A 40463-nucleotide genomic window follows, 5' to 3' on the forward strand; every position below is an offset into this window, starting at 1 on the left:
GAACGTATGTTTGCCGAGGTCGATACCGACCAGTGCTAAATCGCTCATGGTGATGGTCTCCGAAAATAAAACACCCTGCGAAAGCGTAGCCCTCGCAGGGTGTGGGGGTGACCATCTCATTAACCGCTCTCGAGAGAGCGGTTTTTTGTGTCTGATGCAATCAGCCAAACAACCAGCGCCACAGCAGTATCAGTACCAGCACCGCCAATATCGGCCGGGCGATACGATAAAGCTTGGGATTGCGGCGCTTCCACTGTTTGACCACGCCACTGAAACGGTCACTGAAGGTTTTGCTCCAGGCATAGGCCTTGTTGATCCCGCCAACGCGTTCGTCGTCCAGGTTCTGCGGCGCAGTCGCCTTACCCAGTTGCGCGCTGACCCAACGGTTGATACGGGTCATCAGCGGGCTGGTCAATGGCCGCTCGATATCGCAAAACAGAATGACGCGGGTGATATCGGTTTCGTTCTTGACCCAGTGCACGTAAGTCTCGTCGAACATCACGTCTTCACCATCACGCCAGGCGTATTCCTCGCCATCGACAAAGATGCGGCAAGCGTCGGAGTTGGGGGTCGACAGGCCCAGGTGGTAACGCAGCGATCCGGCAAACGGGTCGCGGTGCGGGTTGAGGTGGCTACCGCCCGGCAACAGGGCAAACATCGCGCCTTTGACGTTGGGGATGCTGTTGACCAATTCAACGGTTTTGGGGCACAGCAATTCAGCCGATGGCAGCGCCTTGTCGTACCACTTGAGGTAAAAGCGCTTCCAGCCCTTTTTGAAGAACGAACCGAAGCCTGCGTCGTTGTTCTTCTCGGCGGCGCGTATATAGCCCTCATCGAACAAGTGCATGGCTTCTTCGCGGATCGCTTGCCAGTTGTCCTTGAGCACATCCAGCTCGGGGAACTTGCTGCGGTCCAGGTACGGCTTGGACGGCACCCCGGAGAACAGGTACATCAGGGCGTTGTAGGGCGCAAAGAACGCGGAGTGGTTGACGAATTGGCGCAACACCGGCAACCGTGCCTTGCCGCGCAGGTGCACGTAAAGAATGCTGCCGACAAATAACAGTATGAGCCCTGCCTTGATGGCGAAGGATAAGGTCATGCAACAACTCCTCAAAAATACCGTGCAGCATCAATAGCCCGATGTAGCAGCAGGCCATGATAAACACTACAGGCGTAGGACAAAACCCACGAATCCAAATAATCAGTATTAAGTCTTACGCAACAGCAGGCTGATTATTCAGAAACTTGGGCATTAGCCACTTGATTTGAGTCAGTTGCACAAACTCTGCGGGGAACGGGCGCGCCACCCCCCGCACAATGTTACGGGTGCAATTCCTGCTCGCTGAACAGGTCGCTGAACAGGAAGCTCGACAGATAACGCTCGCCCGAATCGGGGAGGATCACGACGATGGTCTTGCCTTGCATTTCCGGGGTTTCCGCCAGTCGCACCGCCACGGCCATCGCTGCACCGCAGGATATACCGCACAGGATGCCCTCTTCCTGCATCAGGCGCAGGGCCATGGCCTTGGATTCGTCATCGCTGACCAGTTCGACCTTGTCGACGATCGACAGATCAAGGTTTTTGGGGACGAAACCGGCACCGATGCCCTGGATCTTGTGCGGTGAAGGCTTGATTTCTTCCCCGGCCAACGCCTGGGTGATCACCGGCGAGGTGATGGGCTCGACGGCCACCGACAGAATCGGCTTGCCCTGGGTGTGCTTGATGTAGCGCGAAACCCCGGTGATCGTGCCGCCGGTGCCGACGCCAGACACCAGTACATCAACGCCGCCATCGGTGTCGTTCCAGATTTCCGGGCCGGTGGTTTTTTCGTGGATCGCGGGGTTGGCCGGGTTCTCAAACTGCTGCGGCATAAAATACCTGGCCGGGTCGCTGGCCTGAATTTCTGCGGCTTTGTCGATCGCGCCCTTCATGCCCTTGGCCGGCTCGGTCAAGACCAGCTCGGCACCCAGCGCCTTGAGTACCTTGCGCCGCTCGATGCTCATCGATGACGGCATGGTCAGCATCAATTTGTAACCACGCGCCGCTGCGACAAACGCCAGGCCGATCCCCGTGTTCCCCGACGTAGGCTCGATGATGGTCATGCCCGGCTTGAGTACGCCACGGCTTTCGGCATCCCAGATCATGTTGGCGCCAATCCGGCATTTAACTGAATAACCGGGGTTGCGGCCTTCGATCTTGGCCAGGATGGTCACGCCGCGCGGCGCAATGCTGTTGATCTGGACTAAAGGCGTGTTGCCGATGGATTGGGCGTTGTCTGCATAAATGCGGCTCATGGCGGGGTCCTTGTGCACCTTTTGGGAAGATCCCAAGGGTAGGCCTCACGCTGACATGCGTCCAGTCATGGCGTGACGCCTCATTCAGGGACTTAACAAGAGGAAAGATGTTCGCCCCAATAAACACGGGCTTTCAGCGGCATTTGGTGCATCTGCCCGCACTGTGCGCACCGGTCGCGTGTCGCACCAGAACCGCTCCCGGTGCGTGCACACAAGATTGCTTGCTGGGGGTGCACAGTGGTCTGACCGAGAGCCCGCACTCAAAGGGAATGCTCTCGCACCGTCCGGCTCTCTCGTTGGTTCAGCCGGTGCACAGTAGTGCCTTAATCGGGTGTGCTCACTCCTTGAAGTGAACACGTCAAAGTTCGGCTCTTGGCTCCATCAGGCTGCGACATTCCAATGCCGCTTCACAGTGGCAAGGCTGATGCCAAGCGCGGTAGCCGTCCGCGATTGACTCACGCCAGCGGCCTTCTGAGCCTGCACAGCCGACGTGGTGCCAGTAGCCGCAGGTCGACCTAGAGTCTTGCCCTCTGCCTTTGCACGCTCAAGCCCAGCCTGAGTACGCTCAATCAGCAGGTCACGCTCGAACTCAGCGACAGCAGCGAGCACCTGCATCGTCATTTTGCCCGCTGCACTTGTCAGGTCTACACCGCCCAAGGCGAGGCAATGCACACGAACACCCATCGCATCCAGTCGCTCTACTGTGCTGCGCACGTCCATTGCGTTACGACCCAGACGGTCGAGCTTGGTCACAATAAGCACATCTGTACTCTCCATGCGCTCTAGCAGCTTCATGAACCCCGGACGCTCAGCAGCAGAAGTGCTGCCTGAGATCGTCTCTTGTACGACGCGCTGGGGTTGCACGTCAAAGCCAGCATTGTGTACCTCCAAGACTTGGTTAGCAGTGGTCTGGTCAGTGGTCGATACTCGGGCATACAGGAAGGTACGGCTCATGCTGTGTCTCCAGCGCTAGTGTCATCTAATGTGGTGTCAAGATACGCTAGTGTCACTTAATCGTAAAGCACGTTTTATGACACCAGCTTTAAACACTGACAGACGGTAGCACCTAACGGACGTTTAATGACACCTAACAGCTACCAGCCATTCAGGCCACCATGCAGCAGCACGTCCCACAGAGACCTAGGGTGATACTGTGATGACGCAAAGGAGGGTCAGCACAGCAGGCTGATGGCAGCATCGCACGGTGTTGTACGTGGCAGCACCGCATCCTCTCGACGCGCTGCGCAGTGCGTGAGGCTTCCAGAAACGCGAGCACGATGCTTCAAGGCGCGATGCGCAGGCGCAGGATGTGCGCGACCAACACCGCAGGCCCGCGCAGGATCAGTACGCCCGCTCGCGCCTGAGCCCGCGCGTTAAGGAGCCACCGGCAGGACCGGCATGGGGGCGAGGCTGTGCTTTCAGTGGAGGGACCCTCTCGCGTGAATATAATAATTTTAGGTTTCAGCCAGAGGCCAAAAAGGGAAGCAGCCTTTAGGCCACTTCCAGATGTTGCTGTGAATGCCGGTGTAAATGCTGCTCTAGCAGTTCGATCTGTTCAGCACGCTCGGCGTGTTCCATAAGGATTTCACGGACAACCCAAGCGGGGACAGTCAGAAGCTGCATGTCCCAGTGCATGAACCCACCGAGGTCGGTGCCTTCCCAGTCAACGATTACCGGCAGGTGATAATTCCTAGGCCAGATGCAATGCTGAGCCATGCTCTTATCATGCGGCCACGTAATCTCAATCGGGCAGCCAGCCACCACGCTTGGAAGACAATTCACCACGTACCGCAAGCCGCTGGGTGAAGTGTCAGACAGGACGTACTCGTCTTGCCAAGGTTTGATCACAGGGGCCTTGCTTCGGGCCTCGACCTTTGTCCGGGCGCGGCTCATGCCACCTCCACACTGGCCTCGGTTCTAACCCGCTCGCGATGCAAGGCAACCAGCACATCCATGGCGAGGTACTTCTCCCCGTTCAAGGTGACGACGTATGTTCCGGTGTTTGTTGGGCCACCGGCAACATCTCCAGCTTCACGGCTACGAGTGCCGGTGCAGCCGTTCCAGCGATTCCAGCGCAGCCCACTTGGGCTAGATAGGTCAGGGCTGAATGCTTCGGTGAAGGTGCTCAGGATCTTACGAGTGATTTTAGCTTTCATTTGACTCTCCAATACAGGCAGCCCACCGTATTGGCGGGCTTTAAGTTTGTTTGGGTTTAGGTGCTGCAAGGGCTTGGGCGATGCTTCGAACTAACAGCACCAGCTCGCGGTCGATCTCCAACAACGGAGCAAGGGCGGCACGGGACAGTTCAGGATCGCCGGACAGCAGCGCATCCACAGCAAGCATCAGTGTCTCGGTGTCGAGCTGAACGCTCCCAGCGCGCAGCACACAACCATCAGAGAGGTGGTGCCGCCCGACGACTACTGGCCCCAAGCGGTTCAGAATGGCTTTCTGATCCAGCAGGCGCTGGGTCCGCAGGTGGCGCTGCTGCCAGTTGTCGGAGGCTGCATCGTCCTTCGGCACGTACACCACCTGCCCGTCGGGCAAGGTCTTGAACACACTTGGTACGCGGGCACCATTGCAGGCCCGGCAAGTCAGGTTCCGGGTGTGTCGCTCGCTCCCACCGCAATCAGTGCAGCACCAGCCAGGGTCGATGAAAGTCCTAGCGCCCGACATAACAGCGGTGTACCGGGCTGGCTTCATGCTCCGCATGCTTTGCAATCTCGACTCATATCCCGGATACCCGAGGCGCATCTTTATCAAGTCGTCAGCAGAGGGATGTTGCCCACGCCGAAGCGCAGGCTGTTCAATGATCACAACAGGGCCTGCAACTTGTCAGCGAAACCACCACCAGTAACTGCGGGGGCTAGTCGCGCTGCTTGCGAACACTCACGGGCGATACGTCGGCGGTCTTCAATCGCACGATCTTGACCAGCAGTGCAGGCCTCGACAGGCATCCAAATCTGGCCCACGTATTTGCTCAGTACCCAGCCACGGCCCGGTTGAACTTCCACGTTGTAGCTGGCGCCGGTAGTCGCGGTGCCGTGCCCTTCAAAGGTCACAGTTCCACGAGACTTGCAGGCCCCGGCCCATGCATCAGCAATTGCACGCCAGTCTTTGCCACGCCCAGCCACCAGTGCAGGGACGTTCACACCGGGGCCAGCAAGGTTCTGAGCCATACCGGCGCGATCAGTGTCCACCAGCTCAAGTAGGAACTTGAACTCAGCCGCGCTCAGGGACTTCGATGCGTCGATAGCGGCCAACTCACCGACAGCGGCAACCTGCAAACGGCTCTGCCAATCCTTGTGCACCTCAGCGGCAGCAGTGCGCTCACGCATGGACAACTCAACGTATCGGTTTAGTTGCAACTTGTGTAATGCATGCGCAGCGAACACCCGCACCGCGTACTCAATATCTTGAACAGTCTTGATGTCGTCACCCGCAGCCTTGCGCAAGTCTTCACTCATCTGCCCACCTTTGGTGCGGAAGTGGTACGACACTGGCTCACCAGCACTAATACCGGCTGCGTACAGCACACGAGATGGAAGCGCAGAGCTTACGGTGCAATCCAGAACGGCTTGCGCTTGAGCCAGCAGATCAGCCAGCGCAGGGACAGGTGGGGCAACTGGCGAGGCGCTTGGGACGATGGTTAGTGCCACAGCCTCCACAGCGGCATCTCCCGCTGTGATCGGGGCCATTAGATCGGCATCGGATAAGCGAGCGAATTGTTCAGCGGTCGGGGTTTTAGAAGCGGTCATAGTGGGTCTCCTTAATTAATGGCGTGTTATTCGGTTGGTGCGTCGCGGTATGCCTGAGCGAATGACTGGGCCGTTTCGCTTGAGTCGGCATCGATGCCGCTGTTCTGGAAGTAATAAGCAGCCAGAGCCAAGTCGCCTCGGGTCAGGTCTTTGCCGTCGAGGATTTGAGCGATCTCGGTCTCATATTTCGCCTTCAAGGCAAGGCGCGACGAACTGCGTAAATGGCTGGTAAGGAACTCCAAACGGGTCCTCTCGTGGTACGACAAGCTGGAGTTTTTGGTAGCCATGGGTCGGCCTCCTTGTTCAGGTGATTAGATTCGATTGGTTTATGCAGCAGAGGTCGGCAGATCGGCGTAAGGACAGCCGGAGCCAGGATGAAACTGTGACGGTTACTTCTTGAGTTCTTCAGCCATCTCCAGCAACAACCCGACCACAGCCCAGAGCGGCCAAGTGGGATTCATATCGGCAAAGGTGCGGAATGACTTGCAGCCCGTGACTTCGGTGATCTGTTCAAGTGTGATGCCGAGGCCCAAGGCGTACCGGCGTACGCCACCAGCAGTGGCTGGCAAATACCACAATGGAAGACGGAACCCAGCAGCAGCGGCCAGCTCACGCCAGCGAGGGGCATCTGAGAAGTCGAGTTTAAGGTTCTTGCGTGCGTGATCCTGAGCGGCAAGTCGGGTAGCTGCTGCTTTCTCAGGATTGGATTGAACTGATTGAACTTGCATTGTGTAGCCTCCATAACGTTGGGGACGGACACACACTGGGACGGATCTACGGACGCAAGGAATCGCGCCAGTGCTGAACTAACCCAGTCGGGTTGCTCAATCGATAGCGTTGATTCTGCGTCTGGATTAGCCGTACGAAGGCGGGTATCGATCGAAGTGCACGGGTGCGGGTGCAGCGGGTTTGAATCAGGAATACGTCAGTTGGTGAGGCTGGCGGTTGGAACGGTTGAAACAACATCCAGAAGATGCAGTTAAGCCGACCCGGTAGGGTAGCCAGGGTTACAGGGCTATCGTGGTTTTAAGGCGTGAAATCACCGTACGAACACGGGTTTCATTCGATAAGCCGCGTGGGGTTGAGGTGCAGCGGAATAGGTTGCCAGCGTCCACGAAGGAGAGCGCGTCACTGGCGGCTGTACTCGATGACCAATCGAACACAGCGGGGAAACAGGCCGACTAATCGGGGGGGTTATTCGTCTTCTTCATCATCGTCTAGGTTGCCTTCGTGGTACCGGCGCAGCCAGTACGCCTCAGGCGTCTCGTATGGCGCCTCTTGAATCCACCGCTGTACATCGGCGAGGGGCTCGCCTAGATCGGAGGCGATAGCAGCAGGCTGCATACCTTCGTGCGCCATGCGGCGAGCTTGGTGCTGGGGCATCAGCTCGGAGTCGTCACATATCACAGACCCATCAGGCAAGGTGATTATGCTCATTGTCTATCCTATGCTTTTATCTTAGGGATTTGGTCGGATTCAGGCGTGACAAGCGTGACAGATGAGTCACGCTTTCGAGTGGCGATGCAGGTGCTGCCGCACGGTTGCGTACTTCTGCCCAAGGCGACGTGCAATCTCACCGGCATTCAATCCGTCCGCTTTCAGACATACCGCCTCTGCCTTCCAGTCTAGTCCGGCTTCTGCGACATCCATACGAACTTCGTGCTGCGCCAACTGCGCTTTCAGAGCCGCAATCTCAGACTCCATACGAGCCTGCGCCTGCTCGACTGCGCTGAGTCGCTGCCGGTCTTTCGTATGCTCCGCCAAGCTGTACAACGCGGCTACGGTTCCGGCCAGACTTCCGCTCACAGCGCCGCGTTCCTTTCTACGCGACAACACACCCTGTTCCCGCATGGCAACGCGAGCCGGGTGTTGCTCTTGCTGGTCCCATGCTTTCGTGGTGTGCAGGCTACGCTTGCTCGCGAGTTTGTTCGCGGTCTTTGCTGGGACGCCAGCATCTCGAAGCATTGCGCTTGCGCTGGGCTTGTTCCCATCGGCCATGCACGCATCGTGGGCGGTCTTCATAACGTGGTGAACCTCAGCCATCGTGGCATATCGTGGTGTGAAGCCAGCAGCCTTGAGCACGGCTGAGCGTCTCGCGGCAGCCTCCCGGTCAATCTGGGCGAACTCTGCGCCGACTGATCGGCCCTTGAGGTTCCACCCGTCGAGATTACCGTGCTTATTGAAGTACGCAATCCCGGTCTGGAGGTACGGCCCAATTGCGTTCCCGGTGACGTGAGGTAGTTCAGCCTTAATACGGCGATTGATCCTGATTTGTGCTTCGGTTTGTGTCATTAGCGGGAACATCGGCTCCAAGTCTCTTACATCTAAATCTGTCAATTCGTCGCCTCCTATGTTGTCGTTTTCCTCACGTGGTATTCGGGGAGAGCCGCATCATCGTGCTGTCACCCTTGCTCTGTACTAGAAGAGTTAGCTATTGCTAGGTAGCTCAGAGAGGTAGTTATGCTTCCTTCCTCCTCGGAGTGTCCCGCTATTGCTAACTTCCCCTTCCCATAGAGGTACTAGGCAAACGACAACTCCCCTACAAGCCACGTCCTATAAGGCTCTAAGCGATTCGACACATAGTGGGGATTCCGACGGCTTCGCAGTGCGTTTCTTAGCTGATTTAGATCCGCTCTGGCTTTGGATCTGGGATCAATTCCCGAACCTTTGCCAGCAGCTCACGCGGCCTATCCAACGGCTGGCTACCACCATAAATACTTGTGGCTTTCGATCCGGCTGGGGTGTGCCCGAGGATGCCGCCAACCTCGTCTGTAGTCGCGCCCACGGCACGCAGCAGGTCGGCCAGTGTGTGGCGTTGACTGTACAACGACAGGCCTTCTTCACCGCCAAGCAAGCGGCGGAACACACCTGAGGCGTTCTGCACCCGACGCCGAACCCGTCTGTCACGCTCTACCGGGGTAGCGTCAGCAGCGAGGCCCAAACCTTTCAGGACTTCTCGAAACAAGGGTGCATCATCGGCGTGCACAGGTAGATCACGACGACTCGCCGCGTTCTTCCCGCCATTCAGAGCAGCTTTAAACACCAGCTCACGGTTGCCCAGAATATCCACCCGGTAACCTAGTGCCTCTGGCCCCTCTTGAAGCAGCTCACCGGGGCGTAAACCATATCGAGCCAGCAGGACCACCGTCGCGTGGTGCACCGGGACCTGCCGTTTCACCTCAGCGTGGATACTGAGCATTCGCTCTAAAGAAATACTGGACCGCTGATTTACATTCATCCCGCCACCTGATCGGACAGCCCTTGCAACGGCACCGGTCCGGGGCAAAGAAATACCCTCCCAGCCCGGAACTCTGCGCAGCACAGTAATCAACCCCGCAGCGTCACCGTGCACAGACGTAGCTTTACCGCCCGCCTCCAGCCGCTCAGCGCAGTACTTCATCACTCGCTCAAGTTGATCCGCTTGAGTGCTAGGCCACGCCAAGACACGGCGTGTGAGGCTTTTCAACTTGGCCACCCGGCTAGGCCCTACGCCTTCGTAATAATCATCGAGCACCGCTTGGAACACCACCTCGGTGACGGTGCCCGCAGCACCAGAAGTAGCGGTTGGAACGGCCCTTTCAGCAGGTTCTAGCGGTGTTGAATCAAACCGAGGGGGATTGCCAGCTAAGGTGTCATCGAGCGCTTTACGCATCGCCAGAGCCGTTACAGGGTGAATATCTAGACCCGGCAGTACCGTGCCATTGGCGAGCGCTTCAAGGTTTGCCCTACGCCATTTAAGTTCTGACTGCCAACCGGACGACTGCATACGCTCGGTGATGTTTACCGTAAAGGCACGAACCACGGCGTTCAGGTTATTCAGCACCTCAGCGGCGGTTTCTGCTTGAGTTGTTTCGGTAATCGGCAGTGCTGGATCAGTTGGTGCCGCCAATGCTTCAGCACAGATTCGGTCAAACTCAACGGATACAAAGTGCGACAGCCTCAGAGCTTCGCCCCGGTCGGCAGTCCCCAGAGCTTTCCGGTACTCGACGCGCCCAATTATCTGGGCAACTTCTGCGGGGAATCGGCGGCGGTAGCTGTAACGACCGTCGCGACGGGTGAGATAAGACATGATTTCTCCGTGGCACGTGTCGCAAGCGCAGGCCGGTGACTTGTGGCGCATCCAAGCGCTGAATTCTGGGGTATGTGGCACAGTCCCGAATCGCTGGAGTCTTTATAGTACAAGGGTCTCAGGCGACTCGACAGTTCGGCAGTGTACCAACCGGTCAGGGACTGAATGGCGCGTCTGCGTTCACGTCAGGCGGGCAGCGCGTTATAGTCGGACATACTTTTCAGTTCTCCCGCCCTGCCCCTTGCAGGACCCGGGTCATGGTTTGAGGAATTGCAGATGAAGTTTGAAGGCACACACGCCTATGTGGCCACCGACGACCTGAAACTGGCGGTCAACGCGGCCATTACCCTGGAGCGGCCGCTGCTGGTCAAGGGCGAGCCCGGCACCGGTAAAACCATGCTTGCCGAGCAACTGGCTGAATCCTTTGGCTGCAAGCTGATCACCTGGCATATCAAGTCAACCACCAAGGCCCACCAGGGCCTCTATGAGTACGACGCAGTCAGTCGCCTGCGTGACTCGCAACTGGGTGTCGACAAGGTTCACGATGTGCGCAACTACCTTAAAAAGGGCAAGTTGTGGGAAGCCTTCGAGGCCGAAGAACGCGTCATCCTGCTGATCGACGAGATCGACAAGGCAGACATCGAGTTCCCCAATGACCTGCTGCAAGAACTCGACAAGATGGAGTTCTACGTTTACGAGACGGACGAGACGATCAAGGCCAAGGTGCGCCCGATCATCATCATTACCTCCAATAACGAAAAAGAACTGCCGGACGCCTTCCTGCGCCGCTGCTTCTTCCACTACATCAGTTTCCCGGACCGCACCACGCTGCAGAAAATCGTCGACGTGCACTTCCCCAACATCAAGAAAGAGCTGGTCAGCGAAGCGCTTGATGTGTTTTTCGATGTGCGCAAGGTCCCGGGCTTAAAGAAAAAACCTTCAACCTCCGAGCTGGTCGACTGGCTCAAGCTGCTGATGGCCGACAATATCGGCGAGGCGGTGTTGCGCGAACGTGATCCGACCAAAGCCATTCCGCCACTGGCCGGTGCCCTGGTGAAAAACGAGCAGGATGTGCAATTGCTTGAGCGCCTGGCGTTTATGAGCCGCCGCCCCAATCGCTGATTTCCGAGAAGGCGAAAAGCATGCTGCTTAATCTGTTCAATGAAATGCGTGCGGCCAAGGTGCCGGTTTCAGTGCGTGAGCTGCTGGACCTGATCAACGCCCTGAAAAACCGGGTGACCTTCGCCGATATGGACGAGTTCTATTATCTGGCCCGTACGATCCTGGTGAAGGACGAGCGCCATTTCGACAAGTTCGACCGCGCATTTGGCGCCTATTTCAATGGTCTGCAAAACCTCAATGAACACCTGGAGGCACTGATCCCCGAAGACTGGCTGCGCAAGGAGTTCGAACGCTCGCTGAGCGACGAAGATCGCGCCCAGCTGCAGTCACTGGGCGGGCTGGACAAGCTGATCGAGGCGTTCAAGCAGCGTCTGGAAGAGCAAAAGGAACGCCATGCCGGCGGCAACAAATGGATCGGCACCGGTGGCACCAGTCCGTTCGGCTGGGGCGGTTATCACCCCGAAGGCATCCGCGTGGGCGATGCTGGCGCACGTCAGGGCAAGGCGGCCAAGGTCTGGGAACAGCGCGAGTACAAGAACCTGGATGATCAGGTCGAGCTGGGCACGCGCAATATCAAGGTCGCGCTGCGTCGGCTACGTAAATTCGCCCGCCAGGGCGCAGCGGATGAGCTGGATATCGATGGCACCATCGACCACACCGCTCGCGATGCCGGGTTGCTGAATATTCAGATGCGCCCGGAGCGGCGCAACAATATCAAACTGCTGTTGCTGTTCGATATCGGCGGTTCGATGGACGCCCATATCAAAATTTGTGAAGAGCTGTTTTCCGCGTGCAGAACCGAGTTCAAACATCTGGAGTACTACTACTTTCACAACTTTATCTATGAATCGGTGTGGAAGAACAACCAGCGTCGTCAGGTTGAGCGCATCTCGACCCAGGACCTGCTGAACAAATATGGCGCAGATTACAAAGTGATCTTTATCGGTGACGCGACGATGGGGCCCTATGAGATCACCCATGCCGGAGGCAGTGTCGAGCACTGGAATGAAGAGCCGGGCTACAAGTGGATGCAGCGTTTTATGGAGAAATACAAAAAGCTGGTGTGGATTAACCCGTATCCCAAGGACACATGGCATTACACGGCTTCGATCGGGATCGTACGTGATCTGATCGAAGACCGCATGTATCCGCTCACCCTTGAAGGGCTGGAAGAAGGGATGCGGTTTTTGGCCAAATAATTCAGCGCGGTGAGTGTGGCAGCGGGCTTGCTCGCGATTGTTCGACGCGGTGTTCCTGCTTTACCGCGCCGCCTGAATCGCGAGCAAGCCCGCTCCCACATAAATGGCGCTAAGCCACAAACCGCCGCATAAACACCACATGATGGCGTTGCGCCGCCTCCTGCGTTGTTGGACGCATATGCACGCCCTCCCCCGGCAAGCACTGGGCCAGTCGCGCCAGCGCCAAAGGCGTCAAGGCGCCAAGTCGCGGGTAACCGCCAATGGTCTGGCGGTCATTGAGCAGCACGATCGGCTGGCCGTCCGGCGGCACTTGAATGGCACCCAGCGGTATCCCTTCCGAGATCATCGGTGCGCCCTGATACACCAACGCAGGCCCCAGCAAACGGATGCCCATGCGATCGGCGCGAGTGTCCAGCGTCCAGGCGCTGTTGAAAGCATCGAAGGTACTTTGCCCGCTGAAAGCACCCATTTGCGCGCCCATTACCACGTCCAGCGCCGGATTGGCGCTGAATACCGGTTGCAGTTCGCATGGCAACTCTCGCAATTGCCCGGCATGCCCGGCGTACGTCAATTCATCACCTGCCACCAGCCCGCGACCAAAACCATCCGGCCCGCCGAGCTGCTCACGGGCGACAGTCGCGCAACTGCCCAGCACTTGCGGCGCAACAAAGCCCGCGGGCGCTGCCAGATAAGCCCGAGCACCGCTCAGCGGCCGGGTAAATACAAGGGTCTGGCCTTGCTTCAGGACAAAACTGCGCCAGGGCTTGAGCGGCTGCCCGTCAATGGTGGCCGCCAGGTCCGCGCCCGCCAATGCCAGAGTGCAATCGGCCTTGGCAACAAGGGTCAGGCCGCCCAGGGTGATTTCAATCACCGCTGCATCCGGCGAATTGCCCAGCAGCCAGTTGGCCCAGGCCATCGACAGCCAGTCTGCGCCGCCGCCCTGGGTTACGCCCAAATGCCGCACGCCAAAACGCCCCGCGTCTTGCAGCAGGCACAATGGAGTGCTGGCCTGAATCAATAAGTGGCTCATGCCAAGGCCTCCTGAGGCGTGTCGTCACCGCCCAGGCGGATAAATTCAGCATGGGACACGGGTGCAAACTGCACCCTGTCACCGGGTTGCATCAGGCTGTAGCCATCACGTTCACGATCAAACAGTGCGCTCGGCGTACGCCCGACCAGGTTCCAGCCCCCCGGGGATTGCGCCGGGTAGGCTGCCGTCTGTCGCTCGGCAATGCCCACGCTGCCACTGGCCACACGCTTGCGCGGGGTGTTCAGGCGTGGCGCGGCCAGAGCCTCTTCAACCAGCCCCATAAAGGCAAAACCTGGAGCAAAACCCAGGGCAAACACCTGGTATTCGTGTTCACTGTGCCGGCGAATCACTTCGCTTACCGAGCAGCCGGCGCGCTGGGCCAGCAACGTCAGTTCCGGGCCCACGCTCACGTCGTACCACACGGGCAGCACATGACACTGGCCAAGGTTGCGGGTTTCCGGGCGCAGGTCGGTCAAGGCCTGGGCGATCAATTCACGGGCCTGGGCCGGGGTCAGCGCCAGCCCGTCGTAATGCACCATCATTGTGGTGTAGGACGGCACCAGATCGATCAGATGCACCGCAAAGCAGGTGCGGATCCGCTCGCTGGCAGCCAGTATCCAGGGCATGTTGCTTTCGGCAATTTCATCAAACAGGCGCAGCATCAGGCAATCGATGGCGACCACTTCGATACGCGGCTTCATGCCCGCGCCTGCTGCTCAAGGGCTTCGCGAATACGCTGCACAGCAGCAATCGAGCTAATGTTGTCGCCATGCACACACAGGGTATCAGCGTGCAAATGCAGGGCACTGCCGTCACTGGCAACCAGGGCCTTGCCCGCTGCAATGGTCAGGGCCTGCTGCACGATGACATCCGCATCGTGGTGGACTGCCCCCGGTAGTTGTCGCGAGACCAGCCGCCCGGCATTGTCGTAGGCGCGGTCGGCAAACGCTTCAAACCACAGTGTTACCCCAAACTCGTCGCCGATTGCCTGGGCGGCGCTGTTGTCGCGCGTGGCCATCAGCATGAGCGGCAAGCTGGAATCGTAAGCGGCCACAGCCTGAACCACTGCCCGCAGCTGTACCGGGTTGGCCATCATGTCGTTGTACATCGCGCCGTGGGGTTTGACATAGCTGACCTGCACACCCTGTGCGCGGCAAATACCGTCCAGTGCACCGATCTGATAATGCAGCAGATCCTGCACTTCCTGCGCCGAATAGCTCATGGATCGGCGCCCAAAGCCCGCCAGATCCTGATACGCCGGATGAGCACCGATCTTCACATTATGCGCCACAGCCAGGGCCACGGTTTTGCGCATGATGCCCGGGTCGCCGGCATGAAAGCCGCAGGCAATGTTGGCGCAATCGATAAACGGCATGACTTCGGCATCCAGGCCCATGGTCCAGCTGCCAAAACTCTCACCAATGTCACAATTCAATAACAGGCGGCTCACGATGATGCTCCTGTGGTCTTTTTATAGATTAGGTAGGAGCATTTTTCGACAGGCGCGGGCCATTCGTCCAACTAATAAAAGCCGGGCTCGGGCATAAGAAAAATTTGATTGCTTAACATTTCTTGTGAAAGGGGATATTCCCCCGGGGTCAGTAGCTGCGCTCGCGGCGGGCAATGCGCTCACGCTGGCGTTTGCCGCCGAGCACGACCCAGTCCACCAGCCGCAGGAAACCTTCGATAATGAAGGAGAACAGCAAGGCACCCGCCATCGCCCAACCAATGGCGCTCGGCGACAACAACACCTGGTAGGTGTAGGCGTTCAGGGTTTCTTCGCGAATGGCCGGATCAGCCGCATAGGCCACTTGCAGGGCGCGCATGTACCACGGGCCCTGCATGGCCTGGAACTGCTCATCAAGCAGGCGTTGACGGTTGAGCAAGGTGCCGAGGCTGCCGGCATCACTGCGAAAAACCGGGTCATCGCTGGCCTGGTAATGGGCCACCAGCGCTTGCAGGTCACCCTTGAAAAACTGGTTGGCGGTGTTCTGGAACCCCGCCAACCCGGTCTGGGCCTCGATCAGATGAGCTTCAACACGGTTGGCGTAATCATTGATAAACCCCGGCACTTGCACACCGATCAGCAGGCCAAGGGTAAACAATACCAACCGCAGGTAGCTCAGGAACATACACACCCATCCTTATTCGGTTATGCCCTGGCTGACGCATTCACCGCGTCGCCACAGACTCCATTGGCCCGGTTCGTAGCGTGTCCAGGTTTCGTTTTCAGTCAGTGGCTCGGTGGCAATCACGGTGACTACATCGTTGGGCGTGGTCTCTGCCTGAAAATCGACGATAACATCGACATCTTTCAGGCGCGCCGGGCCAAACGGGGCTCGCCGGGTAATTTGCGCCAGCTTGGTCGAGCAATAGCAGAAAAGCCAGTCGCCATCACTGAGCAGGCAATTGAACACACCTTTGTTGCGAAACCCGGCGCAGGCCTCGACCAGCACCGGCAGGATACGTTCGACGTCGACCGGCTCCGGGAAGGCTTCACGGACCCGGTTGAGCAGGTCACAGAACGCCGCTTCACTGTCGGTATCACCAATAGGGCGGTAAAAACTCGTACTCGGAGAAAAGTCGGCCAACTGGCCATTGTGCGCAAAACACCAGTTGCGTCCCCACAGCTCGCGAACAAACGGGTGGGTATTGGACAGGCACACCTTGCCCACGTTGGCCTGGCGGATATGGCCAATCACCACTTCGCTTTTGATCGGGTAACGCTGTACCAGCAGGGCGACTTCGGAGTCGCAACTGGCGGCAGGGTCCTGGAACAGGCGTAGGCCACGACCTTCGTAGAAGGCAATGCCCCAGCCATCACGATGCGGGCCGGTGCGCCCGCCGCGCTGCATCAGGCCGGTAAAGCTGAACACAATATCAGTCGGGACGTTGGCGCTCATGCCCAATAATTCACACACGCTCGCACTCTCGCATTCAGGCTGGACGAAACAAAATTACAACCGCGGCTCAACCCGTGACGGGCCCGATGCACGCGGCGCACTCTTTGGAACATGACGGTCATCGCCGGCCGGGCCAAAAGGCTGGTCGTCTTCAGGATCGGCCTGACGGGCTTTGGCAGCCGCGGCGGCTTGCGCCTTGCGGGCTTTGCCGGAGCGCTCGATCGGCCAGCGGATCAGCACAAATATAGCGTAAACGCACAGTGCAATTATGGCGTACATCAGCAGGTCAGAGACCGCGCGCCAGGCGTTGTCGCCCACTTTAAAGGCCAGATCCAGAGCAGCAATCGCCACTGCAGGGGCAAATTTTTCCTTGACCGGGTCAATGATGGTCGGGCTGAACAGCAACACGGCCATTAATACCCGCAACGGTTCGCGCAACCAGCGCCACATAAAGCGGGTCATGCGGCACCATACGAGCAGGCAGCCCAAAGCAGCAAAGGCGTAAAGGCCCCAGGCGATCAGATAGTCGTTCTCGGTCATGGTATCCATGGTCGGCAGGCAATGAGAGGCTATGATAACGGCTTTTAGGCAGTGCGGCTGCAACGCCGTCAGCGTCACTTATTTTTCATGCAGATTTCAGAGCACACTCAATGACCCAATCAGCCTCCCCAATCAGCGCTCCTATCGCACATAAGATCGAGGGCTCAGACCCTTACTCGTGGCTGCAAAACCGCGACAGTGACGAGGTTTTGGACTACCTGAAAGCCGAAAACAGTTATCAGGAGGCGCAGTTGGCCGACCAGGCTGAATTGCGGGAGACGCTGTTTCAAGAGATCAAGGGACGGATTCGCGAGACTGATCTGTCGCTGCCCTCCCCCTGGGGCCCGTATCTGTATTACACGCGCACCAACGCCGGCGATGAATACGCTCGCCACTACCGTTGCCCGCGCCCGGCCGATGACAGCCAGCAGGTGGACGAGAACGCCGAACATTTGTTGCTGGACCCCAATGCATTGGCCGATGGTGGCTTTATTTCTCTGGGGGCGTTCAGTATCAGCCCCGATCACCAGCGCCTGGCCTACAGCCTGGACACCAGCGGCGAAGAAACCTACCGCCTGTTTGTAAAAGAGCTGGGCAGCGGTACGGTCACCGAGCTGCCGTTTGAAGACTGCGATGGCAGCATGACTTGGGCGAATGACAGCCAGACCCTGTTTTTCGCCGGGCTGGACGACACCCATCGTCCGCACAAGTTGTTTCGCCACACCCTCGGCGAAACAGCTGCCCATGAAGTATTCCATGAAGCGGACGGGAGGTTTTTCCTGCACTGCTACCGCTCTAGCTCTGAACAGCAACTGATTTTGTTGCTTAACAGTAAAACCACCAGCGAAACCTGGGTGCTGGACGCCAACCTGCCGCGCCAGCCCTTCAGCTGTCTGGCACTACGGGTTGAAAACCACGACTACAGCGTCGATCACGGCTTGTTTGAAGGCCAGTGGGCGTGGTTTATCCGCACCAATCAGGACGGCATCAACTTTGCCCTGTATTACGCCTTCGGCGAGGTGCCGTCACGCAATGACTGGCAGCCACTGATTGCCCATAGTGACAGCGTGATGCTGGAAGGCATGACCCTCAACGCCCAAGCCTTGTGCCTGAGCCTGCGCGAGGGCGGCTTGCCCATTATCGAAATCCGCCCCGACGGCCTGACGCCATATCGCGTGCAATTGCCGGACGCGGCCTACAGCCTGTATGTGCAAGACAGCCTGGAATTTGACAGCAAGTACATTCGCCTTCGCTACGAGGCGCTGAATCGCCCGGCACAAGTGCGCCAGTTGACCCTTGCCACAGGCGAGCAAAGCGTTCTCAAGGAAACCCCTGTGCTGGGGCCATTCAACGCCGATGATTACGTCAGCCATCGTTTATGGGCCACCGCCCCCGATGGTACTCAGGTGCCGATCAGCCTGGTGGTCAAACGCGATGTGCTGGGCAAACCTGTGCCGCTCTACCTGTATGGCTACGGGGCCTATGGCGAATGCCTTGACCCGTGGTTTTCCCATGCCCGTCTAAGCCTGCTTGATCGTGGCGTGGCCTTTGCCATTGCCCATGTACGTGGCGGCGGCGAGTTGGGCGAGGCCTGGTATCGCGCGGGCAAGCAGGAACACAAACACAACACCTTCACCGACTTTATCGCCTGCGCCGAACACCTGATCGACCAAGGGCTGACCCGCAGCGAACAACTGGTCATCAGTGGCGGCAGCGCCGGTGGCCTGTTGATCGGTGCCGTACTCAATCAGCGCCCGGAACTGTTCAAGGCAGCGATTGCCGAAGTGCCGTTTGTGGATGTGCTCAACACCATGCTCGACCCGGAACTGCCGCTGACCGTCACCGAATACGACGAATGGGGCAACCCGCAAGACCCCGAGGTCTATGAACGGATCAAGGCTTACGCGCCCTATGAAAACGTTACCGCGCAGGCTTACCCGTCAATGCTGGTGATTGCCGGGTACAACGACAGTCGCGTGCAGTACTGGGAAGCGGCCAAATGGGTGGCCAAGCTGCGCGCCAGCAAGACCGATGACAATTTGCTATTGCTGAAGACCGAGCTAGAAGCAGGCCATGGCGGCATGAGCGGGCGTTATCAGGGCTTGCGCGACGTGGCGCTGGAATATGCATTTGTGTTCAAGGTGCTGGGGATTTGACAGCCCCGCCGATCACACCCCTCTTCAACCGTTAGAGATACTGTAACCGTGGGAGCGAGCCTGCTCGCGAAGATCGTTCGCGAGCAGGCTCGCTCCCGCAAAGGCAAAGCATCAGCTCGGTGGATGCACGGTCAATCCTGCGAGCTTTTGCCCTTCGGGTCTTTAAGCTCCAGCCCCGGCAGTGGCTGATCCTTGGGCGGCTGCGGCAGGTCGATCGGTGGCAGCGGTATCAGGCTGCCACTACCGGCCACAGGCTTGGGCACGGCGCGCGGGGTGATTTGCGGGTACGGGGTTGGCGTGGCAGTGCCCGGCGAACCCGGCGCGGCTGTCACGGGGGTAATCGGTACTGTGGTCAATTCCGCTGCCTGGGCCGCACTTATCAAGAGCGCGCACCCTGCAATGGCCGTTAGAATAGTGCGTTTCATCAATCACTCCGTTGCCAGACCGGCTTGTCTGCCCTCAGGCTACTCGTAACCTGCGGTTTTTGCCCCCCTCAATGAGATTTCCATGAAACGTTTTGTTTTGCTCGACACCACTCCGATCCCCGAAAACGGCGGCGCCTTGTGCCTGTTCGAGTATGGCGAAGACTTCGTGATCAAGATTCAGGGTGGTGATGGCGGCCAGCTGATGAACACCCGCATGCACGGCTCCGAAGACGCACTGGCCGAAATACCTTGCCGCAAAGTCGCAGGGCGCCAGCAATCGCGGGTACTGATCGGCGGGCTGGGCATGGGCTTTACCCTGGCTTCGGCACTCAAACATCTGGGTAAAACGGCTGAAGTGGTGGTTGCCGAGCTGGTACCCGGCGTTGTGGAATGGAACCGCGGCCCGCTTGGCGAAAAATCGGGCAACCCGTTGCAAGACCCACGCACCGTGATTCGCATGGAAGACGTGGCCAAGGTGCTGCAAGCCGAACCCAACGGTTTTGACGCAATCATGCTCGACGTCGACAACGGCCCCGAAGGCCTGACCCAAAAAGCCAATAGCTGGCTGTATTCGGCCGGCGGCCTGAGTGCCTGCGCCAAGGCCTTGCGCCCCAAAGGCATACTGGCGGTATGGTCTGCCAGTGCCGACAAACAATTTTCGGACAAACTGCGCAAAGCCGGTTTCAAGGCTGAGGAAGTCCAGGTGTTTGCCCACGGCAACAAGGGCACCCGACACACCATCTGGATTGCAGAAAAAATCAAAGGCTGATCAACAGCTAAACTTAACGACATAACCGTCATTAGTCTTACAAGGTGAACCCATGAGTTCGGCGAATCCACCCTCCCACACCGCCAAGCTGGACCGTATCCTGGCCGATGCCCAGCGTGACCGCGAAATGGGCTATCGCGACAAGGCCCTGAAAATGTACCCCCACGTGTGCGGCCGTTGCGCCCGTGAATTTGCCGGCAAGCGCCTGAGCGAGCTGACTGTTCACCACCGCGACCACAACCACGACAACAACCCGCAGGACGGCTCCAACTGGGAGCTGCTGTGCCTGTATTGCCATGATAACGAGCACTCGCGCTACACCGACCAGCAGTACTTTTCGGACAGCTCCACCAGCAGCCCGAAAATCGCCAAGGCCACCCACAACCCATTCGCAGCACTGGCCGGGCTGATGAAAAAAGACGAGTAGCCTGTTTTCGTTGCAACTGCCGAAACTGCGTCCGATTGCGCAGCGATCGTAAAACCAGAGCCCGCGACTTCACGAGTAGACCGCAAGGCTCGGGCTTTACGACGACTCCGTCGCCGGACGCAGCCTGCGGCAGCTGCTACGGAGTTTGGGACAACACAGGTATACTCGCGTCTTTTTTCGCAAGGGCTCGGGCACGTGGCAAACAAACGGTACAGCTGCATTGGTTTGTATAACCCCAAATCACCGGAAAACGTCGGCTCGGTGATGCGTGCGGCTGGTTGCTACAACGTGGCGTCGGTGTTTTATACCGGCAAGCGCTATGAACGCGCCCGCGACTTCATCACCGATACCAAGAAAGTCCATCAGGACATCCCGCTGATCGGTATCGATGACCTGAAAAAAATCATCCCCCTGGGCTGTATTCCCGTCGCCGTAGAAATGGTCGAGGGCGCGCGCCCATTGCCCGAGTACACCCACCCGGATCGGGCGATTTATATCTTTGGCCCGGAAGACGGATCCCTCGGCAAGGATGTGCTGGAATGGTGTGAGGACGTGATTTACATCCCCACCACCGGCTGCATGAACCTGGCTGCAACAGTCAACGTGGTGCTCTACGACCGCTTGGCCAAGGGCAACAATACCCGTTCCGGGCCCAAGTTCGGCTAGGTCAGACCTTGCCTCTGTTCTGCTGGCTGGCACTCCAGTCCACCAGCAGGCTGTAGGCGATGGCGAGCAAGGTGGGGCCGATGAACAGGCCGATAAAGCCGAAAGCTATCAAGCCGCCAAACACGCCTAGCAGCACGATCACCAGTGGCAGGTTGCCGCCCCGACTGATCAGATAAGGCTTGAGCACGTTATCGACACCGCTGATGATCAGCGTGCCCCAGATGCCGAGAAAGATCGCCATCCCGTAGTCACCCTTCCAGACCAGCCAGGCCGTGGCAGGCACCCAGATCAGCGGCGGCCCCATCGGAATCAGGCTGAGCAGGAACGTAGCCAGCCCAAGCACCAGCGCCCCCGGCACGCCGGCAATCAAGAAGCCGATCAATGCCAGCAATGCCTGCGCCGCTGCGGTGCCGATCACACCGTTGACCACGCGCTGCACGGTACCGGCCACCAGCTCCTGATAATAATCCGCGCGCTCACCAATCAGGCGCTCCAGCAGCCCGTGGACAAAACTCGCCAGGCGCGGCCCGTCACGATAGAAAAAGAACACAAAGACAATACTCAGCGTCAGTTCCAGAATACCGCTGCCGATCTGTGCACTGCGCGCCAGCAACCAGTTACCGACCTGCCCCAGGTAAGGCTTGATGGCCACCAGCATTGCCGCACCCTGCTCGTCGATGGTGTTCCAGATGCCCACCAGACGCTCCCCCACCAGCGGCAGACCGGCCAGCCAGGCCGGCGCTTCAGGCAAACCTTCAAGCTGCACATCCTTGACGAAGGTGGTGGCATCGCGAACATGATCTGCCAGGTTCAACCCCAGCCACACCAGAGGCCCGGCCACCAACAGCATCCAGCCCAGGGTAAGGATGCCGGCAGCGAGCGACTCGCGCCCACCGAGCAAGCGTGTCAGCAGGCGCATCAGGGGCCAGCTGGCAAATGCCAGTACCGCGCCCCAGAACAAGGCCGACCAGAAAGGGGCCATCACCCACAGGCTGGCACCGAACAACACCAGGAGCAGAATCTGCACCAGCAGGCGATCGTTATTGAGCATGTGTGTTCCACAGAAAATTCAGAAATCAAAGAAGGACGACGACTACGTAGAGTGTAGTCGTCGTTTACACAGGCTTAACGCAACAGTTCGATGCGCAACCCTTTGGCCTGACCGTCACCCAGTTCCAGGCGCGACGCCCGTACACCGTTAGCGATCAGCGCATCGCGCCAGGCGCCAGCCTTGGCACCGGTTAAACTGACCCTGGAGGTTGCATCCAGGTTCAATGCCCTTGAAATTAACGTCAGCCACTGAGTGTCCGGGTCGCCCGCAAGCTTGGGAAAATCCAGCTCGCCCGTGCTTTTAAGCTGGCGTTGCAGGGTGGCCGAGGTAGGCAACAGTTCTCCCAGGTCGGCACTCGCCTGCATCTGCTCAACGTGCAGATAGGCCTTGCGATTGCCCCGATTGATCCCGTACAGGGCAACCAGCTGGTTCTGAGCGGGGGCCGCACGGCGCAGCAGCAAGTAAGACTGCTGCTCGTCGGAGCCCACCAGCTTGGAATTGCCGAACACTTCATTGGCCCACAGGCTGCTTTCGCCACAGTCACGAGCCTGACACCAGAACAACAACTCGGCGCCCTGCTTTTGCAACGCCTCGCGTGCAGCGGTAAAGGCTTCGGTGGCCGAGTGCTCGGCAGGCAGCTCGTAGGTGACGGCCGTTATCTGACCACGGGCATTGACCTGCCCTTCGAATCGCAGGCGGCCGCTGATCTTGCGGATCGAGCCCATCGGGTAGATACGTTCGACATCGGGCCGCACGCTGTAATCGACAATCTGCGCGTCCGCGAGGCGCGGCACATCCGGCAAATCACTGCTGCCGGGCACATCGCTGGCCCAAAGTAACGGGCTCAAACAGCCCAGGCCCAGAGCCAGGATAAATCGGCTGGGTATTTTCATCGGCGCACATCACCGGGTGATGACGTGTGGCTGAGCATCCTCACGATAGAGACCGGGTGGCCTTTCGGGGTCGCAGCGGTGTACAGATCTATCATGGTTGTCTCCCATTTCAACCCGCCAAGCCTCGACAGTTGCTAGCCGCAAGTCAAGGAACAGCGAAGAAGCGATTGAAACAGTCTGCAACAAGGATCGCTCCCGCCTCGTCATTCAGGTGCAAATGATGGCCACCCGGCAACCGTTCCAGGTTGAAGGGTAGCCGATCCAGTAGCTCGGGGTGGCTGGCCAGCATGCCCTGCTGCGCCACCACCAGGGTGGTCGGGCAACTCACCCGTCGTACAAAGGACATCGCCTGCTCGTCACTCAGGCGCAAGGGCGATGGCAAGGTGAGCCGGCTGTCGCTGCGCCAGCTGTAGCCGCCGGGCACGGGCATCAGCCCGCGCTGGGCGAGCAGCTCGGCGGCCTCACGGCTGACGGCTACCAGGCCTTTCATCCGCGCTTCGACAGCCCGGTCGAGTGTCGGATGCACCGACTTGCGCTTGTGCTCCAGATCGAGCTGCGCCTGCAGAGCCTGGCCCATGCGCTCGGCGGCATCACCCTCGGGGCCGCTGCGCGCGACAATGCCATCAATCAGCCCCATGCGGGTCACGCGCTCCGGGAACGAACCGGCAATGACCACAGACACAATGGCACCCAGTGAGTGCCCAAGCAGAGCAAAGCGCTCCCAGCCCAGTTGCTCGGCCACGCACAGCACATCAAAGGCATAGTCCGCCAGCGCATAGCCGGCGCCACGGGGACGGTGATCGGAATGGCCATGCCCGGCAAAATCCAGGGCCACGATACGCAAGCCCGTCAGCTTTGGCGCCAGCCGGGCAAAGCTGTTGGCGTTATCCAGCCAGCCATGCAGGGCGATAACAGGCAAGCCATCCTCGGGGCCGAATATATGTGCAGCCAGCTCGATATGCGGCAGGCTCAGACGAATTTCTTCAACCACAGGGCTCATGCGAAATGCTCGTTAAAGGCCGGGATGACGGAGTTCCCAGCGGGCAAAAATCTGTTTCAGCAGGCTGGCGGTATCCTGCGGCTGCTCAAGCGGGAACATGTGCCCGCCCGGCACGCTCAACGCCTCGCCGTTGGGCATGCGCGCCACCGCCCTGGCATGATGGTTCATGACCACGCGGCTGTCGCGACCACGCACCACGGTCAGCGGCACCTGCAGCTTGAAGGCCTGCCCGGGGCTGGTATGCGGAACGCTGCGATAGATATCGATTTCGGTGGCAGGGTCAAAGCGCAACCGCAAACACTCATCCACAGGTTGCAAGCCGTGCTCCAGATAGGCCTCGAAGCAATCGGGGTCAAAGCTGCGAAACAGTGATTTGCCGGCAAAGTAAGCGCGTGCCGCTTCACGGTCGGCAAACTCTTCACGCCGCCCCAGCGTGCGACCGGCGGGGGTCAGGCGATCAATCAGGCCAAAGCGCTTGGCCGCGCGAATCACCCATTGATCAGTGCGCGTCAACACCGGCGAATCCAGCATGACGACGCCCCGGTAAAGCTGCGGGCAGCGGATTGCGGCATGCAAATGCAACATCCCGCCCAGCGAGTGACCCACGCCCAGTACGGGCCCGGCTTGCTGGCGAAGATGATATATCAGCTCATCGACCAGGTTATGCCAGTTGTTGTCCACCGGGTAACGCGGGTCATGCCCGTGCTGTGACAAATGCGTCACGCAAAAATCCGGCGCCAGGGCATTGAACAACTTCCCGTACGTGGCTGAAGGGAAGCCGTTGGCATGGGCGAAAAAAATCTGCCGAGACATACAAGGCATCCAGATGTAGGAAGAATGCCGTATTGTCTGCAGGAATATTCTTCATATCAATGACCGTATGCGCCATGAGTGACGACACTACGGCCATTGACTGACCGTTTGATCACCGCGCTGGGGGTGTTTCACCCAGGGGCACAACGGCGATGGTCAGGCGCGAGATGCAGTTTATTTTACCGCTGTCGTCGCTCAGGCGGATATCCCACACATGGGTGGTGCGACCGATATGGACCGGGCGTGCGATTGCACTCACCCGGCCGCTGCGCACGCCACGCAAGTGGTTGGCATTGACCTCAAGGCCCACACAATAGAATTTTTGCGTATCGATGCACATGTAGCTGGCCATCGAGCCGAGTGTTTCTGCCAGCACCACCGACGCACCGCCATGCAGCAAGCCGAAGGGCTGGTGGGTACGATGGTCCACTACCATGCTTGCGGTGATGGAGTTGTCGTCAAACGCATCGAACGTGATATCCAGCACATCGCAAATGGTGTTTTTGCGCATTTCATTGAGGCGTGCCAGATCTGGCTGGGTCGTCCACAAGCTCATGTGGTCATTCCTTGGTCAGTGAGTGTTGGTGACGGAGCCACTGGCCCTCGACGCAAGCGTCAAATGCCATTAACCCGCCCCCAACTATCTTGCACTACGACCGTACTGTGCAACCGCTGCAATGCTCAGGGGTGATATGCGCTGAGCAATGTCATGCTGCCCGCCAGCGGCCACTCACCTTCAAGCTCCACCAGGCTGGCCGTGTGCATGGGCTGCGGTTGCCGCATGTGCCCGTGCAGCATCAGGCTGATCAATTCACCTACAAACGGCTGATGACTGACCAACAGCACATTGCCGCTGTCCGGCAGTTTGCCGAGCGCATACTTGGGTTCACTTTCGGGCGTCAGCCAGGGCACGGTGACGGGTGGCGATGAAAAGCCCAGGGCCTGGCAAACCAACGCGGCGGTTTGCTGGGCGCGCACATAAGGACTGACCAGAATGCAGTCCAGCGGCTGGCCAATCAAATGAGCGGCGCTGCCCAGCACCTGCTCACGCCCGTGGGGGGTCAGCTCACGCTCGGCATCACGGCGGGCATGGGGCTCGGCTTCGCCATGACGCAGAATCCAGACTTTCATGGCTTGGTCCCTTCACCATTGGCGCCTGGCGTGTAGGGCGCTTCGCCTTCAGGTGCCCGCGGCACTGGCCAGTCGGCGAACGGCCAGGGTTTTTGTTCGGTGTGAAAACTGCCGAAACGACCGATCTGCGCCAGGTAAAGGCTCAGGCTGTCACCAAAGTTCATCAAGCCGCCATTGGGCGCACCGTAGACCACACGGTAAATCAACTGCACCAGCACCAGCCCGCCAAGAACCAGTTGTGCCACCTGCCAGACCAGCAGGAAAACCAGCATCCACAGCACGCGCAAAACAAGCGACTCGTACTTGGGTGCGTTTTTAGTGTCGTTCATGTGCTGCTCCTGTGGTGCTCAGTTAAAACCGCTGGTGGAGATAAAGTCGACATCGGTCTTGGGCTCGCCACGCATCAATTGCCCGATCACCTGCTCCAGGGTGTAGCCCTCGAACAGGATTGCGTGCAACCCGGCAACCAATGGCATGTAAACGTTCAGTTCCTGCGCCTTGGCCTTGAGTACCTTGAGGGTATTCACGCCTTCGGCCACTTCACCCAGGCGGGTAACGGCATCTTCAAGGCTCAGCCCCTGCCCCAGGGCAAAGCCGACCTGATAGTTGCGGCTTTTAGGCGATGAGCAGGTAACGATCAAGTCGCCTACTCCTGCCAGCCCGAGAAAGGTCATGGGGTTGGCACCCTGGCTGACGGCGAAGCGAGTCATTTCTGCCAAGGCACGGGTAATCAGCATGCTTTTGGTGTTCTCGCCCATACCCAGCGCCACGGCCATGCCGGCGATGATCGCGTAAACGTTTTTCAGGGCCCCGCCCAGCTCCACGCCAAAGCGGTCGGCACTGGCGTAGACACGGAACGTGCGGCCATGCAGTGCAGCCTGCACGCGGGTGCAGAGTTCTTCATCGGCGCTGGCGACCACGGTGGCAGTCAGCGCATGTTCGGCCACCTCGCGGGCGAGGTTGGGCCCGGACAGCACACCGATGCGTGCCTGCGGGGCGATTTCTTCAAGGATCTCGCTCATCAGCTTGAAGCTGTGGGCTTCAATCCCCTTGGTCAGGCTGACCAGCATCTTGCCGCTCAGGCGCCCGGCATGCTCCGCCAGCACACTGCGCAAGGCGCTGGACGGCAAAGCCACGAAGCACAACTGGCAGGCATCGAGTGTGGCCTGCAAGTCAGTGACCGGCTCGACCCCGGGATGAATCTTGATACCTTTAAGGTAACGAGGGTTTTCACGGTTGAGGCGAATGGCCTCGGCTTGCTCGGGGTCGCGCATCCACTGATGCACTCGATGACCGTTTTCTGCCAGCAAGTTGGCCACGGCGGTGCCAAAGCTTCCGCCTCCCAAGACCGCAATAGCGTGCTGTTCAGTCATATGCAATCCCGTTATCCATCTAGCAGTGGCAATGACGGCATTATACGGAGCACATCCCCCGCGACCAGCCCCACAGCATATAGATGGCCATGACTGAAAAAGAACAGGACCTCGGTTACCATGCGGTTCCGGTACTCACACCCAGAGGCAGCATTGCTGCACTTCAAAATGAACACGCGCAGGTCAAGGATGACAATGGACAGTGGAAATGGACTGACGCACTGGCGACTGACCGACGGAGCCGCGTTCCCATGATGACTCGCAGCCGGTGGGACATCCACACCCGCACGCAGATGATGAGTCTGGGCCCGGCCCTGCTATTGACGCTGTTGCTGATCAGCTTTTTTACCTTCGTACGAATCCAGGATTTGCGCCAGGAACTCAAGCACACCGGCCAATTGATCGCCAACCAGCTGGCACCCGCCACCGAGTACGGGATCATGTCGGGGAACAACGATGTGCTGGAAACCCTGATCAACGCCTCGCTGAACATTCCCCATGTTCAATTCGTGCAGGTACAGAACCGGGCCAACGACATACTGGCCCACGCCGAGCATCCCGCGCCCAATGCTGACAAGAGCTCGCAGGTTGAAGTGTTTCAGGCGCCGGTCAGAGTGCAGAAGAGCCCCTCCGGCGGTTATTTACTGCTCGGCAATCGACAGGCTGCGGACCTGACAGAAGATTATCTGGGCCGGGTACTGGTCGGCATGTCCGGCGAAGCGTTCAGCACGCGCCAGCAGGAAATCCTGCTCAAGGCCGTGATTCTTGCCTTGTTTGCCCTGGGCTTCACTTATCTGCTGGCCAAGCGCCTGGCGTCCAACCTGTCCAGGCCCATCAGTGACATGAGCAAGGCGGTCAAGGCCATCCAGTACGGCGACTATAAAACCCCCTTGCCCGTGGTCGACGACGGCGAGCTGGGCACATTGGCCCAACACATCAATAACCTGGCCACAGGCCTTGAGCAAGCCAGCCGCGAGCAACAATCTGCCATTGCGCAATTGATCCAGACACGTGAAGAAGCCGAGCGTGCCAACCGTGCGAAAACCGACTTCCTGGCCATGATGAGTCACGAACTGCGCACCCCCATGAACGGCGTACTGGGCATGCTGCAACTGCTGGAAACCACGCAGATGACCGAAGAGCAGGCCGAATATGCCGCCCTGGCATCGGAATCCACCGAGCACTTGCTCAAGGTCATCAACGATATCCTCGATTTCTCCCGAATCGAACGCTCAGCGCTGGAGCTGGAGCGTATCCCCTTCAACCTCGCCGAAATGGTCAGCAACTGCGCCCAGGCATTCCAGCACAACGCCGTGCAACGTGGCCTGCACTTGCAACTGAACATTCCTGAAGGGCTGCAGGACTTGCCTGTACTGGGCGATCCGACCCGGATCCGGCAAATCCTGGTCAACCTGATCGGTAATGCCCTGAAGTTCACTGAACGGGGTCAGGTCATTATCGAACCGCTCTGGCAACAACTGGATCACGAACTGATCTGGTTTACCTGCGCCGTACGTGACAGCGGTATCGGGATCAACAGCGAAAAACTGGACGCCATGTTCACCGCCTTCCAGCAGGCCGACAGCTCTATTTCCCGACGTTATGGTGGCACCGGGCTGGGCCTGCCCATCGCCCGCACACTGGCGGAGCGAATGGGCGGCACGCTGCACGCCATGAGCGAAGAGGCCCAAGGCTCGGTGTTCACCCTCGAAATCCCGCTGCAACTGCATCAACCCGTCACGCTCAGCCAGAGACCGTTGCTGGAGCCTGGGGCCATCTGTGCACCCGGGCGCAAAGTGCTGCTGGTGGAAGACAACCAGGTTAACCAGACCGTCATTGAGGCCATGCTAAGCAGCCTGGGGTATGAAGTGACTATGGTCAGTGACGGTGCACAGGCCATTCACTTTGCCAACAGCGAGCGCTTCGCCGCGATCTTGATGGACTGCCGGCTGCCGATCATCAACGGCTATGAAGCCACCCGGCAAATCCGCCAGTTGCCCGGTTGCCGGGCCCTGCCCATCATCGCCCTGACCGCCAATGCCCTGCAGGGCGACCGGGAGACCTGCCTGCAGGCCGGAATGAACGATTACCTGGCAAAGCCGTTCAAACGCGCTGACCTGGAACAAATTCTGCAGCGCTGGGTCCAGTAACTTATGGCTAAAAGGCCACCTGCGACTGGCGTAAAAGACAAAAGTGCGGCAGTCTTAGGCACCCGAATGGGCCACTGAACCGGCCCGATTTAAATTTTCAGTGCACAAGTGTACATTCTTGTCCTTTGCGCTGTGACTTTCACTACAACGCAATAGTCTATGTGTAGGCTGGCGAACTGAAACACCTGTGTTTCAGTTGGTCGGGAAGATTTGCCCCACCCGCCGCATGGGATTATTGAGGAGCTCGCATGACCAAACAAAACGCCTTTACTCGGGAAGATCTGCTGCGCTGTAGCCGCGGCGAACTGTTCGGCCCGGGTAACGCGCAACTGCCCGCCCCTAACATGCTGATGGTAGATCGCATCACCCATATCAGCGAAGAGGGTGGCAAGTACGGCAAAGGTGAATTGGTCGCCGAGCTGGATATCACCCCGGACCTGTGGTTCTTCGCCTGCCATTTCGAAGGCGATCCGGTGATGCCGGGCTGCCTGGGCCTTGATGCCATGTGGCAGCTGGTCGGCTTCTACCTGGGCTGGCAGGGCCTGCCGGGCCGCGGTCGTGCCCTGGGTTCGGGCGAAGTGAAGTTCTTTGGCCAGGTCTTGCCGACCGCCAAGAAAGTCACCTACAACATTCAAATCAAGCGCGTCCTCAAGGGCAAGCTGAACCTGGCCATTGCCGATGGTTCGGTAACTGTCGACGGTCGCGAGATTTATACTGCCGAAGGCCTTCGGGTCGGCGTATTTACTTCCACTGACAACTTTTAAGGGTTATCCGCATGCGCCGCGTCGTTATCACTGGTCTGGGCATCGTTTCGTGCCTGGGCAATGACAAAGAGACCGTCTCCGCTAACCTGCGTGCAAGTCGCCCTGGCATCCGATTCAACCCGGAATATGCCGAAATGGGTCTGCGTAGCCAGGTTTCCGGCTCCATTGACCTGCCTCTCGAAGAGCTGATCGATCGCAAGATCTATCGCTTCGTCGGCCACGCAGCGGCTTACGCCTACCTGGCCATGAAAGACGCCATCACTGATTCGGGCCTGACCGAGGAGCAAGTCTCCAACCCGCGTACCGGCCTGATCGCCGGCTCCGGCGGCGCGTCGACCCTGAATCAGATGGAAGCACTCGACATCCTGCGTGAAAAAGGCGTCAAGCGTGTTGGCCCGTACCGCGTTACGCGGACCATGGGCAGCACCGTTTCCGCCTGCCTGGCCACCCCCTTCAAAATCAAGGGCGTGAACTACTCGATCTCCTCTGCCTGCGCCACCAGCGCCCATTGCATCGGCACTGCAGTCGAGCAGATCCAGCTGGGCAAGCAGGACATCGTATTTGCCGGCGGCGGCGAAGAAGAACATTGGAGCCAGTCGTTCCTGTTCGACGCCATGGGCGCCCTGTCCACCCAGTACAACGACACGCCTGAAAAAGCGTCCCGTGCCTACGACAAAAACCGCGACGGCTTCGTCATCGCCGGTGGCGGCGGCATGGTTGTTGTTGAAGAACTGGAACACGCCCTGGCCCGTGGCGCCAAGATCTACGCTGAAATCGTCGGCTACGGCGCAACATCCGACGGCTACGACATGGTTGCCCCAAGCGGTGAAGGCGCCATCCGCTGCATGCAGATGGCAATGGCCACCGTTGACGGCCCGATCGACTACCTCAACACCCACGGCACCTCTACTCCGGTAGGCGACGCCAAGGAAATGGAAGGTGTGCGCGCGGTATTCGGCGACAAGGCCCCGGCCATCAGCTCGACCAAAAGCCTGTCGGGTCACTCCCTGGGCGCCGCAGGCGTTCATGAAGCGATCTACTGCCTGCTGATGATGGAAGGCAATTTCATCGCTGGCTCGGCCAACATCGAAGAGATCGATCCTGTCGTTGCCGACATGCCGATCCTGACCAAGACCCGCGAGAACGTCACGCTCAACAACGTGATGAGCAACAGCTTCGGCTTCGGTGGCACCAACGCCACTCTGGTCCTCAAGCGCTGGGCTGGCAAATAAGCCACCCGCTCGCGAAGTAAAAAATGCCCCGACTGGTTCGGGGCATTTTTTTGTCCGAGGGAACGTACAGCCGCCAGCATGCTCTATAAAGATCAGGACGTTTAATCACTCCACGCTGAGGTTTGCCATGACTGTTACCGTTAATACCGTGTCACACGAAGGTTTTCGTCACAGCATCAAGATCGACGATTACGAAGTGTTCACCGATCTGCCCAAAACAATGGGCGGCGAAGGCAGCGCCCCTACCCCCCATGATTATTTCGATGCCGCCCTTGGCGCCTGCAAAGCGCTGACGCTCAAGCTATACGCACAGAGAAAAGAGATCCCGCTCACCGGAGTCACGGTTGAAGTCAAACACGACGCCAGCGAAGAACTGAAGGGCAAATATGCCCTGCACGTCAAACTGACCCTCAAGGGCGTACTGACCGACGCTCAGCGCGAGGAACTGCACAATGTGGCCGACAAGTGCCCGGTGCATAAACTGATGACCACCGCCGAGGTCACCATCGAAACCCACCTGTCTGAAGGCGCTTTCAGCCAGTAACGGCCTGCCGCCCGGATAAGCGCTGGGTTATGCTCAGCGCTTATCCATTGCCGGGCCAGCACCATGCGCGCACTCACAGTGATCCGACCTCGGGCCGAGGACGTAGAAGGCCAACCGATTTTGCGCCCCCTGCCCTCGGCAAAATGCCGCAGCGTCGGGCCATTCGTATTTTTCGACCACATGCTGCTAACCCATTACCCTGCCGGTAGCGGCATGAATATCCGACAGCACCCGCATATTGGTCTGTCTACGCTGACTTATCTGTTTGAAGGCCAGATTCAGCACAAGGACAGCCTGGGATCTGACCAACTGGTGGGTCCCGGCGATGTCAGCTGGATGACCGCCGGTGCAGCCATTGCCCATATCGAACGCACGCCGGCATCATTGCTGGAGCAGGGTTCACATTTGCACGGCCTGCAGGTGTGGCTGGCATCACCCAAAACCCACGAGCAAGGTGCAAGCCACTACAGTCATCACCCCGCCGACAGCCTGCCCGTAAGCGACAACCTCGGGGTACGGATTCGCCTGATAGCCGGAACAGGCTTTTGCCTGACTTCGCCGGTACCGGTGCTCTCGCCTACCCTTTACGCAGACGTGCATATGCAAACGGCCACCACCTTGCTGATCCCGGCCGACTACCCGGAACGCGCGCTTTATATGCTTGAGGGTGACGTGCAACTGGATGGCCAGGCACTGGAGCCCCACAGCCTTGTGCTGCTGGAAGCAGGCGAAGAGATGACCCTGAGTGCCGACAGCGACTGCCACCTGGTGCTGATCGGCGGCGCACCGCTGGATGGCCCGCGGCGCATGAACTGGAACTTCGTCGCCAGCGACCCGGCCCTTATCGAAAAGGCCAGAGCACGCTGGGCGGCAGGCGACTGGCCGACCGTTCCCGGAGAAATCGGCCGGATCGAACTGCCGTAAAACCCGTGCCTTACAAGACCATTGCCGCAACCCAGCCAAAGGCCAGCAGTGGCAAGTTGTAATGCAGGAAGGTGGGCACCACGGTGTCCCAGATGTGGTGATGCTGACCGTCAATATTCAGACCGGAAGTCGGGCCCAGGGTGGAGTCCGACGCTGGCGAACCGGCATCGCCCAGAGCGCCCGCCGTACCGACGATACACACGATGGCCATGGGGCTGAAACCCAGTTGCACACACAGCGGCACAAAAATGGCCGCCAGGATCGGCACCGTTGAAAAGGACGAGCCGATGCCCATGGTCACCAGCAAACCCACCAACAACATCAGCAGCGCACCTACTCCCTTGCTGTGGTTGATCCAGCCGGCAGACGCTTCAACCAGCGACTTGACCTCCCCCGTGGCTTTGAGCACTTCGGCGAAACCCGAAGCGGCGATCATGATGAAACCAATCATGGCCATCATTTTCATGCCTTCGGTAAACAGATCGTCGGTCTCACGCCAGCGCACGATCCCCGAGGCCGAGAAAATCAGAAAGCCTGCCAGCGCACCAATGATCATGGAGCCCAGCCACAGCTGAATGATAAACGCCGCTGCAATGGCCACCCCAGCCACCAGCAATGTGCGCGGGTTATAACTAATGGCCACCTGCTCGACCTGCTCGATCTTGCCCAGATCATAATCGCGCTTTTTGCGGTAGCTGATAAATACCGCCACCAGCAAGCCGAACAACATGCCCAAAGCCGGGATTGCCATGGCGTGGGTCACGTTGACAGCGCTGATATCCACGCCACTTTTGCTGACGTTGGCGAGCAGTATCTGGTTAAGGAAGATGTTGCCAAAGCCCACCGGCAAGAACATGTAGGGCGTGATCAAACCAAAGGTCATGACACAGGCGATCAGGCGCCGATCGATTTTCAGTTTGGTCAGCACATACAACAGCGGCGGAACCAAGAGCGGGATAAAGGCGATATGAATAGGAAGAATATTCTGCGATGAAATAGCCACCACCAGCAGCAAGCCGATCAATAGCCATTTGACCCGATTGCCACCCACGGCTTGCTGCTTGTTGACCATGCGCAGTGCTTTATCGGCCATGGCATGGGCCAGGCCAGACTTGGCAATGGCTACTGCGAAAGCGCCCAGCATCGCATAGGACAAAGCGACCTGAGCACCGCCACCCAAGCCGCCATTAAACGCATTGAGCGTAGCCTCGATACCCAGCCCGCCGACCAGGCCGCCCACAAGGGCACCCACAATCAGTGCGATAACCACATGCACACGGGACAGACTGAGCACCAGCATGATGCCGACCGCGGCAATTACTGCATTCATCATTACAACCTCATAGCGCGCACCACGATAAAAACACCGTGAAGCGGAAAATTTCGGGCAAAAGAAGACTGTTCCAATCGCCGGATCTGGAAGTGTGGGTGTATTTGGGGGCGCACACTTTGCAGCACCATCAGCGTCATGTCAAAGCGCATGCCGATAGCGGCCCCACAATCGTCCACAATCGGCCTTAACCCTAGTATTTGCAGGGCCAAATCGTACTTTTAAAGGGAGGGTCACATACTAAAAAAACGGGGTTTGGCATAAAGAAATACCACCTGCGGCCGCTAACAGACAAAGCCTCTTTTAGTCAGGATGTCTCCATGTCGCTCAGACAGCTTTCCATCCAATGGAAAATCACCCTTCTCGCCGGGCTCAGCCTGCTGGGTGTTGTTACCCTGCTGGTGGGGCTTTCGCTCTATCGCATGGACCACACTGCCGATCTGGTGGAGGCATCCAGCTCGCAGATGCTCAATGAGGCGGCACAGGCACGCATTGAAGCGCAGGGTGAAGCCCAGGCACTGGCAATCAGCCGCCAGTTTATGGACGCCTACCAGTACGGCAACGGCTTCGCCCGCCAAGTCCTGTTTTTGCGTGAGCAATCGGAAAAACGCTTTCTGGATGCCTTCGACCTGCGTGAAGACCTGACCCGTCAGGTCAAAGCCGCCCTGCAGGCCAACCCGGACTTGCTGGGGCTCTCGCTGGTTTTCGAAGCCAACGCACTGGATGGCAAGGATCAGCTGTTCGATCATCAAAAAGAACTGGGCAGTAACGACAAGGGCCGCTTTGCCCTGTACTGGTCGCAACCGACGCCGGGCAAGCTGACCTCGATGGCACTGCCCGAATCAGACATGGCCGATACCAGCACCGGGCCCAGCGGCCAGGCCAACAACGCATGGTTTACCTGCCCGCGCACCACACGCAAACCGTGCATCATCGAGCCTTACTTTTATACAATCGACGGGCAAAGCGTACTGCTGACCAGTATCGTTTTCCCATTGATCGTGGACGGTAAAGTCATCGCTTCGCTGTCGGTGGATATCAACCTCAACAGCTTGCAAGCCCTCAGCCTGCAAGCCAGCCAGCGACTGTACGACGGGGAAACCCGGGTGGGCATCATCAGTTCGGCAGGCATCCTGGCCGGTTTCAGTGCTGATGCCAGCAAACTTGCCCAACGCCTCGATCAGGTCGACAGCAACGATGGCACGGCCCTGATCCGAATGATGGCCAGCGGTGATCAGGTACAAAGCATTCGCAGCCAGCAACGCCTGAAGGTGCTCACACCCTTCCTGCCGATTCCGGGCAGCAAGCCGTGGGGCGTGTTGCTCGACGTACCCGAGAAAGTTCTGATCGGCCCGGCCCAGGCGTTGCAGGCCGAACTGGACGAACGTAATAAAGCCGGAGCTTTGATCGAGCTGGCCTGGGGCTCACTGGCGGCCATTATCGGGCTCTTGCTGGTGTGGCTGATGGCCCGTAGCGTGACCCGGCCAATCCTCGGCGTGGCCCATATGCTGGAAGATATTGCCAGTGGAGAGGGAGACCTGACCCGTCGCCTGGCCTACGATAAAAAAGATGAATTGGGACAACTGGCCAGCTGGTTCAACCGCTTTCTCGACAAACTGCAACCGACCATAGCCGAGGTCAAACGCTCGGTGCAGGATGCCCGCAGTACGGCCGATCAGTCAGCGGCGATTGCCACCCAGACCAGTGCAGGCATGGAGCAGCAATACCGTCAGGTCGACCAGGCAGCCACTGCCTCCCATGAGATGAGCGCTACCGCACAGGATGTGGCACGCAGCGCAGCGCAAGCGGCCCAGGCCGCCCGTGATGCCGACCAGGCCACACGACAGGGCTTGACCATCATCGATCGCACCACCGCCAGCATCGATCATCTGGCCGCCGACATGAGCGTAGCCATGACCCAGGTTGAAGGGCTGGCTGCCGATAGCGAGAAAATCGGGTCGGTACTGGAAGTTATTCGTGCAATCGCCGAACAGACCAACCTCCTCGCCTTGAACGCAGCGATCGAAGCGGCACGAGCAGGCGAAGCCGGACGCGGGTTTGCCGTGGTGGCCGACGAGGTACGCAACCTGGCACGCCGGACCCAGGAATCGGTTGAAGAAACCCGCCAGGTCATCGAACAACTGCAAGCCGGCACCCAGGAAGTGGTGAGCTCCATGAGCAACAGCCATCGCCAGGCCCAGGGCAGTGTCGAGCAGGTGGGTCAAGCCGTGACCGCCCTGCAACAGATCGGCGATGCCGTGACCGTGATTACCGACATGAACTTGCAGATTGCCAGTGCGGCAGAAGAACAAAGTGCCGTGGCGGAAGAGATCAACAACAACGTTGCTACCATTCGCGATGTTACCGAGTCATTGTCTGAGCAAGCCAATGAATCTGCACGGGTCAGCCAGTCGCTTAACTCACTGGCCAACCAGCAGCAAAAACTGATGGATCAGTTCCGCGTCTGACCCTTTGGCGATGACGGCTTTAAGCCGTCGTCGCCTTTTGCTTACGCGCCGGTAGCTTGATGCTCACCAGCAACCCGCCTATCTCAGCCGTTGCAAGCTGCAGTTTGCCACCCCACGCTTCAACAATATCCCGCACGATGCCAAGCCCCAGGCCGTGACCACTGGCTTGCTCGTCAAGGCGCATACCACGACTGAACACCTGATCACGCTCAGTCTCGGGAATGCCCGGGCCATCGTCCTGTACTTCAATGACAAACCCGTCGCCAGTTTGGCTGATGCTCAGTTCGACTTGGGAGTCCGCCCATTTGCAGGCGTTATCCAGAAGATTGCCGAGCAATTCGAGCATGTCTTCCCGATCCCAGGGCAACAGCAACCCCGGCGCAACGTTGTGCGTCAGTTGCAGATGCTCGCCGTGGATCATCCCGAGAGTCGACAGCAGCCCCGGCAACTCTGCATCCGCATCGAATTGCGCACCCGGCAAGGCATCGCCCGCAAGACGCGCACGGTTAAGCTCACGGCTCATGCGCTGCTGTATCTGCTCCAACTGTTCACACAATGTATTTTGTATCTGCGGATAAGCCGCAAGCCGCGGATCGTTGGCCAGGCTGATCAACACCGCCAACGGAGTTTTGAGTGCATGCCCCAGGTTGCCCAGCGCATTGCGCGAGCGTTTAAGGGTGTCTTCGGTATGAGCCAGCAAATGGTTAATCTGCGTGACCAGTGGCTCAAGCTCAAGGGGCACCCGGGCATCCAGCTGAGAGCGCTGCCCCGACTGAAGCTGAGAAATTTGCTGGCGTGCTGTTTCCAACGGCCGCAGGGCACGGCGAACCGTGACGCGCTGCAGTAGCAAAATCACAATAAGGGCCAAGACCCCCATACCAAGACCGATCCGTTGAACTTGACGCAAGCTATCGCGTATCGGCGTGTAGTCCTGAGCCACCGTGATCGATATCGCCTGGCCAAGGCGCTGATAGTCGCTGCGCAAGACCAGTAACATCTGCCCTTCCGGGCCAGGCTGTAGTTCACGACTCAGGCCCGGTCGGTCGGGGCGCGGCAATTGAGCATCCCACAGCGAGCGTGAACGCCAGTGAGTCTCCCCGAATTCAATACTGAAATAGTGCCCGGAAAATGGCCGCTGATACGCCGGCGACAAACGCCGCTCATCCAGTTGCAAGCCCTGGGGGCCACGACTCAAGGCAATCAGCAAGTTCTCGCTGTCGTTTTGCAGGCCTGACTCCAGATAACGCTGAAGGCCATTTTCAAACAACCACAGACTGACCTGGCCTACTACCAGACCGGCAATCAAGAGCACACTGATCAAACCCAGGCTCAAGCGCCTTTGCATGGACTTCACTGACTGGCCGTACCGAACATATACCCCTGACCACGACGGGTTTCGATGACTGTACGCCCAAGCTTACGACGCAGATGGTTCACATGAACCTCAAGCACATTGGAATCACGCTCGGTCTCACCGTCATAGAGATGCTCGGCCAGATGGCTTTTCGAGAGGATCTGTTGCGGGTGCAACATGAAATAGCGCAAAAGCCGAAACTCGGCGGCAGTCAACTGCACCTCGGTGCCGTCATGGATAACACATTGACGGGCTTCATCCAGTTGCAGCCCGGCAGAACTCAATAAAGGCTGATTCGGTTGCCCGTGGGAGCGGCGCAACAACGCTTGTACCCGTAACTGCAGTTCTTCAGGATGAAAGGGCTTGGTCACGTAATCATCAGCACCGGCCTTTAGCCCGTCGATGCGCTCGGACCATGAACTCCGGGCAGTCAGAATAAGCACAGGTGTGGCCAGGCCTTTGGCACGCCACTGCTTGAGAACATCGATACCGGACATCCCGGGCAAGCCCAGATCAAGGATAATCAGGTCATAGGGTTCGCTCTGCCCCTGATAAAGAGCATCACGGCCATCAGCCAACCAATCAACGGCATAGCCCAAACGGGCCAAACCGGCCATCAGCTCATCAGCCAAGGGGACGTGATCTTCAACCAGCAGCAACCGCATTAATCATCTACCTCGTCTTTGAGCAATTGACCATTACTGGCGTTCAGCTTGATCTCGCGCACTACGCCACTGGTGGTAAGCAGTTCAACCTCGTAAACATAAATATCGTCATCCTCCTCCAGCTCTACCTCCAGCAACTTTGCGCCCGGGTGCCGCTCCAGAGCTTTTTGCAGCAGTTGCTCCAGGGGCTGAATAAGCCCTTGCTCACGCAAACGCAATGCCTCGTCTTGCCCCAGGTCACGTGCAATGGCCAAGGAGCAGAAAGCACAGAGCACAAGTACGACAAGTCCGCCAACTCGCAGGTTCACTGTCATCACTGACCTCCAGGGCCTCCCTTAGCGTCATTCTTACGATATTAAAAGGTCGAAGCATAACGCCACGAGCTTAATTGAAACTGAATCGGCCGCCCTGATACCGCATGGCTGGAGGTATGCACCTGCTGCGGGCGTTAACTGTTAAACTGCTGCCCTGTATTTATCGCTCAGGCGATAGTCACCTCTTCAGAGCTATAACTATTGTGGAAATTTTCAAAGAGTTTACCTTCGAATCTGCGCACCGCCTGCCTTACGTTCCTGAAGGCCATAAATGCGGACGGTTGCACGGTCACTCCTTCAAGGTTGCTATCCATCTAAGCGGCGACATTGACCCGGCAACTGGCTGGATCCGTGATTTTTCTGAAATCAAAGCGATTTTCAAACCGCTTTATGAGCTGCTAGATCACAACTACCTCAACGACATCCCTGGCCTGGAAAACCCGACCAGCGAAGTTCTGGCCAAGTGGATCTGGCAACAGCTCAAACCCTTGCTGCCAGAGCTGTCGGCAATACGCATTCATGAAACCTGCACCAGTGGCTGTATTTACTACGGCGACTGAGTCACAGGCTCGAAAAAACCACCTTGCGAGGTGGTTTTTTTTGCTCTGAAAAACGCATGGGGCAGCGAAAAAGTGAGCACAGGTTGCGCCAAAACTTTTCTCGGCGCAAAAACAAACCCCCTGTCTGCGTGAGCAGACAGGGGGTTTGGAATTTAATCTTGACGATGACCTACTCTCACATGGGGAAACCCCACACTACCATCGGCGATGCATCGTTTCACTACTGAGTTCGGGATGGGATCAGGTGGTTCCAATGCTCTATGGTCGTCAAGAAATTCGGTAGCCAGGTCGTTTACCTTTCGGTTTACGCTCCAGCGAATGGGTATGTAATAGATGTGGTGTTTTGTGAACCGCAAACTTTCGGTTTGTATCGTCTTCACACACCGCAACTTGCATGCTCTTGTGTTCAAGGGCGCAAATTGCTTGGGTGTTATATGGTCAAGCCTCACGGGCAATTAGTATTGGTTAGCTCAACGCCTCACAGCGCTTACACACCCAACCTATCAACGTCGTAGTCTTCGACGGCCCTTTAGGGAACTCA

44 protein-coding genes and 2 rRNA genes are annotated in these 40463 nt (G+C 58.4%); 13 read left to right on the top strand and 33 right to left on the bottom strand.

Annotation, left to right across the window (positions count from 1 at the left end; all coding sequences use genetic code 11):
- Positions 1-160: 160 nt before the first annotated feature.
- The 12 genes from PPTH39_RS23060 to PPTH39_RS23120 form a co-directional block, all read right to left on the bottom strand.
- Positions 161-1099, bottom strand: coding sequence for an aspartyl/asparaginyl beta-hydroxylase domain-containing protein (locus PPTH39_RS23060; protein ID WP_088377780.1), 939 nt, complete (start codon positions 1097-1099; stop codon positions 161-163).
- A gap of 221 nt (positions 1100-1320) precedes the next feature.
- Positions 1321-2295 (bottom strand): cysteine synthase A, encoded by a 975-nt coding sequence (gene cysK / locus PPTH39_RS23065; protein ID WP_095002681.1) that lies wholly within the window; start codon positions 2293-2295, stop codon positions 1321-1323.
- Positions 2296-2676: 381 nt separating this feature from the next.
- Positions 2677-3249 carry a recombinase family protein gene (locus PPTH39_RS23070; protein WP_048377265.1) on the bottom strand — a complete coding sequence of 191 codons (573 nt, stop codon included), beginning with the start codon at positions 3247-3249 and terminating at the stop codon, positions 2677-2679.
- Between the two features lie 537 nt (positions 3250-3786).
- Positions 3787-4011, bottom strand: coding sequence for a hypothetical protein (locus PPTH39_RS23075; RefSeq protein ID WP_048377296.1), 225 nt, complete (start codon positions 4009-4011; stop codon positions 3787-3789).
- Positions 4012-4184: 173 nt separating this feature from the next.
- Positions 4185-4451 carry a hypothetical protein gene (locus tag PPTH39_RS23080; protein WP_130872526.1) on the bottom strand — a complete coding sequence of 89 codons (267 nt, stop codon included), beginning with the start codon at positions 4449-4451 and terminating at the stop codon, positions 4185-4187.
- A 40-nt stretch (positions 4452-4491) separates the two neighbouring features.
- Entirely contained in the window at positions 4492-4851 is a 360-nt protein-coding gene (locus PPTH39_RS23775) for a hypothetical protein (RefSeq protein ID WP_232527687.1), read from the bottom strand.
- Positions 4852-5105: 254 nt separating this feature from the next.
- Positions 5106-6050: a hypothetical protein gene (locus PPTH39_RS23780; protein ID WP_232527688.1), complete on the bottom strand. Its 945-nt coding sequence runs from the start codon at positions 6048-6050 to the stop codon at positions 5106-5108.
- Positions 6051-6076: 26 nt separating this feature from the next.
- Complete coding sequence (locus PPTH39_RS23100; protein WP_130872527.1) at positions 6077-6337, bottom strand: hypothetical protein; 261 nt, start codon at positions 6335-6337, stop codon at positions 6077-6079.
- A gap of 102 nt (positions 6338-6439) precedes the next feature.
- Positions 6440-6778, bottom strand: coding sequence for a hypothetical protein (locus PPTH39_RS23105; protein WP_130872528.1), 339 nt, complete (start codon positions 6776-6778; stop codon positions 6440-6442).
- Between the two features lie 466 nt (positions 6779-7244).
- A complete protein-coding gene (locus PPTH39_RS23110) occupies positions 7245-7487 on the bottom strand; it encodes a hypothetical protein (protein WP_130872529.1) in 243 nt (80 codons plus the stop codon).
- A gap of 66 nt (positions 7488-7553) precedes the next feature.
- Positions 7554-8387: a helix-turn-helix domain-containing protein gene (locus PPTH39_RS23115; RefSeq protein WP_130872530.1), complete on the bottom strand. Its 834-nt coding sequence runs from the start codon at positions 8385-8387 to the stop codon at positions 7554-7556.
- 286 nt (positions 8388-8673) lie between these two features.
- A complete protein-coding gene (locus PPTH39_RS23120) occupies positions 8674-10119 on the bottom strand; it encodes a DUF6538 domain-containing protein (RefSeq protein ID WP_130872531.1) in 1446 nt (481 codons plus the stop codon).
- A 276-nt stretch (positions 10120-10395) separates the two neighbouring features.
- Between PPTH39_RS23120 and PPTH39_RS23125 the strand changes: the two genes are divergently transcribed.
- On the top strand, positions 10396-11241 hold the full coding sequence (locus PPTH39_RS23125) for an AAA family ATPase (RefSeq protein WP_095002682.1): 846 nt from the start codon (positions 10396-10398) through the stop codon (positions 11239-11241).
- 20 nt (positions 11242-11261) lie between these two features.
- On the top strand, positions 11262-12440 hold the full coding sequence (locus PPTH39_RS23130) for a vWA domain-containing protein (protein WP_130872532.1): 1179 nt from the start codon (positions 11262-11264) through the stop codon (positions 12438-12440).
- 109 nt (positions 12441-12549) lie between these two features.
- Here PPTH39_RS23130 and PPTH39_RS23135 read toward each other — a convergent pair whose 3' ends face one another.
- The 6 genes from PPTH39_RS23135 to PPTH39_RS23160 all read right to left on the bottom strand — a co-directional run bounded on the left by PPTH39_RS23135 (position 12550) and on the right by PPTH39_RS23160 (position 16922).
- A complete protein-coding gene (locus tag PPTH39_RS23135) occupies positions 12550-13470 on the bottom strand; it encodes a 5-oxoprolinase subunit C family protein (protein ID WP_095021286.1) in 921 nt (306 codons plus the stop codon).
- Entirely contained in the window at positions 13467-14171 is a 705-nt protein-coding gene (locus tag PPTH39_RS23140; RefSeq protein WP_095002685.1) for a 5-oxoprolinase subunit B family protein, read from the bottom strand. The genes PPTH39_RS23135 and PPTH39_RS23140 overlap by 4 nt, the downstream gene beginning before the upstream one ends.
- Positions 14168-14920, bottom strand: a complete 753-nt coding sequence (locus PPTH39_RS23145; protein ID WP_095002686.1) for a 5-oxoprolinase subunit PxpA — start codon at positions 14918-14920, stop codon at positions 14168-14170. Before PPTH39_RS23145 ends, PPTH39_RS23140 begins: the two co-directional genes overlap by 4 nt.
- Before the next feature lie 148 nt (positions 14921-15068).
- Positions 15069-15602 carry a DUF2937 family protein gene (locus PPTH39_RS23150; protein WP_095002687.1) on the bottom strand — a complete coding sequence of 178 codons (534 nt, stop codon included), beginning with the start codon at positions 15600-15602 and terminating at the stop codon, positions 15069-15071.
- Between the two features lie 12 nt (positions 15603-15614).
- Entirely contained in the window at positions 15615-16391 is a 777-nt protein-coding gene (locus PPTH39_RS23155) for a class II glutamine amidotransferase (RefSeq protein WP_095024129.1), read from the bottom strand.
- Positions 16392-16427: 36 nt separating this feature from the next.
- Positions 16428-16922 carry an MFS transporter gene (locus PPTH39_RS23160; RefSeq protein WP_095002714.1) on the bottom strand — a complete coding sequence of 165 codons (495 nt, stop codon included), beginning with the start codon at positions 16920-16922 and terminating at the stop codon, positions 16428-16430.
- Positions 16923-17023: 101 nt separating this feature from the next.
- Here PPTH39_RS23160 and PPTH39_RS23165 point away from each other — a divergent pair, with 101 nt between their 5' ends.
- Positions 17024-19069: a S9 family peptidase gene (locus PPTH39_RS23165; protein WP_130872533.1), complete on the top strand. Its 2046-nt coding sequence runs from the start codon at positions 17024-17026 to the stop codon at positions 19067-19069.
- A 131-nt stretch (positions 19070-19200) separates the two neighbouring features.
- Here PPTH39_RS23165 and PPTH39_RS23170 read toward each other — a convergent pair whose 3' ends face one another.
- Positions 19201-19494: a hypothetical protein gene (locus PPTH39_RS23170; protein WP_095018947.1), complete on the bottom strand. Its 294-nt coding sequence runs from the start codon at positions 19492-19494 to the stop codon at positions 19201-19203.
- Between the two features lie 82 nt (positions 19495-19576).
- Between PPTH39_RS23170 and PPTH39_RS23175 the strand changes: the two genes are divergently transcribed.
- The 3 genes from PPTH39_RS23175 to PPTH39_RS23185 all read left to right on the top strand — a co-directional run bounded on the left by PPTH39_RS23175 (position 19577) and on the right by PPTH39_RS23185 (position 21356).
- Positions 19577-20263 carry a spermidine synthase gene (locus PPTH39_RS23175; RefSeq protein WP_095002691.1) on the top strand — a complete coding sequence of 229 codons (687 nt, stop codon included), beginning with the start codon at positions 19577-19579 and terminating at the stop codon, positions 20261-20263.
- A gap of 52 nt (positions 20264-20315) precedes the next feature.
- On the top strand, positions 20316-20690 hold the full coding sequence (locus PPTH39_RS23180) for a YajD family HNH nuclease (protein ID WP_016781673.1): 375 nt from the start codon (positions 20316-20318) through the stop codon (positions 20688-20690).
- A gap of 195 nt (positions 20691-20885) precedes the next feature.
- Complete coding sequence (locus tag PPTH39_RS23185) at positions 20886-21356, top strand: RNA methyltransferase (RefSeq protein ID WP_016781674.1); 471 nt, start codon at positions 20886-20888, stop codon at positions 21354-21356.
- A gap of 1 nt (position 21357) precedes the next feature.
- Here PPTH39_RS23185 and PPTH39_RS23190 read toward each other — a convergent pair whose 3' ends face one another.
- From PPTH39_RS23190 to PPTH39_RS23225, 8 genes are all read right to left on the bottom strand, one after another.
- Entirely contained in the window at positions 21358-22407 is a 1050-nt protein-coding gene (locus PPTH39_RS23190) for an AI-2E family transporter (RefSeq protein ID WP_095002692.1), read from the bottom strand.
- 74 nt (positions 22408-22481) lie between these two features.
- Positions 22482-23300 carry a DUF4892 domain-containing protein gene (locus PPTH39_RS23195; RefSeq protein WP_095002693.1) on the bottom strand — a complete coding sequence of 273 codons (819 nt, stop codon included), beginning with the start codon at positions 23298-23300 and terminating at the stop codon, positions 22482-22484.
- A gap of 145 nt (positions 23301-23445) precedes the next feature.
- Positions 23446-24300: an alpha/beta hydrolase gene (locus PPTH39_RS23200; RefSeq protein ID WP_095018948.1), complete on the bottom strand. Its 855-nt coding sequence runs from the start codon at positions 24298-24300 to the stop codon at positions 23446-23448.
- A 12-nt stretch (positions 24301-24312) separates the two neighbouring features.
- The gene (locus PPTH39_RS23205) at positions 24313-25113 is read right to left on the bottom strand and encodes an alpha/beta fold hydrolase (RefSeq protein WP_095002695.1); all 801 of its coding nucleotides are present in this window, start codon (positions 25111-25113) and stop codon (positions 24313-24315) included.
- 112 nt (positions 25114-25225) lie between these two features.
- Positions 25226-25669 (bottom strand): hotdog fold thioesterase, encoded by a 444-nt coding sequence (locus PPTH39_RS23210; RefSeq protein WP_095002696.1) that lies wholly within the window; start codon positions 25667-25669, stop codon positions 25226-25228.
- A 125-nt stretch (positions 25670-25794) separates the two neighbouring features.
- The gene (sixA, locus tag PPTH39_RS23215; RefSeq protein ID WP_095002697.1) at positions 25795-26244 is read right to left on the bottom strand and encodes a phosphohistidine phosphatase SixA; all 450 of its coding nucleotides are present in this window, start codon (positions 26242-26244) and stop codon (positions 25795-25797) included.
- On the bottom strand, positions 26241-26573 hold the full coding sequence (locus PPTH39_RS23220) for a DUF4389 domain-containing protein (protein ID WP_095002698.1): 333 nt from the start codon (positions 26571-26573) through the stop codon (positions 26241-26243). Before PPTH39_RS23220 ends, sixA begins: the two co-directional genes overlap by 4 nt.
- A gap of 18 nt (positions 26574-26591) precedes the next feature.
- Positions 26592-27617, bottom strand: a complete 1026-nt coding sequence (locus PPTH39_RS23225) for an NAD(P)H-dependent glycerol-3-phosphate dehydrogenase (protein WP_095002699.1) — start codon at positions 27615-27617, stop codon at positions 26592-26594.
- Between the two features lie 251 nt (positions 27618-27868).
- On the opposite strand from PPTH39_RS23225, the gene PPTH39_RS23230 reads away from it, so the two are divergent.
- From PPTH39_RS23230 to PPTH39_RS23250, 5 genes are all read left to right on the top strand, one after another.
- Complete coding sequence (locus tag PPTH39_RS23230; protein ID WP_095002715.1) at positions 27869-29767, top strand: response regulator; 1899 nt, start codon at positions 27869-27871, stop codon at positions 29765-29767.
- A 248-nt stretch (positions 29768-30015) separates the two neighbouring features.
- Positions 30016-30531, top strand: a complete 516-nt coding sequence (gene fabA / locus PPTH39_RS23235; protein WP_003210552.1) for a 3-hydroxyacyl-[acyl-carrier-protein] dehydratase FabA — start codon at positions 30016-30018, stop codon at positions 30529-30531.
- An 11-nt stretch (positions 30532-30542) separates the two neighbouring features.
- Positions 30543-31763, top strand: a complete 1221-nt coding sequence (fabB, locus tag PPTH39_RS23240; protein WP_095002700.1) for a beta-ketoacyl-ACP synthase I — start codon at positions 30543-30545, stop codon at positions 31761-31763.
- Between the two features lie 127 nt (positions 31764-31890).
- Positions 31891-32307 (top strand): OsmC family protein, encoded by a 417-nt coding sequence (locus tag PPTH39_RS23245; protein ID WP_095002701.1) that lies wholly within the window; start codon positions 31891-31893, stop codon positions 32305-32307.
- 63 nt (positions 32308-32370) lie between these two features.
- Entirely contained in the window at positions 32371-33231 is an 861-nt protein-coding gene (locus tag PPTH39_RS23250) for a pirin family protein (protein ID WP_095021291.1), read from the top strand.
- 10 nt (positions 33232-33241) lie between these two features.
- Here the strand turns inward: PPTH39_RS23250 and PPTH39_RS23255 are convergent, their stop codons facing one another.
- Positions 33242-34561, bottom strand: coding sequence for a Na+/H+ antiporter family protein (locus PPTH39_RS23255; RefSeq protein ID WP_095002716.1), 1320 nt, complete (start codon positions 34559-34561; stop codon positions 33242-33244).
- Between the two features lie 320 nt (positions 34562-34881).
- Here PPTH39_RS23255 and PPTH39_RS23955 point away from each other — a divergent pair, with 320 nt between their 5' ends.
- Positions 34882-37029 carry a methyl-accepting chemotaxis protein gene (locus tag PPTH39_RS23955; protein WP_095002703.1) on the top strand — a complete coding sequence of 716 codons (2148 nt, stop codon included), beginning with the start codon at positions 34882-34884 and terminating at the stop codon, positions 37027-37029.
- Between the two features lie 19 nt (positions 37030-37048).
- Here the strand turns inward: PPTH39_RS23955 and PPTH39_RS23265 are convergent, their stop codons facing one another.
- Genes PPTH39_RS23265 through PPTH39_RS23275 form a run of 3 tightly spaced genes read right to left on the bottom strand, consistent with a single transcriptional unit; the run spans position 37049 to position 39362 of the window.
- Entirely contained in the window at positions 37049-38383 is a 1335-nt protein-coding gene (locus tag PPTH39_RS23265; RefSeq protein WP_130872534.1) for an ATP-binding protein, read from the bottom strand.
- A complete protein-coding gene (locus PPTH39_RS23270) occupies positions 38380-39048 on the bottom strand; it encodes a response regulator transcription factor (RefSeq protein ID WP_095002705.1) in 669 nt (222 codons plus the stop codon). Before PPTH39_RS23270 ends, PPTH39_RS23265 begins: the two co-directional genes overlap by 4 nt.
- On the bottom strand, positions 39048-39362 hold the full coding sequence (locus PPTH39_RS23275) for a PepSY domain-containing protein (RefSeq protein WP_095002706.1): 315 nt from the start codon (positions 39360-39362) through the stop codon (positions 39048-39050). The genes PPTH39_RS23270 and PPTH39_RS23275 overlap by 1 nt, the downstream gene beginning before the upstream one ends.
- A 203-nt stretch (positions 39363-39565) precedes the next feature.
- On the opposite strand from PPTH39_RS23275, the gene queD reads away from it, so the two are divergent.
- Positions 39566-39922 (top strand): 6-carboxytetrahydropterin synthase QueD, encoded by a 357-nt coding sequence (queD, locus tag PPTH39_RS23280; protein WP_019410510.1) that lies wholly within the window; start codon positions 39566-39568, stop codon positions 39920-39922.
- 156 nt (positions 39923-40078) lie between these two features.
- On the opposite strand, the gene rrf is transcribed toward queD, so the two are convergent.
- Both rrf and PPTH39_RS23290 read right to left on the bottom strand, forming a co-directional pair.
- Positions 40079-40194 (bottom strand): 5S ribosomal RNA (gene rrf, locus PPTH39_RS23285).
- A 162-nt stretch (positions 40195-40356) separates the two neighbouring features.
- Positions 40357-40463 (bottom strand): 23S ribosomal RNA (locus tag PPTH39_RS23290); the annotation flags it as partial.

The organism is Pseudomonas bubulae, assembly GCF_900618535.1.
Lineage (GTDB): Bacteria > Pseudomonadota > Gammaproteobacteria > Pseudomonadales > Pseudomonadaceae > Aquipseudomonas > Aquipseudomonas bubulae.

What these genes read in the sequence shown, in the direction of transcription:
- PPTH39_RS23230 (WP_095002715.1), top strand. Translation starts at nt 27,869, where the DNA reads ATGATGACTCGCAGCCGGTGGGACATCCACACCCGCACGCAGATGATG.
- PPTH39_RS23245 (WP_095002701.1), top strand. Translation starts at nt 31,891, where the DNA reads ATGACTGTTACCGTTAATACCGTGTCACACGAAGGTTTTCGTCACAGC.
- PPTH39_RS23275 (WP_095002706.1), bottom strand. Translation starts at nt 39,362, where the DNA reads ATGACAGTGAACCTGCGAGTTGGCGGACTTGTCGTACTTGTGCTCTGT.
- PPTH39_RS23060 (WP_088377780.1), bottom strand. Translation starts at nt 1,099, where the DNA reads ATGACCTTATCCTTCGCCATCAAGGCAGGGCTCATACTGTTATTTGTC.
- PPTH39_RS23190 (WP_095002692.1), bottom strand. Translation starts at nt 22,407, where the DNA reads ATGCTCAATAACGATCGCCTGCTGGTGCAGATTCTGCTCCTGGTGTTG.
- PPTH39_RS23105 (WP_130872528.1), bottom strand. Translation starts at nt 6,778, where the DNA reads ATGCAAGTTCAATCAGTTCAATCCAATCCTGAGAAAGCAGCAGCTACC.
- PPTH39_RS23080 (WP_130872526.1), bottom strand. Translation starts at nt 4,451, where the DNA reads ATGAAAGCTAAAATCACTCGTAAGATCCTGAGCACCTTCACCGAAGCA.
- PPTH39_RS23195 (WP_095002693.1), bottom strand. Translation starts at nt 23,300, where the DNA reads ATGAAAATACCCAGCCGATTTATCCTGGCTCTGGGCCTGGGCTGTTTG.
- PPTH39_RS23255 (WP_095002716.1), bottom strand. Translation starts at nt 34,561, where the DNA reads ATGAATGCAGTAATTGCCGCGGTCGGCATCATGCTGGTGCTCAGTCTG.
- PPTH39_RS23100 (WP_130872527.1), bottom strand. Translation starts at nt 6,337, where the DNA reads ATGGCTACCAAAAACTCCAGCTTGTCGTACCACGAGAGGACCCGTTTG.
- PPTH39_RS23160 (WP_095002714.1), bottom strand. Translation starts at nt 16,922, where the DNA reads ATGGATACCATGACCGAGAACGACTATCTGATCGCCTGGGGCCTTTAC.
- PPTH39_RS23165 (WP_130872533.1), top strand. Translation starts at nt 17,024, where the DNA reads ATGACCCAATCAGCCTCCCCAATCAGCGCTCCTATCGCACATAAGATC.
- PPTH39_RS23120 (WP_130872531.1), bottom strand. Translation starts at nt 10,119, where the DNA reads ATGTCTTATCTCACCCGTCGCGACGGTCGTTACAGCTACCGCCGCCGA.
- PPTH39_RS23220 (WP_095002698.1), bottom strand. Translation starts at nt 26,573, where the DNA reads ATGAACGACACTAAAAACGCACCCAAGTACGAGTCGCTTGTTTTGCGC.
- fabA (WP_003210552.1), top strand. Translation starts at nt 30,016, where the DNA reads ATGACCAAACAAAACGCCTTTACTCGGGAAGATCTGCTGCGCTGTAGC.
- PPTH39_RS23270 (WP_095002705.1), bottom strand. Translation starts at nt 39,048, where the DNA reads ATGCGGTTGCTGCTGGTTGAAGATCACGTCCCCTTGGCTGATGAGCTG.
- PPTH39_RS23175 (WP_095002691.1), top strand. Translation starts at nt 19,577, where the DNA reads ATGAAACGTTTTGTTTTGCTCGACACCACTCCGATCCCCGAAAACGGC.
- PPTH39_RS23170 (WP_095018947.1), bottom strand. Translation starts at nt 19,494, where the DNA reads ATGAAACGCACTATTCTAACGGCCATTGCAGGGTGCGCGCTCTTGATA.
- PPTH39_RS23140 (WP_095002685.1), bottom strand. Translation starts at nt 14,171, where the DNA reads ATGAAGCCGCGTATCGAAGTGGTCGCCATCGATTGCCTGATGCTGCGC.
- fabB (WP_095002700.1), top strand. Translation starts at nt 30,543, where the DNA reads ATGCGCCGCGTCGTTATCACTGGTCTGGGCATCGTTTCGTGCCTGGGC.
- PPTH39_RS23205 (WP_095002695.1), bottom strand. Translation starts at nt 25,113, where the DNA reads ATGTCTCGGCAGATTTTTTTCGCCCATGCCAACGGCTTCCCTTCAGCC.
- PPTH39_RS23955 (WP_095002703.1), top strand. Translation starts at nt 34,882, where the DNA reads ATGTCGCTCAGACAGCTTTCCATCCAATGGAAAATCACCCTTCTCGCC.
- PPTH39_RS23135 (WP_095021286.1), bottom strand. Translation starts at nt 13,470, where the DNA reads ATGAGCCACTTATTGATTCAGGCCAGCACTCCATTGTGCCTGCTGCAA.
- PPTH39_RS23780 (WP_232527688.1), bottom strand. Translation starts at nt 6,050, where the DNA reads ATGACCGCTTCTAAAACCCCGACCGCTGAACAATTCGCTCGCTTATCC.
- PPTH39_RS23130 (WP_130872532.1), top strand. Translation starts at nt 11,262, where the DNA reads ATGCTGCTTAATCTGTTCAATGAAATGCGTGCGGCCAAGGTGCCGGTT.
- PPTH39_RS23070 (WP_048377265.1), bottom strand. Translation starts at nt 3,249, where the DNA reads ATGAGCCGTACCTTCCTGTATGCCCGAGTATCGACCACTGACCAGACC.
- PPTH39_RS23180 (WP_016781673.1), top strand. Translation starts at nt 20,316, where the DNA reads ATGAGTTCGGCGAATCCACCCTCCCACACCGCCAAGCTGGACCGTATC.
- PPTH39_RS23225 (WP_095002699.1), bottom strand. Translation starts at nt 27,617, where the DNA reads ATGACTGAACAGCACGCTATTGCGGTCTTGGGAGGCGGAAGCTTTGGC.
- PPTH39_RS23110 (WP_130872529.1), bottom strand. Translation starts at nt 7,487, where the DNA reads ATGAGCATAATCACCTTGCCTGATGGGTCTGTGATATGTGACGACTCC.
- sixA (WP_095002697.1), bottom strand. Translation starts at nt 26,244, where the DNA reads ATGAAAGTCTGGATTCTGCGTCATGGCGAAGCCGAGCCCCATGCCCGC.
- cysK (WP_095002681.1), bottom strand. Translation starts at nt 2,295, where the DNA reads ATGAGCCGCATTTATGCAGACAACGCCCAATCCATCGGCAACACGCCT.
- PPTH39_RS23200 (WP_095018948.1), bottom strand. Translation starts at nt 24,300, where the DNA reads ATGAGCCCTGTGGTTGAAGAAATTCGTCTGAGCCTGCCGCATATCGAG.
- PPTH39_RS23125 (WP_095002682.1), top strand. Translation starts at nt 10,396, where the DNA reads ATGAAGTTTGAAGGCACACACGCCTATGTGGCCACCGACGACCTGAAA.
- PPTH39_RS23075 (WP_048377296.1), bottom strand. Translation starts at nt 4,011, where the DNA reads ATGGCTCAGCATTGCATCTGGCCTAGGAATTATCACCTGCCGGTAATC.
- PPTH39_RS23150 (WP_095002687.1), bottom strand. Translation starts at nt 15,602, where the DNA reads ATGTTCCTGAGCTACCTGCGGTTGGTATTGTTTACCCTTGGCCTGCTG.
- PPTH39_RS23250 (WP_095021291.1), top strand. Translation starts at nt 32,371, where the DNA reads ATGCGCGCACTCACAGTGATCCGACCTCGGGCCGAGGACGTAGAAGGC.
- PPTH39_RS23210 (WP_095002696.1), bottom strand. Translation starts at nt 25,669, where the DNA reads ATGAGCTTGTGGACGACCCAGCCAGATCTGGCACGCCTCAATGAAATG.